The sequence below is a fragment of the Acetobacter thailandicus genome (assembly GCF_011516655.1).
In the GTDB taxonomy this organism is placed as follows: Bacteria; Pseudomonadota; Alphaproteobacteria; order Acetobacterales; family Acetobacteraceae; genus Acetobacter; species Acetobacter thailandicus.
On the sequence record NZ_WOSV01000010.1, the window covers coordinates 1 to 57,671 of the forward strand.

Below are 57,671 nucleotides of genomic sequence, written 5' to 3' on the forward strand. Positions count from 1 at the left end.
ATCTGACTCTCAGATAGTAAAAATACGTCACTCACAGGCTCATCCTCCATCGGTAAGCCTGTGAATCACAATCTCTCGCTCAGTTCAATAAATTAATAGGTCCTGAGCCTAAGTGGCACATGGAGCGCGACCGTCACTGCCGATGGTCAGACAGAATATGTCAGCGGAAGTACAGTTGTTAGTGGCGCCGTTGCGCTTGCTAACGGTGTCACTTTAACCGTTGGTAGTGGTGCAGTTGTTTCTGGTTTGAGTACCTCAGCCAGTACTGTCATTGTCAAGAGCGGGGGAACTCTGAAAGATACCAGTCTGGTCAACGGGACGCTTTATGCTAGTTCCGGGGCGATAAGTGATGAGAATAGCCTGAATTCAGTGGCAGCTTATTTTTTATCTGGTTCTGTGTCTGAAAATGATAGTTTTTACACAACATCAGGAAACAGTTTAAAATACGTTTACGTTTCTTCGGGGGCAGCACTTTATTCACCAGTTATTTCTTCTGGTGGTTTCGTTTACCTTAGTTCTGGTGGGTTCATATCCGGAGGCTCATTATCGACGAGTGGTGTTTTAAGTGCTTCTGCGGGCTCAGTTGTTACTAATTTCGGTGAAATTGCCGGAGGGAGTGCAACATTTAGTGGCTCATACGGTAATAATCTTTCTGCGCCGGTAACATACGGTCAAATTCTGACTGGCAGCTGGACCGCAGCGGAGAGTTCTGCAGGTATAGTGACTTACACCAGTGGGACAACGACGGTATCAGGTGCTGTTTCGCTTGCAGGCGGCGCAACTCTGAATATCCAGGCCGGAACTGTTGTTTCGGGACTGGGTACTGTTTCGGGCGGGATCGCAACGGTCAATGTTGCCAGTGGTGCTACCCTGCTGGATTCTTATATTCAGAATGGATACGTGAATGTTGCCTCGGGCGGCACGACCAGCGGTAATAAAATAGACTCTACGGTTCTTACTCTCTCTGCTGGCGCTTCTTCGGTTGAAGATATCATTTACTATGATAAGAATTATGGCGCTGACATGACCTATGTCAGTTCAGGTGCTTTTTTAATTAATCCGGTTCTGTCTTCTGGTGGTACGGCCTCAGTGCTCGCTGGTGGTGTTGTTTCTGGCGGTGAAATTTATGCTAGTGGCGGGTTGATCTCTGCTACAGGTGCTTCTGTCAGTGGTCTGAATTATGTGGCTGATGGTTTTACAAATAGCGCTAATTATAATGCGGCTTCAGTTGTTCCAACATCTGCACTTGAGTTTTCATATTCATCAACGTCTCTTACAGGCACCTGGAGCGCTGTGCTGAATAACGATAATCAGACAGTGTATCAGAGTGGCAGTACCATCGTGTCAGGCGCTGTAAGTCTTGCCGGTGGCGCGACCCTGAACATCCAGAGCGGGGCTGTTGTTTCGGGTCTTTACGCATCGGGTGGGGCGGGCGTTATTCACATTGCCTCTGGCGGTGAGCTTATTTCTTCATATTTAGGCTACACAAATATTTATGTGAGTTCAGGAGGTACTACAAGCGCTAACCAGTATAATGCGGATGCTATTTATATTTCCGCCGGGGGATCATCTCTGGGTGATACCTACTATGCAAAAGATGCTTATAGCCAGAACACAGCTATTGTAAGCAGCGGAGGATATGTTTCAGGCGCTGATGTTTTGCCCGGTGGTAATATTATAGTTTATAATGGTGGCACTTATGCCGGAGGGTATGTCGTTACCGGCACGATCGTTGCGCCCGAAAGAACAATACCGGGCGGCGTAGTTACCTCTAATACCGGGGCAACAGTATCTGATGTGACCGTTGTTGGTGAAGATGTCACTAATATGCTGTCGGGTAATACGATAGGTTCAGGGGCTTCACCAGTTCTTACATTTTCATATTCAGCGACATCTCTTACTGGTATCTGGAGTGCCGTGTTGAATAGCGATAAGCAAACAGTTTACCAGAGTAATACAACGGTGGTGTCAGGTCCCGTTTATCTGACAAATGGCCTTACATTACATATTGAAAGCGGCGCTGTCGTATCCGGGGTAAACACTCAGTCCGGTGGCATTGATAATATTTATGTTTCTTCCGGCGGCACTCTTGCTGATTCTTACATTCAGAATGGCTATGTTTATATCAGCTCGGGTGGTGTAACCAGCGCGAACCAGTTTAACTCGGACCCTGTTTATGTGAGTTCTGGTGCGACCTCTGTTGATGATATTTATTATAATTCTGCCTATGGTGTTGACCCTGTTTATGTGAGCTCCGGCGGCACCTTGTCTAATGCTTATGTTCTTACAGGTGGCAATGTTTTAGCATCATCCGGTTCCGTTGTGCAGGACATCGTTTCTTACGGTGGGTCAGTCAGCAGCGTGGATGGAACTATCACGAATGACTCTGGTAATCCCTGCTTCCTGGCAGGTGCAAACTTCCAGACCCCGGAGGGTGACGTTGTTGTAGAAAACCTTCGGGAGGGTGATGTTGTTGCAACCTATAACCCTGATAATGGTGCGTTTGAATACAGTAAAGTTACATGGGTAGGTAAAGGCAGGCGTCATGCAAGCGTCCACCTGGAGGATGATTTATCAGGTTATCCCGTACGCATTTTGCGCGATGCACTGGCAGACGGCGTACCTTCAGCCGACTTGCTGATCACCTCAGAGCACTCTTTGTTTTTCAATGGCGGCTTTGTGCCAGTGCGAATGCTGGTGAATGGTTATTCAGTATTTTACGATAAAAATATCTCTGAGTATGAGTATTATCACGTAGAAACTGAAAAACATTCTGTGCTGATTGCCAGTAATGTCCTGTCTGAAAGCTATCTCGACACAGGTAACCGTAAAGGCTTTGTGCAGACTGGCCAGGTGGTTCGTCTGGGAGCGGTGAAGCATGACTGGGAAACTGATGCCGTTGCGCCTTTAACAGTCTCGCGTGATGTGGTGGAGCCTGTGTATCGCTCGATAGAAGAGCGTGCTGTTCAGCTTGGTCTGGTTAAGCACAGGGAAGAACCTGAGCATGTTGTGGATCATGGTTTGTACCTCTTAACTCAGAATGGAGGGGTGATCCGTCAGGTCCGTAATATAGATGGAAAAGCCCTGTTTATGCTGCCGGCTGGTGTGGAGAGTGTGGTGCTGATGTCACGGGCGTCTCGTCCCTGTGATGTTATTGGCCCGTTTGTCGATGATCGCCGTCAGCTTGGTGTGCTGGTGGGTGAGATCGTTCTGACTGAAGGGAATGACCTGCGCCATATTACCACGCATGCAGAGAAGTTTGATATGTCTGGCTGGCATGGGCTTGAGGGTGGCCCGGCACGCTGGACAAATGGGGCTGCCAGTCTGCCTCTTAGCCGCAGAGCACCATCTGACATTGCGTCTCTGAGTGTGCAGATCTGTCAGGCAGGTCCGTATCTGGCAGAAAATAAGAAAAGGAAGGCCGTACAGGTTGCCTGATTAGTCTTCTGCAATTGTCTTAAGTAGTTTTTATGGAAAAAGACCTCTCATATTTAATGAGAGGTCTTTTTTTATTCTGACTATTTTTAAATCAGGATGCTTGACTTCTGCGCAGTGCCAGGCCCAGCTGCAGCCAGCTCATGCCGCTAATTATCAGCTCAACAGCAACAAATGTGCCGATCAGCCACAACCCTGACCATGGCAGGGTGAAATACAGGCAAAAACCGACAACCAGACTGATGAGGCCACTAAATAAAATAATGCCCCAGCCATGTAGTGCGCGGTGCTTCACCGCCATAATGCAGCGCGTTATACCTGCGACGATAAAACAGGCTGAGGCGAAAAGCGTGATCATTGTCGCGCCGGCAACGGGCTCCTGGATGATAAAAACTCCGGCGAGAATATAAAGAAGCCCTGCGATGAGTGAGAAGAAGAATCCCCCCCAGTCTTTAACTGCAAATGCGTGAAAAAGCTGTGCTGCTCCACCAACGATCAGTACGAATCCAATGAAAATTGTGCTGGCCAGTGTGACAAATACAGTGTCGATACAGGCAGAAAAGCCAAGTAAAATAAGGGAGATGCCTAAGCCGACAAATAGTCCCCATTTTTTGGTAACGGGCATACAAAGAGCTCCTTTGATTATAGCCGACAGCCTGTGTTTATAAGCTGGTTGCAAATATCACGTGGGCAGCCTGACTTACTTCTCTTTATATATCACCGAATATTTGTGTTAAGTATGCAAAGATAAGTTGACAGAAGAGGCACCTTTACGTAATGGCAACTCTCATTGTCGGGAATGTGGACAGGTCGGCTGCCGCGAACGGATTTATGCTCCCGTTTGCCAGTGATACGAGTTGTGCCCGCTCTGATCCGTGGGGGACAGAGACTACCGGTGTAATCGTCAGAGAAAGAAAACTGTGTTCAGTTTTTGTTTTCTGGCAGAAATGGAAGTGAAGAGCGCCAGATGTCTAAGCGCCTTGAGAGCAAGTACAAAATTAACCGCCGCCTGGGTGTAAACCTCTGGGGCCGTGCAAAATCTCCGGTTAACCGCCGTGAGTATGGCCCAGGTCAGCACGGGCAGCGTCGTAAAAGCAAACCATCTGACTTCTCAGTACAGCTGATGGCTAAGCAGAAGCTGAAAGGTTACTACGGTAACATCAGCGAAAAACAGTTCCGTCGTTACTACCAGGAAGCTGTTCGTCGTAAAGGTGATACATCAGAAAACCTGATCAACCTGCTCGAGCGTCGTCTGGATGCGGTAATTTACCGTATGAAATTTGCGATCACACCGTTCGCAGCACGTCAGTTCATCAACCATGGCCACATCACGGTTAATGGTCGTAAAATGAACATCCCGTCTTACCTTGTTAAAGATGGTGACGTTATCGAACTGCGTGAAAAATCAAAACAGCTTGCTATCGTTCTTGACGCGACGCAGACCAATGAGCGTGACGTTCCTGAATATATGGAAGCTGATCACCGCCAGATGAAGGGCACCTTCCTGCGTGGTCCTAAATTCTCTGACGTACCTTATCCGGTACAGATGGAACCAAACCTGGTCGTCGAATTCTATTCACGTTAATAGTTTCGTTTTTGATCAGCACAACGCCGGGTGGGGCTTTGCCTCTGCCCGGCGTTTGCCGTTTTACCCTGTTTTCTTTTCCAGCCGGATGAGCTGCCATGCCTGATGATATGCCCGTAACTGAACTGACCACGGAAATCGCGCGTCGTCGTACGTTTGCTATCATTTCCCATCCGGATGCTGGTAAAACAACCCTGACAGAACGTATTCTGCGTGCCGGCGGTGCTATTCAGCTTGCCGGTAATGTGCGTGCCAAGGGCGAACGTCGCAGAACTCGCTCTGACTGGATGAATATCGAACGTGACCGTGGTATTTCAGTTGTCAGTTCGGTTATGACGTTTGAATATGGCGGGTGTATTTTTAATCTGCTTGATACCCCGGGCCATGAAGATTTCTCTGAAGATACATATCGTACTCTGACGGCTGTTGATTCTGCTGTTATGGTTATTGATGCGGCCAAAGGTATTGAGGACCGTACACGCAAACTGTTCGAAATCTGCCGTCTGCGTGATATTCCTATCGTTACCTTTATCAATAAAATGGACCGTGAAGCACAGGACCCATTTGCTTTGCTTGATGAGGTCGGTTCCTCGCTGGCGCTTGACACAGCCCCGGCAACCTGGCCGGTCGGACGTGCTGCGGGCTTTATCGGTACGTATGATTTTTTAACGAAAAAGCTTCATACTCAGGGGGATATTCCTGAAACTGATCCCAGGCGTGTGCAGCTGGCAGAAGAGCTTGAGCTGGCAGAAGCCGCTTTACCTGAGTTCGACCGTGAGGCTTTTGATGCGGGTCATCTGACACCTGTTTTCTTTGGTAGTGCGATGAAAGAAATCGGTGTTCTTGACCTGCTGGATGCTCTGGTGGCGTTTGGTCCGTCTCCGCGCGATCAGAAGGCTGAAAACCGCACGGTCAGTGCTGCTGAACCTGATATGACGGCTCTGGTTTTTAAAATCCAGGCGAATATGGACCCTAATCACCGTGACCGTATTGCCTTTGCCCGTATTTGTTCGGGCAAGCTGGTACGCGGTATGCGGCTGCGCCATGCCCGCACGGGTAAGAGCTTTGCGGTACATACGCCACAGTTCTTTTTTGCACGTGATCGTCAGCTGGCTGAAGAAGCTTTTGCAGGAGATGTGGTCGGTATTCCCAATCATGGTACCCTGCGCATTGGTGATACACTGACTGAGAATGAAGACCTGCAATTTACCGGGGTGCCGCATTTTGCTCCGGAGATTTTGCGTCGTGTCAGGCTTGATGATGCTATGAAAGCTAAAAAGCTGAAACAGGCGCTGATGCAGCTGGCCGAGGAAGGCGTTGTGCAGTTATTCCGCCCCCAGGATGGTGCGCAGCCGATTGTTGGCGTTGTTGGTACCCTGCAGCTTGATGTTTTGCAGGCTCGCCTTAAAGCTGAATATGGTGTGGCCATAGGCTTTGATGCAGTGCCGTTCTCGCTGGCGCGCTGGGTTTCCGGGCCACGTGATAAAATTGAATCCTTTGCTCAGGTGAACCGTAGCGCAATGGCGGATGACCTTGATGATCATCCTGTTTTTCTCGCATCATCCTCTTTCATGATGCGTCGTACGCAGGAGCAAAATCCCGATATCAGCTTCCATGATATCAGGCAGATTGGTCTCGAAGTGAGCTGAAATTCTTTAAAGATTGCCTCTGCTTTCAGAGGTGATCTTGTTTTTCTTCCTGCCAGACAGACAATAAAAAACAGGAAAAGTAACACAGCTGTTTTCTGAAGAGGGCAGATAAAATGTCCCATGCCTCGGCATAGTTTACAGTTGAGGCAAGGTCAGGCCGCTATGCATGCTGTTATACTATCTGGTATTAACAGCGTATTTTACAGAAAAGCTTTGAAATATTATAAAACAGGACGGCAGTTCAGGAGCGCTTTACTGGTTGGCAGAAGGTCGGGCCGTTTTGCCCATTGAGCAATGTGCTGGTCCGTTAACAAAATAAGCTGGTCATATTCTGTGTTGCCACTCTGCTTCCAGCATGTTTCGACCGCGTCGAAAGTCAGGTGGGTGGTCATATAGAGGCAGACATCGAGAATGCGGGTGCCAGGGTGCCTGACGATCAGTCGGGGTGAACTGACTTCGATGCTGTCCGGGGGAAGTCCGAGTTCTTCTTCTGCTTCAGCCAGAAGCTGTTCTTTCAGATTAACGGCGTCAGATGCCTCACGTTTTTCGATACTGCCAGCGGGTGGGCTTTGCCAGAAATTCCCCTGGTAAACGGAGGAGGGGTGTCTGCGCCCTAAAACGTACCCCTGCGGGGTGCGCAGCAGGCCGGTCACGGCAAGAGGGTTAAGCTTTAGCTTGCTGAAAAGAGAGGGATTTTTCATCTGTGCCAGCACCAGGCGATATTCTGTCCAGTGTCCGGTAATACAGGTGCGGCTGACATGGTCTGCAGAAAAAACACAGCCGTTAAATAACTCAGGCCGTGCTTCACAGGCTTTCGCCCATATATGGCTGGCTTCAGTCTGGATTTCTGGCGACAGTGTTCCAGGCGGTTGCGTTACTTTGATTTCACAGGCTGGGAAAAGTGGCAGAACAGGCCACAGCCCGGGGAATAATGTGCTCATTGTTCTGTCACTCTTCCGGCCTGTGTCTGTTTGTAAGAAGAGGAGGAAAATCCTCCTCTTCGTAATATCAGATCAGGAAAGCTGCTGTTTCAGAGCTGCAGTCAGATCTTTTGTGGTTGCGTTGCCACCCAGGTCTTTGGTGCGAATACCGCCCTCTGTGATGGTTTTTTTGATGCCATGGTTAATGCGGTCAGCCAGGTCCTGACGGCCAACGTGCTGCAGCATCATAACCGCTGCCATAAGCAGGGCCAGCGGGTTGGCAAGGCCTTTACCGGCGATGTCAGGAGCTGAGCCATGAACAGCTTCAAACACAGCAGCTTTTTCGCCAATATTTGCACCGGGTGCCATACCCAGGCCGCCAACAAGACCCGATGCTAGGTCGGAGAGGATGTCACCAAACAGGTTCGTTGTTACGATAACATCAAATTGCCATGGGTTAGTGACAAGCTGCATTGCACAGGCATCAACAATACGGTCGTTGAATTCAACGCGGCCTTTATATTCTTCTGCAACTTTGCGGCCTTCTTCAAGGAAGATACCGGTCAGCAGTTTAAGAATGTTAGCTTTATGAACCAGCGTTACCGTTTTACGGTTGTTGGCAACAGCATAGTCGAACGCAAATTTAACAATACGACGACACTCAGCACGTGAGTTGTAGCCGGTGCTCAGAGCGATTCCTTTTGGGTCATCACCGACAGGAACATAATGTTCCATAGCAGCGTAGTAGCCCTCAAGGTTTTCACGGAACATAACGAAGTCAATATCTTCGTAACGGCCACCAGGAATGATGGTTTTGGTCGGGCGCATATTAGCGAACAGACCAAACTCCTGGCGCATTGTGACGTTAATTGACTTGAAGCCACCACCAACAGGTGTTGTCAGCGGGCCTTTGAGAGCCAGAGACGTACGGCGGATACTTTCAATGGTCTGTTTGGGCAGTGGGTCGTTGACCGCATCTACTCCTGCCATGCCGGCGAGTTGTTTGTCCCATACGAACGGGGCACCGACAGTATCCAGAATCTCGACGACTGAGTCCATAATTTCCGGACCAATACCGTCACCTGGAATAAGGGTTGCAGGAATAGTCTTGCTGTCTTTAGTCATACTCGAAGCTCCTTACGTTGCCCGCTCTTTTTGCGCCTGTTTACCGGTCGATGCGATTCCCATTTGCGTGACTATACCATTTTGTCGAGGCAGCTATACTCAGACGAGGGGAGCGCAGGCCTTCTCAAGCCATAAACGGGCTTCACCCTGCAGGCGGGGGCCAATCAGCCTGAGCACGCGGGCGTGGTAGGCATTGAGCCGTTCAGTGTCCTCTGCTCCCAGTGTTTTCAGGTCTGTCAGTGTGCGGTCAAATGGTACAAGTGTGAGTGTTTCAAACGACAGGAAGGGTTTCACGTTGTCGTTAGCCATGAAGGGCTGAGCCAGAATCAGCGTTTCAAGGCGTATGCCAAACGCACCGGTTTTATAATAACCAGGCTCGTTGGAGAGAATCATCCCTTCCTGAACAGCAATCGAGCCGGGCACTTTAGAGATGCGTACAGGCCCTTCATGCACAGAAAGAAAGCTGCCAACACCATGGCCGGTGCCATGGTCGTAATCAAGTCCGGCCTGCCACAGGTCAAAACGGGCCAGCGTATCAAGCGCGTGACCGGCTGTACCGGCCGGAAAGCACACACGCCCCAGGCGGAGGTTCCCTTTAAGTACTCTGGTAAATGTTTCTTTAAGCTGCTGTGGCGGGGTGTCAGGGCCGATCCACACCGTGCGGGTGACGTCGGTTGTACCTTCGGGGTATTGCCCGCCGCTATCAATCAGATACACCTCATTTGCGTGCAGAGGGCGGTTGCTTTCTTTGGTGACGCGGTAATGAATGACAGCCCCGTTAGGCCCTGCACCAGAAATCGCATTAAAGGATTCCTCACAATACCCTTCCTCCTCAGCACGAAAAGAGTCGAGCTTTATTGCGGCTTCAAGTTCTGATGTGGTGTGTGCATGTTCATCCAGCCAGTGAAGGAAACGGCACAGAGCGGCACCATCTTTAAGGTGCGCTTCGCGCGCGCCTGCCTGTTCGGTGGCATTTTTCAGAGCTTTGGGAAGCAGGCATGGGTCAGAATTTTCTTTAATAACAGTATGATAATGCGTTAGTGTCTCTGCAAACCATACAGCGCTGGTTGCCGGGTCAACACTGACTGTTTTTCCTTTAAGGGTAGCCAGCACCTGCTCCATCTGCTCAGGAGCATGAATACGAACGTCATCACCCAGCCAGGTCTTAACATCTTCTGGCAGTTTGCTGCGCTCAATAAACAGGTCAACGCTTGCATCTTTATGCAGCAGGGCAAAGGCCAGGATCACAGGTGTGCACGGAATATCACGCCCGCGAATATTCAGCAGCCAGGCGACAGAGGCAGAATCGCTGAGCACAACTGCATCAGCTCCGGTTGCGGTAAGTTTTTGAGCCAGTCTCGTGCGTTTGCTGAGAGAGGCCTCGCCAGCATAAACAAGTGGATGAACGGCAGCAGGACCAGCGGGGAAAGCTGGCCGGTCAGTCCATAAACGGTCGATCAGGTTGCCGCTGGTGGCAATAAATTCGAGATGTGAGCAGGCGGCTTTAATAGCGCTGAGTTCAGAGTGGCTGATAGTGCGGGCATCATAGCCGATACGCTGCCCGGCTGAGGTATTCTGTGCCAGCCAGAGTGAGGGGGGTGTTTCGTAAATATGGTTACACTGCCAGCTGGCCTGATCAACCTGCTGATCCATTTGCGTAATATAACGTCCGTCAGAAAAGACAGAGGCTGCTGAGTTCAGGGCAATCGCCAGGCCGGCACTGCCGGTAAAGCCTGTTGCCCATGCCAGACGTTCTGCGCAGGCGGGAATGTATTCTCCCAGAAACTCATCACTGTGCGGAATGATAAGTCCGTCAAGCTGCTCCTGTTTAAGAAGGGTACGGAGGGCGGCAAGACGGCTGGCAGACGTGGAAGGCATAAAAGAGACCTCATAGTGAAAACAACAGATCAGAAAACAGGCAAGCTCCCATACTCAGGGGAGTATGAGAGCAGGTTATCAGATAATCATGATTTATGTGCGGGCAGGGCGAACGGCTTGCGCAGTACCAGAGTGGCCCAGTCACCTTCTGCAAAGGTTTTTTCTAAAACCAGCCCCTGACGGCGGTGAGCGCTTAGTACCATAGGAATCTGGGTGCGTAGCAGGCCTGCAAGAATGGCAGTGCCGCCAGGTGCCAGGTTGATCGCCATGTCTTTGGCCATCAGGCAAAGAGGGCGTGCCAGAATATTGGCAAAGACAAGGTCATAAGGTGCCTGATGGCGAATTTCAGGGGTGCGCCAGCCATTGCCCAGCCGGCATGTCAGGGCATGTGCCAGCCTGTTGCGTGCGGCGTTGGACGCTGAAACCCGAACAGACCAGGGCTCGATATCTACAGCGAGAACTTTACGGTGCAGCAGGGCCGCTGCAGCCATGGCCAGAATGCCCGAACCACACCCCAGATCGAGGATGCGGCGCGGTTTGCGGTAAGCCATCCATTCAAGGGCACGCAGGCAGCCACGGGTTGAGCCATGTTCGCCCGAGCCGAAGGCCACACCGGCATCAAGTGTCAGCACGATACGGGTTTTATCAGGGGTGTCAGGCAGGTGTGTGCCACGAATAACGAAACGTTGCCCGACCTGTTGTTCGGGGAAAGATTCATAGGTGCGGGCAAGCCAGCCTTCAGCCTCAGTCGCTTCGCGGTGCAGAGGGGCGTCAACAGAGCTTATCAGACTGGCCAGGGCCAGAGCCGCAGCAAGTTCATCATCGCGATGCCCTGCATCTTTAACACCCTCAACACGCCATAGAGTGCCCTCAGGGTTAGCTTCAAACAGGCCAACTGTGGTGCATACGGTGCCTATGGCGTTTTCGTAGGCCTCGACAGCACTCTCCGGAATGGTGACCGAGACCGTTTCAAGAGCCGTAGCGTGTCTGCGGGAGGGAGCGGTCATCAGATTTTCTTTACAAAAGAGGAAAGGAGACGCTTTGTCTGGCCATTTTCAAAAACAATTTCAAGATGGGTGTGCTCTACATTCAGCACGATGCCATTGCCAAAGCGGGGGTGGGTGACCTGTTCACCAGGCTGGAAAGAAGGACCTCCGGAGGGGGCGGAGAAGGAACCCTGTCTGTGGCCATTATTCATAATACCCTGACTGAAAAGCGATTCATCACGCAGGCTTTTCTGGCGTGGTATACCGTCATTTTTGCGGGTAACGTGCTCTTCAGGCAGTTCATCAAGAAAGCGGCTGGGCATGGATGGCTGCCAGCCTGTATAGGTGCGGCGCCGACCGGCATGGTAAATCAGGGCATGCAGGCGTGCGCGGGTAATGCCCACATAGGCAAGGCGGCGTTCTTCTTCCAGGCCTTTCTGTCCACCGTCATCCAGAGTGCGCTGCGAGGGGAAAACCCCTTCCTCCCATCCTGGCAGGAAGACAATATCAAATTCCAGGCCTTTAGCACCGTGCAGTGTCATAAGAGAGAGTTTGGCTTCACTGGCGGTTTTGTCATCGTGCTCCATAACCAGAGCAATATGCTCAAGAAACTCCCCTAACGTGCCAAAATCTGTCAGAGCACGCACCAGCTCCTTCAGATTCTCCAGCCTCCCTGGTGCTTCGGGTGAGCGGTCATTACGCCACATATCGAGGTAGCCACTGGCCTCAAGCAGATACTCGGCGGCTTGTACGTGCCCTTCGCGCTGAAGGAGGCTTTGCGTGCTGAGTAGTGCGCTGACAAAGCTGTTAAGGTGTTCTGCAATTTTTCCTTTCAGCTCTCCGCGGCTTAACATCATCTCCGTGCCGGCAAATAAAGGGACCTGTTCGCTGCGTGAGGCTGTATGAAGTTTTTGCAGGCTTGCCGGGCCAATGCCACGTTTTGGTACGTTGATAATACGTTCAAATGCCAGGTTATCTGCCGGGTTATGTAACAGGCGCAGGTAAGCCAGAGCATCACGAATTTCAGCCCGTTCATAAAAACGGGTGCCGCCGATAATACGATAGGGCAGCCCTGTCTGCATCAGTCGTTCTTCAAAGGCGCGTGTCTGAAAGCCTGCCCGTACCAGAATGGCCATTTCGGCCAGCGAATGGCCTTGTCTGTGCAGGGAATTAGCCTCTGTGCAGATAGCCAGAGCCTCGATCTCAGAGTCTTCCACTCCGGTCACAACAACCTTTGCCGCAGGCTGGTTGTCATCGCGACCTGTGCGCAGTGTTTTGCCCAGGCGCTCTGTATTATGGGCAATAAGCCCTGCGGCTGCTCCGAGAATATGCCGGGTGGAGCGGTAGTTGCGCTCAAGACGTACAACCTGAGCTCCGGGGAAGTCCTGCTCAAAGCGGAGAATATTGGCTATTTCTGCACCGCGCCACGAATATATTGACTGGTCGTCGTCGCCTACACAGCAAATGTTAGAGACTTCACCCTGTCTGCGTGCCAGCAGGCGCAGCCAGAGGTACTGAACCGTGTTTGTATCCTGATACTCGTCGACGAGTATATAGCGAAACAGGCGCTGATAATGTGCCAGTATCTCAGGGTGAGTGCGCAGCATTTCTGTGACATGCAGCATCAGGTCGCCAAAATCACAGGCATCAAGTTCGCGCAGGCGGGTCTGATAAGCGGCATAAATGGCCCGGGCATGTCCGGCTGCAAAATCGCAGTCCTCTGCATCCGTCACAGCGGAGGGCGTCAGGCCACGATCTTTCCAGCGCTGTATAACTCCCATCAGACCAGGGGCCGGCCAGCGTTTGGTGTCAATGTGCCATGGCTCCATCACCTGTCTGAGAAGGCGGAGCTGATCGTCTGTATCGAGAATGGTAAAATTATGTGTCAGGCCAGCGCATTCGGGGTGCTGGCGTAGCATACGGGTGCACAATGCATGGAATGTGCCCAGCCAGAGTCGTTCTGTTTCGGTACCTAAAATGGCATTAACGCGCTCGCGCATTTCGCGGGAGGCTTTGTTTGTAAAGGTGACCGCCAGAATCTGCCACGGCTTAGCTCGCCCGGTCAGCAGAATATGTGCGAAGCGTGTTGTCAGTACACGTGTTTTTCCGGTCCCGGCACCAGCAAGAACAAGAAGCGGGCCATCAGTTGTTTCAATGGCATTGCGCTGTTCTGTATTGAGGTGTGATAAATAATCTTTATTTTCTTCTGTATTTTCAGAAGAATAAGGGGGAGGAGAATACTCTGAAATTGTCATTTCTCCTGTTCTATATTAATAATCACTCTAAAGAGTAGTGGGTGGATAAGGTATAAGAGTTTGCTTGTAAGGTCAAAGGCATACATCAAAAAGATATAGAAAGGGAGCTGATTTGAGACAGGTTTTTGCCAGTACGGGGGGGGCTGGTCATCGTCAGCGCATGCGTGAGCGTGTTATGTCTCAGGGTGCTGGCACATTGCAGGATTATGAGGTGCTGGAGATGCTGCTTTTTCCTGGTGTGCCGAGGCGCGATACAAAGCCGCTGGCCAAGACCCTTATCAATGCCTTTGGTTCCTTGTCGGGTGTTTTGTCAGCCTCAGAAAAAGAGCTGCGCAGGCATGGCGCAGGCCCTGCGGCTTTGCGGCTTCTGGCTCTTATTCCAGTCCTGAATGAGCGTTTAAGTTTTTCTGATGGGAGAGCAGAACGCTTTGATATCAGTAACTGGGATGCACTGATAACCTATTGTAATGTTACATTAGCGGGTCTGCCTGGCGGGCAGTTACATGCGCTTTTTCTTGATAGTAAAAATCAGATTCTGGTGGATGACATTATTGAAGAGGGAGGCGCTGCGGGCCTTACTTCTTCTGACCGGAGAGCTGCACTCGGGAGCCATGCAGCGTGCAGTATCGCTGTTGCGCTGCTGAGGCGTGCTCTGGCTTATCATGCGTCTGCATTGATTACGGTGCGACTTGCTTGTGACGATATATCCTCAGGCGTGCAGATGGAGAGGGAGAGGACGCTGATAGAAGAGCTGATGGCGGCGGCTCCGTTGTTATCAGTCGATTTCCATGATCATCTGGTTCAGGAAAAAAACGGCTGGCTGAGTTTTCGGTCGTGGAGGGAGAGTCTGGATTGTGAGAGCCAGGGGCTCTGATGATGGAGAAAAAAATAAAAAACAGGGTAAAAGACAAATTTAGCAGAGAAGGGCATTATCCATTACGACCGGCAGCTGAAAGAGAGGCTGACTATCAGAGTTTTGCAGCTGCTGGTGGAAAGATTGATGATGCTCAGTTACTTCAAGCTTTTTTAAGAGCGATTGCTCCTGATTTACATGATAGCGAAAAGATAGTCGTAAGCCTGATGGCTCGTTTTGGTTCTCTTGTCGCAATACTGAGTGCATCAGCTGAAGAGTTGTCAGAAGAGCTGAAAAAGCACACTTCACTGATCGTTTATTTTCAGCTGATCAGAGAGGCTGTACTGCGATCTCATTTATTTCATCTGAAAAAAGAAGGAATACGACACAATACCAGATGGCTGTATGCTTACCTCCGTGTGATGTTATCACAGGAAGGGAGAGAGCAGGCCCGTGTTTTATTCTTTGATTCGGCGAAATGTTTGCTTGCCGAAAAACTTATGGGACAGGGTACGGTAGATACGGCCCCTATTTATCCCAGAGAGGTCGTGCATGCAGCGGTAAACTGCAAAGCACAGTTTCTGGTGCTGTCGCATAATCACCCGAGTGGAGATCCTTCTCCTTCTTCAGATGACCTTGCGTTAACGCGCCATATTCAGGACGCCGCGCGTCTGATGAATATTACTGTGCTTGACCACATTATTGTCGGTCAGAACAGCTTCTTCAGTTTTTGTGATGAAGGGCTGCTCTGACCATATATTCAGGCTGAGTGTCTGGTAGCCGTTATGTCGGCAAGTGGGCCAAGTGCATCCTGCACACCAAATTCACCTGGCAGGCTGCCATAAGGGAACAGAATGTTGACATGCCCCATTTTACGCCCCGGGCGTGCCTCGGCCTTACCATAAAGATGAGGAAGTAAAGCAGGCGCTGCGATAATCTGAGGCCACAGGGCCATATCATCAGGGCCAACCAGATTTTTCATAACTGCATCAGAATGTCTGCGCGCGGGGGGAAGAGGCATGCCCGTAACAGCCCGAATATGCATATCAAACTGATCGGCCGGGCAGGCATCCATAGTCCAGTGCCCTGAATTGTGAGGGCGTGGTGCAATTTCATTAACCAGCAGATTTGCTTTATGGTCGAGAAACATTTCAACGCCGGTAATGCCTGTAAGATCAAGCTGTTCAGCTATCTGTGCAGCGAGTGCCTGTGCCTTATGTGCGACTTCTGCCGTGACAGGAGCCGGAGCCAGGGTCAGGTCAAGGATACCATTGACGTGGTGGTTCTGAGCCGGGTCAAAACAGCGAATGGTGCCGTCTGTGCCACGTACAACCATCACGCTGAGTTCGCAGGTAAAATTAACCATGCCCTCTGCCACCAGAGGGTGCGGCGATAATGTGCTGAGAGCGTTATCAAAGTCATCAGCACTGTAAATGCGGCACTGACCTTTGCCGTCATATCCCTCACGTGTGGTTTTCAGGATAAATGGAAAGCCAAGGGTCTCAGCAGCATTCTGCAATGAGGGCAGATCAGTAACAGAGCACCACGGGGCGACCGGAATACCAGCGTTAGTCAGGAATGTTTTTTCAGCAATACGATCCTGGCTGATACGTAAAATCTGTCCTGATGGCCTGACAGGGCGATGTTTTGAGAGAAAATCAAGCGCATCTGCGCTGATATTTTCAAATTCAAATGTGACAACATCGACTGACTGAACAAAATTGTTCAGGGCGTCAAAATCGTCATAAGCACCGATTGTAATACCGTGAGAAACCTGAGCTGCAGGGCCGTCTGCCTCCTGTGTCAGAATATGTGTTCTGAAACCCAGTTTTGCGGCAGCCATGGCTGACATACGCCCAAGCTGCCCTCCGCCGATAATGCCGATGATGGAATTAGGCGCAAGAGGGGCGTTTGTGATGTGAGAGGTCATTCGTTTTCGGTCACTGGAGCATTGGCAACAGAGGCAGTTTGCAGAGCACGCCAGGCGTCAAGGCGTGCGGCAAGAGCCGGGTCATGTAAAGCAAGAACAGAAGTTGCAAGCAGGGCGGCATTTTTTGCGCCTGATGCACCGATAGCCAGGGTGCCGACAGGTACACCACCTGGCATCTGCACAATGGAAAGAAGGCTGTCCATACCTTTGAGTGCGCGCGACTCAACCGGAACCCCCAGCACCGGCAGGCGTGTCCAGGCGGCACACATGCCGGGCAGATGCGCTGCACCGCCTGCACCGGCAATAATGACACTCAGGCCGCGGTCTGCGGCGCTTTTGGCATATTCTGCGAGTCGGTCAGGTGTGCGGTGCGCAGAAACGATCAGTGTTTCATGCGGAATTTCAAACTCTGTAAGAAGGAGGTCAGCATGACGCATGGTTTCCCAGTCTGACTGACTGCCCATAATAATGCCAACTTTGGGCTGGGTATTCTGGTCGATGACTGAAGCGGCTAAGGCGGTTTTTTCGTTCACGGTCACAATCTGTCTGTCTCAGGCTATAGGAAATAAGATCAGGCAATATCATCAGGGATAAGCTGATTTTCAAGCCATGTAATTTTATCTCTCAGGAGAAGTTTACGTTTTTTCAGGCGTCCTGTCTGAAGCTGGTCGATAATGCCATCGCTGTGAAGAAGGCGGTTGATGATCGTGTCGAGGTCACGATGTTCGCTGCGTAACTCATGAAGCTGGCTCAGAAGAAAATTGCGGTCATTGAGCATAATACCGTGCCTCAGTCAGGATGAAGAAGGTCTGATTATGATCCGGAATATGAGCAGGGCGCCAGTTTTTTATGTAGTCTGATATCTGAAAAGCAGACCGGAATAACGTGATATCAGTGCAAAAGTTATGAGGTCAGAGCATGCCTAGACGATTAAAAATTAAAAAAAACATATAAAAAAAATTTCTTTTTGCGCTACGCTTCCTAAACCACCTGTTAATAAGTTGGAGGTTGCTAATGACTATTCTGTCCAGAATTGCGAATCTGAAATCGCGTCATTCACGCATCGATCAGCAGATTGAATCGGAGGATGGCCGTCCAAGGCCTGACCAGCGGGTTCTTACGACACTCAAACTTAAAAAACTACGCCTTAAAGAAGAAATAGAGAGACTTTCTTCCTGAAGATTTTTTTATTTACTCCGCCTTAAAAGACGAATCGCTGGCCATTTTGATCTGGCCAGCGATTTTTTTAGTCTTCTTCGCTGTGTGTATGTGTCAGCTCAGCAGGAAAATGCAGCTCTTCAGCACTTGCCGGTAAGGGCTGTGGAATTTCCTGGCCATCGCGTTCAAGGCGCAGCGTGGCTGCCTGCACAGCAGCATTCAGGTCAGCCTGGCGGCACAGACCAATAGTAACCGGGTCACGTGGTTTAATATTGGGTGTGTTCCAGTGCTGCTTGGTACGCACTTTGCTGATGGTGTCTTTAGTGGTGCCCAGTAGTTTAACAATTTCCTGGTCATTGAGCTGCGGAAAGTTACGCAGCAGGAATGCAATGCCGTCCGGGCGGTCATGGCGTTTTGCCACAGGAGTGTAACGAGCGCCTTTTGAACGCCGCTTAACCGGATTATTGGTTGGCAAAATTTTCAGTCTGGCATCAGGATTAGCTTCGCAGCGGGTGATCTCATCCTGTGTGAGCTGGCGGTTGGCAATCGGGTCATACCCGACGATGCCCTGAGCGACTTCGCCATCGGCAATAGCCTGGACCTCAAGAGGGTGCAGGCCGCAAAATTCAGCCACCTGAATAAAGCTCAGGGCTGTCTTTTCAATGAGCCACACAGCGGTGGCTTTTGGCATCAGCGGTAACGTTGTCATCGGTTTATCCTGTCGTCGGGCAGCGGCTTATGCAGGCACCGGTCAGTTTACGACGGTTCGGAGCGTTCCGAAGAGGGTGCGTGCGTGCCAGCGTACTATGCAGGCGTTGATATGGGGGAGGGGAGTGCGTGAGGTCAAGACGCAAATGCATCAATATAAAAAAAGGAGGGGTAAAAACCCCTCCTTTTTTCTAATCTTTAAGGCTGATGCAGCTATGCGGCTACAGTTGCGAGCTGTGTTGCCGCGGCTTCAACCGGCAGGGATTCGGAGGTTGCTGCTCCTGTACTAATGGCAATACGACGCGGCTTGAGTGCCTCAGGCACGACCTGCCGCACAGAAACAGAGAGAAGACCATTGTCCATTCTGGCTTCTATAACCTCAGCATGGTCAGCCAGAGCAAAGCGCCGTTCGAATGCCCGGCGTGCAATGCCCCGGTGTAAAACTTCACCTGTTTTTGGCTGCTCGCCAACACGGCCGGAGACAATCAGCGTGTTATCCTGCACAACGAGCTCAATATCGTCAGGGGAAAACCCGGCGACTGCCATTGTCAGGCTGTAACTGTCGTTTCCTGTTTTAGAAATATCATAGGGAGGATAGCTTGCGGTCGACGTATTGCGCGCTGCTGTATCCATCACCTGTGCCAGCCTGTCAAAACCAATGGCTGAACGAAACAGGGGGGCAAAATCGTAAGACATAAAAAAAACCTCCTCATCTGGCAAGGTCAGACCGTCACTATGCTCCCGTGTGGCAAGCATAATAGGGTCATTACGTTGTTTTATGGCAAAACCCCGTTTGGGCGTTTGTGCCATATACCAGACATGGAAAACCCCGCTCCCTCTTTCAAGGGGCGGGGCTGAAGCAAGTTCTGCCAGAAGGCAAAATTTTATTTCTTGCGAGAACCGATGCCGGCAAAGCGTTTGTTGAACTTTGCAACCTGGCCCCCGGTGTCCATCATACGCTGAACGCCGGTCCAGGCGGGGTGAGATTTTGTGTCAACATCGAGGCGCAGTGTGCTGCCTTCTGAGCCATAGCATGAGCGTGTTTTATACTCGCTGCCATCGGTCATGACGACGTTAATTTCGTGATAGTCAGGGTGAATGCCGGTTTTCATGTTAAAAATCTTTCTGTTCAGGCAAGGTTGTCCCGATGCCGACCGGGATATGCGTGCGTGTGCATATAGCCGCACGTTGCAAAGTGATCAACTGTTCTTATTCAAACTTATCATCAGACAGGTATATTTTATGTAAAACCAGGTCACAGATGAAGCGATAAAGAAAATTTAATCTTAAAAACAGATGTTAATTTAATCTTTTCTTTTCTAGTCTAAGCTGGCCATGCCGTAATTTATTCTTTAACTACGGCAGGTCTCTCATGTGATAACAGGGGTTTTTTATGGCTGAGTCCAAGTTGAAAGTGCATACGCCGGGCTGGGTTTCTGAGTTTCGTGCTTTTATTATGCGCGGAAGTGTTGTCGACCTGGCTGTTGGTGTCATTGTCGGTGCTGCTTTTACCGGTGTTGTAAACAGTCTGGTAAAAGATGTATTTAACCCCGTTATTGGTTTAATTATTGGTGGTATCGACTTTTCAAACGTTTTTATCACCCTTAAGGGCCCGCACGTTACCTCTCTGGCTGAAGCGCAGAAGGTTGGGGCTGTTACCATTAACCTTGGTATGTTCCTGAATGCGATTATTCAGTTTCTGATTACCGCTATGGTCATTTTCTGGGTGATTAAGGCTTTAACTAAAATGCATGTCCGTGAGGATGCAAAACCAGCAGCACCGCCGGCTCCGACCAAAACTGAGATTTTGCTTGAGCAAATTCGCGACGAACTGGCATCTAAACGCGCTGAGTGATAGGTGTTAAGCTTGTCGTGGATCAAAAAAGCCTGTGACAATGTTGTCGTAGCAGGCTTTTTTACCATATTGAGCAAGCTTAATGACTAATTTTAAAAAATATATTTCTACTTATTTTACAAAGCGCATCACAGTGGTGGTGCTTTTATCTGTGACCCTGCTGGGTGGCTGTCAGACACATCCCCGGGGGCTTGACCTGACGCCCACGCCACGCACGCTGGTATACTCTTATATTATTGCCAATGGGATGGCACGCGGACGTATTATGAGAGGCGCGGTCAGCCATGAGCAGCTTATAGCCCTGGCCAAAATTGATCGTCAGGCGTTGCTGAGTATTCTCATCGCGCAGAGATATCCCTCTCACAGGAATTTCCATCTGGCGGAAGATGCCGTCATTGCTTACCTGGCGGCTATTGAGAGTTAAATACCCTCAGCATATTCAGGTTAGTGACCCGTTATTATAGTCAAATCAATGATATTTTCATCTGACCTGAAACGGGTTCTGATAGAAAGAGCCTTGTGGTTTTTATGGTCGCATAGCCTCTTTGAGGCTGTATTTTTATTTGCCCGGGCCATTTCGTCGGTCGTCTCTTCGGGAGCAGCCGCACAATAATACACGGTTGTCTCTTGGTTGTTGTTATCTGATAAAAAAAGCTCTGCCGGCATAAAGCCGGCAGAGCCTGATCGTATTGAAACGCAAAAGAAATGATGTGTTTTACTGGAATGGCATATAGCGCAAAGAAACAAAGGCCATATTGTCGTCTGTATGCGGGCGGCCACCAATGCCAGAGAAACCGGCAACATCTGTGTGAGAGAACTGAGCGCCCAGAGCAAGTGTACCATAGGCTCCCTGGCTGTAACGCCACCAGAAACCAAGGGTGCCCTGAGCGACCCTTTTGATATTTGCATTACATGTCAGCGGGCTGTCCTCTATGTTACAGCCAGCCACATTAAACAGTGAGTTACCATAACCGTAAGCTTTACCGTTCACACTATATGAGCTGCGGCTCAGGATTTGCTCCATACCGCCATAAGCATAAACGTCGATGGTTTTGGTGGGGTGACCAATCAGGCCAACCAGAGCCTGGGCTTCTGGCAGAGGGGCTGGTGAGCCGTTCATGCGGGTTGTGGCATCTGGCAGGTTAGATGTACCATAGCGCCCGATACCGTAGCCGGCGAGGCCTGAAGCTTCGAAGTCAAATTTGTGCTTGATAATCGGGATAATCATACCACCGCCACCGCCACCGGCGACTGCAGTATTGCTTTTGCCGCCACCGACATGGCTAACGCGATCATGCAGGAAGCGCAGAAGACCATAAGCCTCAAAGTGGCCAAAGCTTGGGTCAGCTGTTCCCTTCAGGATAACGTCGGGAGCAACATCGGTAGAGTAGGTTGTGGTTGAGTTGTAAACCTGACCACCGGCGTTGTTGTAAGTGATCTTCTTGCCTTCTGGCGTGTAGACCGTGCCTCCCCAGATAGATTGTGGGTTTTCGATCGAAAGACCAACATGATATTCGTGGTTGTGGAAGCCCTTAACAATGCGCACACCGGTATTTCGGGTCCAGGTAAAGCCAGGAATATACTGTGCGTCGATAACCAGCGGTACTTCTTCGCTACGTACAGCCATGCCTTTTTTAAACATGGTTGCCATAGACCATGACTGGCCGCCCATAACATAGAAGTCGTTGCCGCGGTCTTCATAAACGCCATACATCAGGCGTGAGCGCAGAACGTAACTGTTGCTCTGTCGTGAGTTGGATGAAGAGCCTGCACCCTGGAAGTCAAGCTCGGTATAGCCTGAGACGCTTTTTGTGTCAGAGATATTGGCGCCCACAAGTGCGGAGAAACGGCTCTGACGTTCAGACTGATGATACTCATTAATATGAGCATTGGGGCTTTGTTTCCAGGGGATGGTAGCAAAATTTGAACTGATATCTGAGGTTTCGTTTCTTGAACGGAACATGCCGGCCATTTCAACAAAGCCACCCAGGGTAATAGAGATACGCCCTACGTTAAATTGTCCTTTATGCAGAAAGTTTTTCTCAGAAGATGCTGCTGACTGAGGGACAGGCATACCGGTGATGCTGGCATAGCTGGTTGGAGAATTTTTTCTGTCAGATGGCCCGATTGTCAGGAAAGGACGTTTTGACAGTTCTGCGTTGTCGCTAAATCTGATTGGTCCGTCTATTTTTTCCTGGCCGACACGATGCATGTGTTCAGCGGTGATTTTTTTAAGCCTGAAAATCTCCTGGTCACGTTTGGCCTGGTGAACCTTCATTTGCTGAAGTTGGTTCTGCATATTTCTGATTTGCTGCTCCATCATTTCTATCTGAGATGGTGCTGCATAAGCACTGTGTGCTTCGAGGGTCAGACAGGATATAACCGAGGCAGAGATAAAAAGTTTATGTTTTAACAGCCGCGCGCCCAGCAATGTTGCTACTCCAGATCAGGGAAACTTCCTGCTCTGTTAGGCTATTTGTATCGCGTTGAATGAGAAGGTTTTATGACAATTATTCCGTAGTGGAAACGGAGTGACAGCGCTGTTAATTTATGAAAAATATTTACATAAAAATGGCCACGGCACAGGATTTTTTGTCTTGTACCGTGACCTGAGAGCAACGTTTTTTATGATGGCGTGCTGGCACCACGTCTCAGGCGCTTTTCTCCCATAAACAGGAGAAGAGGGGCTGCAATGAAAATAGAAGAAGATGTGCCAACAACAATGCCAAAAAGCATGGTCCAGGCGAAGCCTGAAAGCGTTGCTCCGCCAAACAGGGCCAGAGGCAGTGTCGCCAGAAAAACAGTTGAGGATGTGCCCAGCGTACGGTTGAGCGTTTCATTAATAGAAAGGTCGAGCAGTTCTCTCAGGGGCATTGTGCGGTATTTGCGCAGGTTTTCACGTACCCGGTCATACACCACAACTTTGTCGTTCGTTGAATACCCCAGAATGGTCAGAATAGCTGCCACCATAACCAGGTCAAATTCAAATCCGGTAACGACCAGGAAACCAACTGTTTTTGTCAGGTCGAGCACAAGGGTAATAACCGCACTCAGCGCAAACTCCCACTCAAAGCGAACCCAGATATAAATCAGAATCATCCCAAGGCTGAGTACCAGAGCCAGAATGCCGTTGCGGAACAGCTCCGCAGAGACAGATGCCCCTACAGCATCAGCTCTGATAACCGTTGCACCGGGCTGGGCTTCATTGATGGCATGGCGAACAGTGTCAACAACAGCTTCAGTTTTCTGGCCTGCTGCTGTGTCGAGCCTGATCAGAACATCTTTGTCACTGCCAAAGGTCTGAATAGAGGCATGCTCAACACCAGAGCTGGCCAGCGCATGGCGCAGCCTGGCAAAGTCAGCATTGTCCGGGGTTTTTGCTTCAACAACAATGCCACCACGAAAGTCGAGCCCCAGGGTCAGACCCGGGTAAAAGAACAGCCCGAGTGATGCCAGTGACAACACGGCAGAGGTAATGAGGCCGGCGAAGCGCCCGCGCATAAAGTTGATATGAGTGTCTTTGCGAACAAAGCGCAGAAGAGGACGTCCGAACATATGATGCGCCTCGTCTCAGACCGGCAGGCTTGCCGGGCGCGTCAGAGCGTACCAGCGAACCATAAGCAGTCGGGAAAGGAAGAGAGTGGTAAACAGGGTGGTGACAATACCAATGGTAATTGTCAGGGCAAAACCTTTGACCGGGCCTGTGCCGAACACAAACAGCATGACGTGTGCCAGCAGGGCTGTCGCATTACTGTCTACGATAGTTGATGTAGCCCGTTCAAACCCGACCTGCATCGCGTTGAGAGGGCTGCGGCCCCGCGCCACCTCTTCACGTATACGCTCATTGATCAGGATATTGGCATCAACCGCCATGCCCAGGGTCAGAAGCATACCGGCCATTCCTGGCAGGGTCAGTGTGGCTTCAAACAGCGAGAGAATAGCCATCATCAGCACCAGGTTGGCCAGCAGAGCAATATTGGCATACCAGCCAAAACGGCCATAAAACAGTGCCATAAATACAATAACCAGGACGAAGCCTGTTGCCAGGCTAAACATACCGGCACGGATAGAGGCAGCACCCAGTGACGGGCCAATGGTACGTTGTTCAACAACGGTCAGTGGGGCGGGCAGAGCGCCGGCATTAAGCATCAGGGCCAGGTTTGTAGCGCTGTCTTTATTAAAGCCACCGGTAATCTGACCATTTCCGCCAGTTATCGGGCCTCTGATAACAGCGGCTTCAACGACCTTATTGTCGAGCACAATTGCAAAGCGTTCGCCAACGTGAGCGCGTGTGATGTCTGAGAAAGCATGAGCCCCGGTTGAGTCGAGTGAGAAAGCAACCGCCCAGCCACCGCTGTCAGAATCAATTGTTGCTGCCGCATTTGTCAGGCTCGTACCGTCGACATCCACGTGGTCGTAGACCGGCAGAGTCGTGCTGTCGTTTGAGTCATACATCGGCAGCAGAGTAACGCCAGGAGGCGGAGCCGAGGCGTGCATCGGGTTGGCATCAACCAGCCTGAAGGTCATTTTGGCTGTTGTGCCAAGCAGGTTTTTAATCCGTTCAGGATCACTGACGCCAGGCAGCTCTACTACAATACGGTCATCACCCTGGCGCGTAATTTCAGGGTCAATCGCGCCCGTTCCGTCGATACGGCGGCGGACAATTTCAATCGACTGGGCAATGGCTGAGCGCGCGCGCGCTTCCATAGCTTCAGGCGAGAGTGTCAGGGCAATGGTGCCGTTCGGCCCGGCCGTTACAGTAAATTCGTGTGGGGCGGCCTGAGGCATTTTACGCAGAACAGCCAGGTCAGCCTCAGTTTCTGAGGGCACACGTGGCGTAAACGTAACTGCGCTTTTGTCCGTGTCGACGGTGATATTGCGGTAGCCAAGCTGGGCCTGAAGCAATGTTGAACGCATGTTGTCGGCCAGTGCCTGTAACCGGTCGTGCGTCAGGCTTTTCAGATCGATCTGCATAAGCAGATAGGAGCCACCGCGAAGGTCCAGTCCGAGATGGACCTGGCGCCAGGGGATGGAGGGGACGGGCTTGCGCAGGCCATTGGGGAGGCAAAGCAGCAGACCTGCCAGGCACACACCTAAAACCAGGGCCATCTTAAGTCGGCTGTAGTACATTCTCACCTGAAATTGTCAGTTTGGGTTGGCGAAACATGCCGCTCTCTGCCAGATGATGCAACACTCGTCAGCCATAAACCCATCGTTTATGATATATTTTATGGTGAACTGTGTCTCGTCTGCCTGTTTTGTGCAGGCAGGGGAAATCTCAGGCTGGTGTGCAAAATGCCGTGCTGTGGTTTTATAAGGTGGTAAAATTAAGCCATAGTAGAATGGCAGATCAGGACAGGGCGCGTGGCAGGTGTTGCAAAGCCGCGATACAGGAGAGCACGCCCGTTGAGGCGGAGAAGAAAAGTGCAGAAAAAATTGCGGACAGGCGTTATCGGAGCCGGACATTTCGGGCGTTATCATGCGCTTAAGGTCGGAAGTGTGGCCCGTGAGGTGCTGGCTGGTGTGTATGACCCGGATTCGCAGCGTGCTGCCCTGGTGGCTTCAGAGGCGCAATGCCCTGTGTTTGATACAGCCGAGGCCTTATTTGCTTTGTGCGATGCCGTGGTGATTGCTGCACCGGCAGAATTTCATTTCGACCTGGCTGTTAAAGCTCTGCGAGCAGGCAAACATGTGCTGGTTGAAAAGCCGGTTGCGGCTACTCTTGAACAGGCTGACCAGCTTGTGGCTCTCTCTGATGAGACGTGTCTGGTCTGTCAGGTCGGGCATTTGCTGCGTTATTCCGCTGAGCATGCCGCGATTACGCAGCGTATTACGCGTCCTCTTTACATAGAGGCGACACGTATCGCGCCCTTCAAACCACGCGGCACAGATGTATCCGTTATTCTTGACCTGATGATTCATGATCTGGATCTGGTGATGGCGATTGTCGATAGCCCTATCGCGCAGGTTGATGCCCTTGGGGCAGCGGTGAGCTCAGATCATGAGGATATCGCTAATGCGCGGGTGCGCTTTGAAAACGGCTGCGTCGCAACGATTACAGCCAGCAGAATTTCTCTCAAAACTGAGCGCAGAATGCGCCTGTTCTCGCAGGAGGGTTATCTGTCAGCTGATTTTGGTAAGCGCGAACTGGTGATGATAGGGCGCGAGCGTGGCCTGCCTTTACCTGGCACAGGGGGCTTCAGACGAGAATCGATGACCTGGAAGGAAAGTGATTCGCTGCACGCTGAGCATGAGGCTTTTGTTGCGGCCTGCCTGGATGGGGCTCCGGTCGTGGTTGACGCACGTGCGGGCCGGCGCGCGCTTGAGGCTGCGCTGCTGGTTGCTGAGGGAATTGAAACGACGCGGCGTCGTATGGAATTGTCTGGCCTGATTCAGGAGGGCTAAGAAGAGAGGTGACTTTTTTTTAATTTTCAGGAATCCGCTGAAAACCGCAGCAAAAGTGAGATGCAAGTTTTTTTCGTGGGCAATGTGTAAAAAAAACACTAGATATAGGGGGCTTCATCAAGCAAAAGCACGAAATGTGGTGTTGCTCTTGAAGCCCTGATATACACCCGTAGTGATTAACTATTAAAGCGGAGCCAGCGATCCATGAGTCTCGTCGACGTTCAGGAAGCAAAAACCTATTGTTCTGAGCCACGCGAGCCCGGGATGTGTGATATGTTCTCTCCCTCACAGCTCGATGACATGGTTCAGCTCCCGGGCTATCACCAGGTCCGTGTTGACCGTTCGCGTGATGCCCTTCTGACGCCGTTTGGCAAAGCAACGCTTGATAACCGTTACCTTCTGCCAGATGAGAGCTACCAGGATCTGTTCGGTCGTGTAGCCTCGTATTATGGCGCTGACGCTGCACATGCACAGCGTATTTATGATTATATGAGCCAGCACTGGTTTATGCCAGCAACACCTGTTCTCTCCAACGGTGGCACTTCGCGCGGTCTGCCTATTTCATGCTTCCTGAACGAAGCCAGCGACAGCCTGGAAGGTATTGTCGGGCTGTGGAATGAGAATGTCTGGCTGGCCAGCCGTGGTGGTGGCATCGGGTCGTACTGGGGTAACCTGCGCTCTATTGGTGAAAATGTCGGGCGTAACGGCAAAACCTCAGGCGTTATTCCTTTTATCCGGGTGATGGACAGCCTGACACTGGCGATCAGCCAGGGCTCGCTGCGTCGTGGTTCAGCTGCGGTTTATCTGCCTGTCTGGCATCCTGAAATTGAAGAATTTGTTGAAATTCGCAGACCCACCGGCGGCGACCCGAACCGTAAGGCACTGAACCTGCACCATGGTATTCTGGTGTCAGATGCCTTTATGCGTGCTGTTGAGACTGACAGTGAATGGGGCCTGATTTCACCTAAAGATGGTACGGTTGTGCGTACCGTTTCGGCTCGTGGCCTGTGGATCCGTATTCTGACAGCTCGTATGGAGCAGGGTGAGCCTTATGTGGTTTATTCTGACCATGTGAATAATGCCCGTCCTGAACACCATAAGCTGGCGGGCCTTGAGGTTAAAACCTCGAACCTGTGCTCAGAAATCACGCTGCCAACCGGTATCGACCATCATGGCAAGCAGCGTACGGCTGTCTGCTGCCTGTCATCGCTCAATCTGGAAACCTGGGCACAGTGGCATGATAACCCGCAGTTCATTGAAGATGTTATGCTCTTCCTTGATAACGTGTTGCAGGACTTTATAGATCGCGCTCCGCCTGAAATGTCCACAGCAGCTTATGCTGCAATGCGTGAGCGGTCTGTTGGTCTGGGTGTTATGGGCTTCCATTCCTTCCTTCAGGAAAAGAAAGTCCCGTTCGAAAGCGTAGTTGCAAAATCCTGGAACCGTAAGATATTTAAACATATCCGTACCCAGGCGGATGCGGCATCCCGCAAGCTGGCTGATCTGCGCGGCCCATGCCCGGATGCAGAAGAATATGGTGTGCACGAGCGCTTTTCTAACAAAATGGCAATTGCGCCAACGGCATCTATTTCAATCATTGCCGGTAATGCGAGCCCTGGTATTGAGCCGATTGCGGCTAACGTGTTCCTGCAAAAAACGCTTTCTGGTTCATTTACAGTCCGCAACCGCCATTTGCAGAAACTACTCGCCTCTAAAGGTAAGGATACAGATGAGGTCTGGTCACATATTACTCTGAATAAGGGCAGTGTGCAGGGTCTCGACTTCCTGAGTGATGACGAGAAAGACGTTTATAAAACAGCGTTTGAGCTTGATCAGCGCTGGATTGTTGAGCACGCAGCAGATCGCCAGCCGTTTGTCTGTCAGGCGCAGTCTGTCAATCTGTTCCTGCCGGCGGATGTACATAAGCGTGACCTGCATCAGATTCATCATCTGGCATGGAAAAAAGGTTTAAAATCATTGTATTACTGCCGTTCACTTTCTATTCAGCGTGCAGATACAGTGAGTGATGTACTGACAAAAGACAGTGTGCTGGCTGCTGATGCTGCTCAGCGTGATGCAGCAAGACCGGCCCCTGCTAATCCGACAGATTATGACGAGTGCCTTTCTTGTCAGTAATTGTTTGATTTTTAAGTTTTTATTTTTCAGGACGTATCATGAGCGAAGAAAAAACCGGGAATAATGGTGAAGAGCATTTTGACCTGCTCACCTCCAATCCAGTTTACAAACCCTTTCGGTACCCCTGGGCGTATGATGCCTGGCTGACACAGCAGCGTCTGCACTGGCTGCCTGAAGAGGTGCCTCTGGCTGACGACGTTAAAGACTGGCATCGTGTACTGAATGATACGGAACGCCATCTGGTAACGCAGATTTTCCGTTTCTTCACGCAGTCAGACGTTGAAGTGAACAACTGCTATATGAAGCATTACAGCCGGGTGTTTAAGCCGACTGAAGTGCTGATGATGCTCTCAGCATTTTCGAATATTGAGACCATTCATATAGCGGCTTACAGCCATCTGCTTGATACGCTGGGTATGCCAGAGTCAGAATATTCTGCATTTCTTAAGTATAAAGAAATGAAAGATAAATATGACTATATGCAGGCTTTTTCTGTCGATAGTAAGCACGAAATTGCCAAAACTCTGGCAGCCTTTGGCGCCTTCACCGAGGGACTTCAGCTTTTTGCTTCTTTTGCAATTTTGCTTAATTTCCCACGCTTTAACAAGCTAAAGGGCATGGGGCAGATCGTTTCATGGTCGGTGCGTGATGAAACACTGCATTGTCTTTCAACGATCAGACTGTTCAAAACCTTTGTGCACGAAAATCCGGAAATCTGGACAGATAAGCTCCGTGATGAGCTGTATGATATCTGCCGTGCAATTGTTGAACATGAAGAAGCGTTTATTGATCTTGCTTTCGAAATGGGTTCGGTTGAGGGGCTCGATGCGCAGCAGGTGAAGAGTTACATTCACTTTATTGCTGACCGTCGTCTGATTCAGCTGGGTCTTGAGCCAATTTATAAAACGCAGAACAACCCGCTGCCATGGCTTGATGATATGCTCAATGCTGTTGAGCATGCGAACTTCTTCGAAAACCGGGCAACGGAATATAGTCGTGCCTCGACCACCGGAACGTGGGAAGAGGCTTTCGAAGCCTCTGTTTTTGAATAAAATATCTTTAGCTGTTGCCCGGGTTCGCCCGGGTGGCAGCCTGCACCTGTTGCAGTGAGAGGCGCAGAGCTTCTCCCTCTTTAAGAATGCGACTGCTTTCAGGTGTAAAGCCGCCTTCGGGTGTGTGCAGGGTCAGCCCTGACAAAATGCGTGATGGTCCTTTCACGCCATATCTTCCCTGAATGAGCATGAGGCGTGCTTCACGTCCGGTTTTTGGCCAGAGCGGAAAAAGTGTAACATCACCAAAGCGGTGTTCTGTCAGTGCTGTACAGGCGCGACTCATAAGAGAGGCCGGCAGAATGAGTGTCAGGCTGCCTTTATGTCTGAGCAGGCGCGTGCAGCCTTTGATCCAGCTTTCAAGCGTATCAGTCAGGGCACGACGGGCGAGATCACGCTGAGCATGAGGTGAGGGTGTACCTTCGGTCGGATGCCATGGCGGATTCGCAAAACAATGGTCAAATCGACAGAAAGGTAGTGTCCCGGGCAAATCATAAGGGAACGTGGCTTGTAATAATGTCACATTCTCGCGCTTATTGGCGGCAAGATTGTGGCGGGCCAGTTCAATCGAGGGTGCGTCTGCTTCAATACCCCATAAATCCAGCTCAGGCAGGCGCTGAGACAGGCAGAGCAGGCCTGCACCTGCGCCGCAGCCTATTTCAGCGACCCGCTGCTTTGCGCGTGCGGGCACAGCCGCCGCAATAAGGACTGGTTCAAGCCCTGTTCGGTTGCCGGAAAGAAACTGGTCATAAACTATTTTTCCGGCCATAAGGGTGCCAGACGAAAGAGAGGACATAAAAGACATACCCGGCTCTGATCAGAATTATCAGTTTATTGTAAAACGGTTGAAGCTTGACGCTGTTCTGGTGCCCCGCATATGAGAGTGCGTCAACTTATTCCATTGGCTGGGGGAAGTAGCGTTTGAATAGTATCATTAGTCTGTCGAAATTCGGCACGGCCACAAAGCCAGGATGGATTGAGTATTTCAGTGAGTAAGCCAGGAGAAGCGGGCTTAAAAGCCCTGGCTGATTATCTTGCCGCAGATATGCGGGCATGTAATCAGGTGATTATTGATCGTATGCAGAGTTCTGTGGCGTTGATTCCTCAGCTCGCAGCACATCTGGTCGCGGCGGGCGGTAAGCGCTTAAGGCCTTTGCTGACACTGGCTTCGGCACGTCTCTGCGGGTATGACGCAGGGGATCAGAATTTACGGCATGTTGAAATTGCAGCATGTGTAGAGTTTATTCATACTGCGACTTTGCTGCATGATGATGTGGTTGATGAAAGTCAGCTCAGGCGCGGTCTTGCCAGCGCCAATGCTATTTTTGGCAATAAGGCCTCAGTTCTGGTTGGTGACTTCCTGTTTGCGCGTGCCTTTCAGATTCTGACAGCTGATGGCTCTCTCGGTGTCATGGCTATTCTGTCTGCTGCGTCTGCTACGCTGGCAGAGGGGGAGGTTATGCAGATGACCACCCAGAATGATCTGTCTACCTCGGTCGATCAGTACCTTCAGGTCATTTATGGTAAAACTGCCGCTCTGTTTGCCGCGGCCTGTGAGGTTGGCGCCGTTATTGGTGAGGTTCCGGCCGACAAACGTGAGGCCTTGCGTCTGTATGGTGCAAACCTGGGTATGGCGTTCCAGCTGGTTGATGATGCTCTTGATTATGCAGCAGACCAGGCTCTGCTGGGTAAAGAAGTTGGTGATGATTTCAGAGAAGGTAAGGTCACGCTGCCTGTGCTTGCGGCCTATGAAGCCGGCAGTGAAGAGGATCGGGTTTTCTGGCGCCGTGTGATTGAAGAGACTGAGCAGCAGCCTGAAGACCTTGATAGAGCTTTGCGTTTAATTAAAGAGACTGATGCAATAGCAACAACGCTCAGAAAGGCAGAGGACTATGCCCAGAAGGCGCGGGCTTCTCTGAGTGTTTTTGAAGAAAGCGCTCTTAAAACGCTTCTGACTGAAACAGCAAGTTACTCAGCCAGCCGCGAAAGCTGACAGACTTTTACGTTCATTTTTTTGCAGGACTAACAGGCACTGACCGGAGATATTTCGGTCAGTGTTTTTTATTTTGCAGATTCTTTTATATCTGCCTGCAACATATGCGGTGCGTCATCTACCCAGTCTCTGATGTCAGAATAGCCATAATGCGTAAGGCGGGGCAGAAGTTTATCTGCCTGTAGTGGCGGGGCTGTAAACCACGCAGCAGGAGCCTGATCGGGTACAGGCCTGTCAGTGGGGGGAGGGGCAGCACGAAGCAGGGTTAAGGCCTGTCGTGCAACCGCCATGGCAGGGTCAAGCCAGGTAATGTGAGGTGGTGAAACGGCTTTTAGCTGGTCGAGTATGAATGTATAATGTGTGCAGCCAATGCCAATAGTATCAAGTCGGTCACTGTCTTTATGTGTAAATAAGCCAGAAATTTCCTGTCTCACAGAGTCTGCAGAGACATCATCACCACGGAATGTTTTCTCTGCCAGAGTAGCGAGACCCGGCGCGGCATGCGCAATGAGAGTACATTCAGGAGCATAAAGTGCGTGCAGCCGCCCCAGGTAAGGGCGTCGTGTCGTTGCACGGGTGGCAACAAGGCCGATAACACCTGTCTGTGTTGTGCGGGCAGCCCATCTGATGGGGGGCACGCAGCCGACAAACTGCATATCCGGTCGCGCAGCGCGCAGTGCATCAAGAGCGAGAGTGCTGGCGGTATTGCAGGCAATCACCACAAGATGCGGGTTCAGCCTGTCGATCGCCTGCGAGATAAGCGTAACAATACGCTGCGTTAAAAATAAATCATCCTGTTCGCCATAAGGGAAAACAGCTGTATCTGCCAGATAGTCAATGGCCAGAGTCGGGCTGAGTTCTCTTATGGCCTGCACGATACCAAGGCCACCTATTCCTGAATCGAAAGTCAGAATACGGGGTAACCCTGAACGTGCAGTAAGGCTCATAGTATCTGTTTTATCCCTGACGGGCTTTATAAGCGGCTGCTTCTTCAAGAGTCGCAACCCCACCATGTCGGGCTGACCACGCACATGGGTCTTCAAGGAAGCGGCGTACTTCTGAGGCAGCACTTTCTGAGAAGTAAGGGTGTGTTGAGCAGGCTTCAAGCACATCCCACCAGGTGCACAGAGAATGCAGGGTAACATTCATATCAGCAAGGGTGCGGTGCACACCAGGGAAAACGCCATAGTAGAAAACAACAAAAGCATGGTTAACGACAGCACCAGCTTCACGCAGGGCATTCGCAAACTTTACTTTTGAACCGCCATCAGTCGTCAGGTCTTCCACCAGCAGGGTGCGCATGTTTTCAGGCACATCACCTTCGATCTGAGCATTGCGACCAAAACCTTTAGGCTTTTTACGCACATATGCCATTGGCAGCAGCATGCGATCAGCCATCCATGCCGCAAAGGGAATACCAGCAGTTTCGCCGCCTACAACGGCATCCAGGCTTTCATAGCCTACATGACGGCCAATTTTTTCAACACCCAGCTCCATAATCTTTGTACGGGCGCGAGGGAAGAAAATGATGCGACGGCAGTCGATATAGACGGGTGACTTCCAGCCAGACGTCAGGGTGTAAGGGTCTTCAGGGCGAAAATTGACGGCTTTGATTTCTAAAAGCAGACGTGCTGTTGTCAAAGCGGCATCGTGATCCCAGCTGCTGGCCTGGCCAGAATAGGACGAAGCCAGATTTTCTGGTGATGTCATGAGCACTTCCTCACACGATAAAAGGAGTTAAACTGATGCTGGCATAGCCGCTGACAGCGCGAAAATCCATTCTTCATTGCATTTCTGGTCTTATTTTTCAGCCAGAAAATAATTTGATTTTCACTCTGTTCTTTTATGCAGTAAACATAACGGGTAATTAAGATAAAACTGATGTGTAAAACAGACGTGAAGGTTTGTAATATTTTTGCTCTTGCATCTGGCCATAATCTGGCCTTTAATCAGCGAAAGTTAAGAATGTTTATCAACTAGGAGAAATGTCGTGGCTACCGGAGCGAGTCGGATTACCCGCAAGTGCGAACGGGCCGTCATTACGGCATATCAGGAGCTGCGTGAGGTTGGTACACAGGATCTTACCGCTTTCAACGCATGCACTACTCTGTATCGTATTCACCACCCTGAAGCATCACTGAACGAAGCGCGGCGCCTTGTTTCAGAGTGGATTGATCATCATATTGTACGTAAGGCTGACGGGGTGACTAACGGCTGCGACTGTCCCTGATAGCGTATAAACAGTTTAGAAAAATAATTTTATATCGGGTGCAGGGCTGGCTCTGCGCCTTTTTTTGTTATGTCTCATTATCTGATGGAATGTGCGCCACTTAGGATCAGGACCTGTTAATTTATTGCCGTGAGAGAGTTGTTGTGATTCAACGAGCTTGCCGATGAAGGTGAGCCTGTGAGTGATGTATTTTTGTTATCTGAACGTCAGATGGAGCGGGTTGAGCCGTTTTTTCCTTTGGCGCACGGCGTGCCATGCGTGGCGACAAGATACGATCGCTGTGCTCATACTTTCATGTCCGCGATTCATATCGTCGCAACTGCCATCTTCTATCTTAAAGAATGAGGCCTGAGCCTAATGGGTCACTATATGACCCTGTTATAACCGGAAAATAAATGATGCAAAGCGTGTTTAAATCATACGATCCTGAGATTTTACCTGAAGGTTTTTCTTATCCACAGGCATATTTAGATCTTGAAAAAACGTTTCGACCTTTAAAATATTTTATGTGGTGGTTTTTAGATTCTCGTTCCAAATCGGGGCAACTGGCGTGGGAATTAAGAATTCACTATAAAACAAAAGGGTGGAAGTATTTTTCAGATATTGATCCCATCCCTTTTGCACGAGACGGTGACTGGGCCGCATTTTTTAATGGAAATGACCACTCTGGTAACCCTGCAATTGTTGTCGCTGATTTAGGAAATAAAGCAAATTCCTACAAAATTGCTAATTTTGAAGTCTGGTATGATAATGCACTCAGAGATGCCGGTTTGAAATAAATTTAGCTGGCACTTTTTCCCCCAGGGTCAGGACCTGTTAATTTATTGCTGTGAGAGAGTTGTTGTGATTCAACGGGCTTACCGATGGAGGTGAGCCTGAGTATTTACTGGCGTGATATCTGTAAGGACGGGGCAGATATAAAAAAGGCCGGAAAAATTTCCGGCCTTCAGTATTTTCAGCGTTCGCTGAATGGAACAAATGCTCTGGGGGCAGACCCGGTATAAAGCTGGCGAGGGCGACTGATACGCTGTCCTGGTTCTTCAACCATTTCCAGCCACTGGCTGACCCAGCCTGTTGTTCTGGCAAGAGCGAAGAGCACAGTGAACATGCTTGTTGGAATACCCATAGCTTTAAGAATAATGCCTGAGTAGAAATCAACGTTAGGGTAGAGTTTACGCTGAACGAAATACTCGTCAGTGACCGCAATTTTTTCAAGTTCAATGGCCAGGTCGAGCAGCGGGTCGTTTTTAATACCCAGTTCGTCAAGCACTTCGTAGCAGGTTTTCTGCATAATCTTAGCGCGCGGGTCGAAGTTTTTATAAACACGATGCCCAAAGCCCATAAGCTTAACGCCGCTGGTTTTGTCTTTAACCTGTTTGATAAAGGCCGGAATATTCTCTTTAGTGCCGATTTTTTCGAGCATTTTCAGCACAGCTTCGTTTGCACCACCATGTGCGGGTCCCCACAAAGCAGCAATACCAGCAGAGATGCAGGCAAATGGGTTTGCACCGGTTGAACCAGCCATTCGTACGGTTGAGGTCGAAGCATTCTGTTCATGATCCGCATGAAGGATAAGAATGCGGTTCATTGCTCGTGCAAGCACCGGATTGATTTTGTAAGGCTCTGATACACGTGTGAACATCATAGAAAGGAAGTTCTCAGCGTAATTCAGGTCATTACGAGGGTAAATCAGGGCCTCACCCAGGCTGTATTTATAAGTCCATGCGGCGATAGTCGGAATTTTTGCAATTAAACGCATTGCAGCCAGCTGGCGGTTGGCTTTGATTGCGATGTCACCGGCATCAGGGTAGAATGCTGCCAGAGCTCCCACAGTGCCACACAGCATTGCCATTGGATGAGCGTCACGACGGAATCCGTTGAAAAAATTGCGAATCTGTTCGTGCAGAAGGGTGTGATTAGTCAGTGTGTGTGTGAATTTTTTATATTCATTCTGGTCAGGCAGCTCGCCATTCAGAAGAAGGTAAATGACCTCTTCAAAAGTTGCGTTCTCGGCCAGCTCAGCAATTGAATAGCCGCGATGAAGGAGAATGCCCTTATCGCCATCAATAAAGGTTATTTTGCTGTTGCAGGATGCGGTTTCCCCATATCCCGGATCAAATGTAAATGCGCCAAGCTGCGCAGGTAACGTGCGGATGTCGATAACATCCTGGCCCAGGGTGCCTGACAGGACAGGAAATTCGGCTGTTTTACCGTCGAGCGAGAGGGTAGCGGTTCTCTGCTTACCTTCGTTTTGCGATGCGCTCATAATCGTTCCTTTGATGCTTTTAATATCGTGCTGTGATCCACGATCAGATTTGCGGATCATCTTTCCCTGATCTTGCAGGAAACGAAAAGGAGCTTCACGGTAAAGCGGTCGTTATCGCAGAATGCGTTCCCGGAAAACTGCGGTTTTTCGGTGTCAGGGTCGCGAGAATGTGTCCAGAGAAAGGCTTAGTGCATCACAGTCTGACCAGCCCAGGGAGACCGGAGAGCTATCGCATTTCCACAAAGAGAATATGGCAAGTGCGCCAGGTGTGAAGTCGCATTCTGTTTGGCTGTCGCGGGAGGCAAGAATGCGGGCCAGCTCAGAAATGCCAGGGTTGTGGCCAACCAGCAGAATAGTTTGTGCATAATCCGGTGCGGCCTGAATGTTCTGAAGCAAAGACTGCCATGAGGCATTATAAAGCTGTGCTGAGAAGATAACCGGTTTATGAGGTTGTGGCACCACGACTGAGAGTGTCTGGCGCGTGCGTTGTGCGGGGCTGCAAAGAACATAATCCGGCACAGGCATCCGTTCCTGCAACCAGAGGTGACAGCGTTGTGCTGTTTCTTCCCCCCTCTGTGTCAGAGGGCGGGCAAGGTCAGCCTCTTCGCTAAAGTCACCAAAGGGTGCCGGAGCTGCTTCAGTATGTCTGAGCAGTATCAGGCGTCGTGCGGTCACGCTGATGTTTTATCAGTTTCTGAACGGGCAATAGCCTCATGGTGACGAATAACTTCATTGATAATGAAAGTCAGGAATTTTTCTGCAAAATCCGGGTCCAGACGCGCTTCTTCAGCCAGCCTGCGCAGGCGGGCAATCTGGCGTGTTTCACGCGCAGGGTCAGCCGGCGGCATATGATGGCGGGCTTTAAGGGCGCCTACGGCCTGTGTGCAGCGAAAACGCTCAGCCAGCATAGAGACAAGCGCAGCATCAATATTATCGATACTGTGACGAAGGGTGAGGAGGGCTTCAACGGGGGTGGGCTGATCTGACACGCTAAACTCATTTTTTGAAAAGGGACAGGGAGGCAGTATATCGTGATTGTTGTCAGGAAGGAATGTTTTCGAGCTCCAGTGCTTCTGCCGGCAGGTCAATCCATGCCAGATGGCCGCCTTTGCCGGCACCGGTGTCTGTAAAAACGGCCTGCCCGCCAGCCCGGCCAGGCAGTGTCAGCGGGCAGCCGTTAGTTGAGCGCTGGTCGTGACCGCAATAAACAGTATAGCCGGTTGGAATGTAGTTAACCCAGTTCAGGCATCGTTCGGGGTATCCGTCTTTCTGCACACGGTTGGTGGTTTCACCAAATAATGCCCGTGAGAGCAGAAAGGTGACACGCCCGAGCGCAGGCGGAGGTGGTTCAAGCAGCATGCGCAGGTCGAACGCACCATGGACAAAGGCTTTTTGCCCCAGAACGGCCCATGCCGGTGCGTCTTCCAGATAGGGCAGGATACGGTCGAGGACATCTTCGTTTTCGGGGCGGTTCAGCTGAGCGAGAGTTTTTTCTAAAGGTGGATCAGAACGCAGCTTACGCCCCATAAGCGCACGGCCCAGCTTACGGTCATGGTTGCCGATCAGAAAAAAACCTTTTCCTTTATCAATAATGTCCATCATGACGCGCAGCACACCGGCACTTCCCGGGCCGTAGTCAATGAGGTCTCCGAGCTGAATAATATAGCGATCAGTTGAAACTGCGTGACGGAAAGCTTCAAAATCCCCGTGTACATCACCGATAATGCGGAGTCCTTTTTTAAGTGCAGGGTTCACTTTTCCGTCAATATAAAAACCTCGGGGCATTAACATTTATCCGCTTTATCAGTCTTACAGTGGGCTCTGGCTACGGCTGCATAAAAAGAGAGAACACATTTTGTACATAATTGCCTGATGCACAAGCATGTGAAAAGTCAGAGAGGGCGTTTTCTGCCTAAACTAGCTTAAATTACGGCGTTGTAAGATGTCGTGCTGAAAAACATAAAAGTAGAAAAACAGGAAGTTCTCTCATGAAAGAGCGCATTCGTAACGTATCACTGCGCAGTAAAGTTTGTTCGGCTGAAGATGCCGCAGCCCTGATCCGTCATGGTCATGTTGTTGGCACAAGTGGTTTTACCGGCGCAGGGTACCCTAAGAGTGTTCCGGGCGCTCTGGCTAAACGTATGGCGGAAGCTCAGGCAAAAGGCGACGAGTATCGCATCAGCCTGATTACAGGTGCATCAACAGGCCCGCAGCTTGATGGTGAGCTGGCAAAAGTAAACGGTGTGTCTTTCCGTTCACCGTTTAATACAGATGCGGGAATGCGTAACCGTATTAATGCAAATGAAACAGACTATTTTGATAACCATCTTGGTCAGGTAGCAGCCCGGGCTGAGCAGGGAAATTACGGTAAGTTTGATATTGCAGTGGTTGAGGCAACGGCCATCACCGAAGACGGTGGCATTGTGCCAACCTCGTCAGTTGGTAACTCTCAGACCTTTCTCGATCTTGCTGATAAAGTCATCATCGAAGTGAATGAATGGCAGAATGCAGAGCTTGAAGGCATTCATGATATCTGGGATGGCAATGTCAGTGGTGCGCCAGGGCGTGATATTATTCCGCTGCGCCGGGCAGATGACCGGATCGGTGGTTTGTCACTGCGGCTCGACCCCTCTAAAGTTGCTGCTATTGTCAGAACAAATGATTCTGACCGTAATGCTCCTTTTGCAGCCCCGGATGCCGCAGCTAAGGCGATTGCAGGGCATTTGCTTGAATTTTTTCAGCATGAGGTAAAAACCGGGCGTCTGCCTCCTTCACTCCTGCCATTGCAGTCAGGCGTTGGTAACGTTGCTAATGCGGTGCTTGACGGCCTGAACGAAGGCCCGTTTGAAAACCTTATCGGCTACAGCGAAGTGATCCAGGACGGCATGCTGTCTATGCTGGATTCCGGCCGTATGCGTATTGCCTCAGCGACATCGTTCTCGCTGAGCCCGGAAGCTGCGACTGAAATTAATAACCGGATGGATTTCTTTAAAAAGAAACTCATTTTGCGTCAGCAGGATATCAGCAACAATGTTGGTGTTATCCGCCGTCTTGGCTGTATTGCTATGAACGGTATGATTGAAGCTGATATTTACGGTAACGTGAACTCAACGCGCGTTATGGGTTCAAAAATGATGAACGGTATCGGCGGCTCAGGCGATTTTGCCCGTAATGCTTACCTGTCCATCTTCCTGTCACCTTCTACGGCTAAAGGCGGTTCAATTTCTGCTATCGTGCCTATGGCAGCGCATGTTGATCATATCATGCAGGATACGCAGATTTTTGTAACAGAGCAGGGCCTTGCTGACCTGCGTGGCATGTCACCTGTTAATCGTGCACGCACAATTATTTCGAAATGTGCTCACCCTGATTATAAGCCAATGCTTCAGGATTATTTCGATCGCTCTCTCAAAGAATCTTTCGGCAAGCACACACCACATCTGCTGAAAGAAGCTCTGTCATGGCATCAGCGCTTTATTGATAACGGCACAATGAAACTCTGACTGAAGGATGTAAGGGCAGGGCGGTTTATGCCGCCTTTGCTTTTATAACAGCTAGGCTGACTGTTGCTGTATAAGCTGGGTCAGGTCAACTGAGAGCACCCGGCTGACCCCTCGCTCCTGCATGGTGACACCAAAAAGATGGTCCATATGGGCCATCGTCAGCTGGTGATGTGTAACGACGAGAAAGCGTGTTTGCGCTTCAGTTACCATATCCCCCATTAACCGGCTGAAGCGTTCAACATTCGCATCATCAAGCGGGGCATCAACCTCATCGAGCACGCAAAGCGGTGCGGGGTTACAGCGAAAAACTGCAAAAACCAGTGAGAGCGCGGTTAACGCCTGTTCTCCGCCTGAAAGCAGAGACAGAGTTGAGAGCTTTTTGCCCGGAGGCTGCGCATAAATCTCCAGCCCTGATTCAAGCGGGTCATCACTGCCGACAAAGCCAAGATGCGCTTTTCCTCCTTCGAACATGCGGGAGAATAAAGCCTGAAAATGCTGATCAATCTGCGCAAAGGTAGCCAGAAGGCGCTCTCGGCCAGTTTTATTAAGCGAGCCTATTGAACCTCTGAGGCTTGCTATTGCTGATCTCAGGTCTGAAATTTCGGTCGTGAGTGTTTCAAGCTGTGTTGATATTTCCTCAGTTTCCAGCTCTGCACGTAAATTGACCGGCCCCATATCCTCACGCTCACGGGTCAGTCGTGCTATTTTACGGCGTAATGCCGTTTCAGCTGCTTCGGTGAGGTCTTCTCTGGCCAGCGTAGTAGTGGACGGAGGGCGCTCAGCAGGCAGTGCGGCAATAGCAGCCTGTGCCTGCTCGTTCTTCGCCTCAGCTTTCAGTAAGGCTTCACGATGTTCTGCAAGAGCAGCCTCAGACTGACGGCGGAGGGTAGCAGCCTCAGCAAGCCCCTTCTCAGCACGCTCACAATATCCCTGCGCCTGTGTGAATAATGCCTCTGCCTTGTCGCGTTCAGCGATGAGTTTTTGTTCCTGTCTTTCCGTCTCAGCCGGAAGCTCGGCAGCATCCTGATATTCCTGCTGTGCCAGTTTGAGTCGTTCGGCGCACTGTTCCAGCTCGGTTTGTGTTGTGTCTGCCCGTGTTCGCCAGTCTTCTATCGAGACAGAAAGAGTGCTCTGACGGCTGGTGAGGGTAGTCTGCTCAACCTGCAAAGCAGTACGGGTTTCGCGTAATTGTTCGGTTTCAGTAAGAAGCTGTGCTTTGAGCTGCTGCAGCGCGGTCATATTATCTGCCGCGGAGGAGGGAATAGCAGCAACCGCTTCATTCAGTGCTTTTTGTGCAGCTTCAAGCTGATATGTACTTTTTTCAGTTTCTGCCTGTAGAAGAGTGTGCTGTGCCCGCAGGGTTTCAAGTTTTGAACGGAGGGTTATGGCCCTTTGTTCAAGTTGCTGGCCGGCCGCTACGGCATTTTCATAAGCCGTTTCAGCATTGGTTACCGCGTGTCGTGCAGCCTGAAATGCAGCATCGGTTTCAGTGCATTGTTGTTGCGCAGTGCTAAAAGCCTCTTCAAAGAACGAGAGGTTACTGGTGGATGCGCTCTGATCTTCCAGCTCTTTCACACGCGCTGTTTCTGCAGCCACTGCCTGCTTTAGCCGCTCAGTTTCAGGCTGCATGCTTTCAAGGCGTGCCAGAGCTGCTGAGTGTTGGTTTTCTTTGAGGGTGAGTGCTGCTGTCGTAGTACGTCGCTTTTCTTCCGCAGCCTGAAGGGCACGCCGTGCTGCCTGTTCTGCTTCCTGCGCGGCCTGATTACGCTGCTGTGCGTCTTTCAGGGCCTGCTGTGCTGCTTCAGGTGATGGCAGGGCTTGTTCAGTATTTTTCTTGTCAGATAGCAGTGCCTCTGCGGCTTCACGTGTCTGCACAGCAGCATTCAGCTGTGTAGTGAGCAGTTCAAGCTGTGTCTGTGCACTGATATAGGCCCGCTCGGTCGTTGCTTCCTGTGTTCGGGCCAGTTGCAGGGCCTGTTCTGTTGTTGCACGACGGGTCTGGAAAGCTGCAACCTGCTGCTCATGCGCATGCAGAGATTCGAGGGCAGTTGTAAGTGTGTGTTCGGCAGTTTCAAGCTCTTGTTTTATTTCACCGATACGCTGTTCGGTTTCTTTAAGAACGCGCTGACGGATAAGGTGACGAGCAGCCTGATTCTGCTTGTCTGCTCTTGTGTAGAACCCGTCCCATCGCCAGAGGTCGCCCTGCAGAGATACCAGGCATTGTCCGGGTAGTAATTGTCCCTGAAGAGCATCGCCGGTTTGTGTATCAGCGACGAGCCCAATAAAGCTGAGCAGTGTTTCAATAACATCCGGTGCTTTGATATAATCTGCCAGAGCGGTCACATTTGCGGGCAAAGCCGGCGCTGACCTGTGTGTTTTATATGCACGCCAGCCCTGAGGCGTATCACCGGCAAGAGGGGCATCAAGGCCTTTTGCCAGAGCAGCAGCCAAAGCCTGCTCATAAGCTTCCGGGATAGTCATCAGTTCAGAGACAGGCTCATGCGTGGTGGCATAATCCTGATCAGCAGGCTGCGTCAGACCTTCCGCCTGCGCCTGCAGACGTGAAAGCTCAGCCCGTAAGGCGTCACGCTGTGCTGTGGCGCTGCGTTGTGTCGCGCTGAGCGTGGAGTGTGCGGCCTCGCGTTCTTTTAATGTCTCTGAAAGGGTTGTCAGTTCTGTTTCAAGAGTACTGCGTTTTTGCCTGATATCATTGAGCACTTCATCTGCAATGACGGTGCGCCGGGTTTGTTCTGATTTATGGCGTAAGGCAGATTCTTCCTGCCTGGCCTGAAGCAGGGTAGCTTCGGCGGTAAGGCAGGCATCCTGTGCTGTTTTGTGCTGTAGTGTGTTTGTCTGCGCGATACGGCTGGCTTCCGTGAGAGCATCTGTAGTCTGCTGCCTGCTTTGCTGACAGGTTTCGGCTGTGTTTTGTGCCGTCTGATGCGCATGTGTGGCTGAGGCTGCTTCAGTGCGGAGGGCCTCAAGCACATCCTGAGAGAGCAGGCTTTTTTGTGTGCTGGTATAATTATGTTCAAGCCTGGTATAATTCTGAACAAGTGTGTTCAGGCCTGCGCGCGCGCGCGCCAGAGCTGCCAGCGTTTCCTGCTGTGTTTTACGGGCATTTTCTGCATTGTTTTGTGCAATAGACAAAGCGAGCTGAGCGTCAGAACGTGAAGATTCAACCTGCCTGAGGGTGTGTCTTGCATTGTCACGCTCTGTTGCGCAGTGCGTTATACGGCTTTTGGCTTCTGTCAGTGCCTCTTCAGAGGGGAGGTCATTTTTTACAGACAGGGTCTCAGCCTGAACTCTGCTGAACGCTTCAGTATTGCGGTTATGCTGTACCTGGCTTTGTTCAAGCTGCTCCTGAGCACGGTCACGATTCAGACCAGCTTTGTAGAGCGTATCATTAAGAGCTGAGAGAGTCTGCTCAGTTTCACTCAGACGGTGCGTTTGTGTGTGGTAAGCATTCTCGGTCTCAGTGATCCGACCCGGCAGAGTGCTCAGAGAGATTTCAGCCGCTTTTTGTTCTGCAATCAGCTGTGTAAGCGTTGTTGCGGCATCTTCAGCTCTGACACGGGCTGCATCTGCATCAGCCTGTTGCTGATGCAGGCGTCCGGCAGAGGCCTGTGCCTGCGCTGTGGCTTTCTCTTTCTCGCGGGTTGTGCTTTCAGCCATAACGCGGCAGCGTTCAAGGGCTGTGCGGGTTGTATCGACCTCAGCACGTAACGCTGGCAGGCGCTGGGTAAGTTCATATTCTGTCAGAACAGCGGTTTCAGTTACTTCCTGCTGTCGGGTCAGGGCAAAGCGTGCTTTGCTGACAGCCGTTCTGGCATTTTCTGCTATATTATGCGCGCGCGCATAGGTGACAGTGAGAAGATCGGTTTCAGCTTTGCGTAAATGAGCTGAAATTTCCCGGTAGCGCGTTGCTTCCTCACACTGGCCTGACAGATTTTCAAGGCGGGATGATAATTGCTGACAGAGATCTTCTGCGCGCAGGAGATTATTCTCTGTGGCTCTGAGTTTTAGTTCTGCTTCATGACGGCGGGCATGCAGGCCGGTAATGCCGGCTGCTTCTTCAAGCAATACACGGCGTTCTTCAGGTTTGGCGCTGACAAGGCGGGCAACACGCCCCTGGCTGACCATTGCTGATGAGCGTGCACCTGAAGCAATATCGGCAAACAGAATTTGTACGTCACGTGCACGGGCAGTTTTGCCGTTAATGCGATATTCGCTGCCCGCACCACGCTCGGCTCTGCGGGTAATCTGCACCTCAGTCTGTCCTGTCAGCAAAGGCAGGCCGGGGCTTTCGACACCTTCGAGTGTGACAGTGACTTCAGCAAACGAGCGGGCAGGGCGACTGGTGGTGCCGGCAAAAATCAGATCATCAAGCTCACCCCCACGAAGTGAGCGTGCTGAGGATTCTCCCATGACCCATCGCAACGCTTCGACTACGTTCGACTTGCCGCAGCCATTCGGCCCGACAATGCCTGTGAGGCCGGGCAAAATATCTACGCTGACCGGGTCAGCAAAGCTTTTAAAGCCTGCAATATGCAGGCGTGTGAAGCGCGCAGCCACAGAGAGAGGCTATGTTAGTGTGAAGCAGCTTCACCCTGTTCAGATTCATCAAGATGTTTGACGAAATCTGCATAGGAGAGCTCGCTGGAAACAACTTCTTTCTTATTAAAGCGGAAAGAGGGGGTCGCGTTGATCTGGTATTTTGCTTCAGCATCTGACTGTTCATTCATAATAAACTGCATCAGCTGCTGATCGTTGAGAACTTTCTGGAAAGTGTCACCTGACATGCCTGCAAAAGCGGCCATTTTTTGCAGGGCATCAATAGGGCTGCTGTCTTTTACATAAGCCCAGCGATCCAGGTTGGAGAGCAGAGAGTTGACAAAAGGCTCATACCGCTCCGGGGGGAGGGAGCGTGCAACCATAGCGGCAACAGTCGCCAGCTGATCGGTTGGAAAGTCATGGAAAATATAAAAGACTTTGCCCGTGTCGATCAGATTTTTTTTAACCTCAGGCAGTGTCTCCTGTGCAAAGCCTGCACAGTGAATGCAGGTGAGAGAGAACCATTCTTCAACAACAGCTTTTGCGTTCGGGTTGCCCAGTGTGCGTGGGGTGAAGCGTGTATCTGTTCCCGCAGAATTTGCTGCACTGCTCTGTGCCAGTGCAGCGCGGCTGGCTGCCCCGGTGAGAAGTGCTGTGGTCGTGGTGACCAGAAGAGAGCGGCGGGAAAAAAGCATGGACAATCCTTCTTCGTCAAAAATCAGGCGATGTTGTTACGTATCATATAACAACATCATGGTGTCAGCTACCTGGTTTTATGAGGCTTCCTGAGTCTTGTTACCTGTTACAGTCGTGTCAGTCTCTGGTATTTTACGTACACGAACCCGGCGGATATGTCTTGCATCTGCGTCAAGTACCCTGAAGATAAACCCGTTTTCATGAGTGAGTACTTCACCCCTGATCGGCACATGCCCTGCAAGACGAAAGACCAGGCCGCCAAGGGTTTCAATTTCAGCTTCACGCTCTGAAGGGGTCAGAATAGCGCCTATTTTTTCTTCAAACTCACCAACAGGGCAGCGTGCGTCCACATCAAAGGTTCCGTCAGGCCGCTCAGTGATCATAGTCACGGCGGGCTCATCATGTTCGTCTGAGATATCGCCAACAATAGTTTCAATCAGATCTTCGATCGTCACCAGGCCGTCTATTCCGCCATATTCGTCAATAACCAGCGCCATATGTGTCTGACGCTGGCGCATTTGCAGCATCAGGTCAAGCACACGAATTTGTGGTGCAATCATAAGAGGCTGGCGCAGCAGGGCTTCAAGGTTAAAAGCTTCGCTGGTGCCGACATAAGCGATCAGATCCTTAACGTGAATCATGCCGATAATATTATCGAGCTGTTCACGGTAAACCGGCATGCGCGAGTGATTTTCACGGCGCATCATGCTCAGTGCTTCATCAAGGCTGACCGAGACCGGCATGGCTATGATGTCAGGCCGGGGCACCATGACATCATCAGCTGAAATCGTACGCAAACGCAGAATATTGGCAATTAATGCACGTTCCTGACGGTCTAGCTCGGGTTGCTCACCATCTGTTCCGTTTTTTTCTGACTCGTCAGCCGCCTGCTGTACAAGAGCAGCGATGGAGCTGCGTAATCCGGGGGAGTTTTTTCTGCGCCCCAGAAAAGAAAACAGCCCGCGCCTGGGAGGTGTCTGTGCAAAATCCTGCGCTTGCGGATCATACTCGTTCATGAACGCGGCTTCCATGGGTTGGAGATGCCAAGGCGTGAGAGAAGGAGAGATTCCTGCATTTCCATTGTACGGGCCTCTCCCGGGTGATGATGATCATAACCGGCGAGATGCAGATTGCCGTGAATAATTAAATGAGCGAGGTGATCCCCGACAGGTTTTTTAGCCCGGTGTGCTTCACGTACAACTGTTTCAAGTGCAAGAATAATGTCGCCGCCAGGAAAGCCCGGTGGCGGGTCAAATGTCAGAACATTGGTGGGGCGGTGTTTACCCCGGTGAATGCCGTTCAGGCGTTTAACGACCCGGTCGCAGGAGAGTACGACACTCCCTGGCTGATGGCCTGTGTCAGCACATTGTGCAACAGCACGCTGTATTAATGTTGTGACCCTGGGCACATGACGGTGCCAGCGTTTGTCCTCAATAAGAATTTCAGACTGGGTTTCAAACAAATGCGAAGGAAAGGCCTCAGAAAAATGAGGCTCTTCTTCAGAGGTCATGCCCGTTTCATGAGCATGACCGCAACTACCTGGCGGTTCCATTGTTCTCCTGAGTGCGCGTGCTGCGAATATTCGTTTTTTCCGCAGCTGTTTTCGTATCATAGGCTTCAACAATGCGGGCGACAAGCTTATGTCGCACAACATCTGCTGCTTCAAAACGGGTTATGCTGATGCCGGGGACATCTGATAATGTCTCAATCGCATCCCGCAGGCCGGAGGTAACGCCGGAGGGCAGGTCGATCTGTGTCAGATCTCCCGTGACGACCATGCGTGAGCCTGGCCCCAGTCGCGTCAGAAACATCTTCATTTGCGCGATAGTGGTATTTTGTGCTTCGTCGAGGATAACGAAAGCATGAGAAAGTGTACGGCCACGCATAAACGCCAGCGGAGCGACTTCAATCTCACCTGTTGCCATACGGCGCATCACCTGGTCGCCCGGCAGCATGTCATGCAGCGCATCGTAGAGAGGGCGAAGGTAAGGGTCGATTTTATCTTTCATATCACCGGGCAAAAAACCCAGGCGCTCACCGGCTTCAACAGCCGGGCGTGAAAGAATGATGCGTTCAACAGAGCCGGCCTGCAGCATGGCGACAGCCTGAGCAACAGCCAGGTAGGTTTTGCCGGTCCCGGCAGGCCCGATTCCAAACACGAGTTCTTTACGTGCAAGAGCACGCATATAGCCAGCCTGCCCGGCTGAGCGGGGTTCTATCGCACCGCGGCGTATTTTTAATGTGGGGAGGCGTGTATCCTGCGTCTGGTCAGAGGCATTGCCGGCCCCATGCTCAGAGTTTGCCGGTCGTTTTGTATCAGAGTGGAGTGTTGTCATACGTACCGCTGCCTCCAGTGTGCTGATGTCTACCATGCCGCCCGAAGACAGCCTCAGGTATAACTGCTCGAGAGCTGCACGTGCTGTAGCAGCCTCTGGTGCAGCTCCTTTGACGGATATACGGTTGCCACGGCGGGCAATATTAACGTCCAGTGTTTCTTCAAGGTGCTGCAGGTGACGATCATGGTCTCCGACCAGTCTGGCCAGGAGTGTATTATCTTCGAACTGCAGCGTAAGGGTCTTTTCTGCTTCGTTCTCTGAAGTCAGCTCAGATAAGGACTGGCGTGTTGTATTCAAGCGTCAACGGTCTCCTTTACCATGATACCATTGAGTGAGTTGGTAAGGCGTTCGGTGATTGTAACAGAAACAGTCTGACCAATCAGCTCTTCTGTCCCTGTGATGTGCACAGGCTGTAACCATGGTGATCTGCCTGTGATCTGCCCGGGTTTACGGCCTTTGCCGGTCAGCAGAACAGAGATAGTCTGACCGATAAGGGACTCAGCAAAGTCATCCTGCTGCTGACGAAGCAGGGCCTGCAGAGCCTGGAGGCGGGTATCCTTCACGTGCTCAGGCACCTGGAGAGGGGCGCCGGCAGCCGGTGTGCCAGGGCGCTGCGAATATTTAAACGAATAAGCCAGTGCAAAGCCAACATCACGCACAAGCTGCATTGTCTGTTCAAAATCTTCATCAGTTTCGCCTGGATGGCCGACGATAAAGTCTGATGAGAGTGCCATATCAGGACGTACATCACGAAGCTTTTTAATGATCTCGCGATATTCGTCAGCGGTATGACCACGGTTCATTGCAGTAAGAATACGGTCAGAGCCCGATTGTACCGGCAGATGCAGGAAAGGCATCAGCTCAGGCAGGTCACGGTGTGCATTAATCAGAGAATCATCCATATCGCGAGGGTGCGATGTGGCATAGCGAATGCGCGTAAGACCGGGGATTTTTGCCAGTTCATACGCCAGGTCAGCCAGCCCCCAGGTTTTACCATCGGGGCCTTCACCGTGGTAAGCGTTAACATTCTGACCCAGCAGACTGATTTCCTGCACGCCGCTTTCCACCATACGTCTGGCTTCTGCTATGACAGAGGTTACCGGCCGGCTGCTTTCAGCACCACGGGTATAAGGGACAACGCAGAAAGAGCAGAATTTGTCGCATCCTTCCTGAATGGTCAGAAAAGCTGTGAGGTTGCCAGCTGTCTGCGGGGCGGCAGAATCTGGCAGAAAATCAAATTTCTGTTCTGCAGGAAAGTCAGTTTCGATGACTGCACCACCGGCGCGCGCTGCGCGCGCCACCATTTCTGGCAGGCGGTGGTAAGTCTGCGGTCCCATAACGATATCGACGTAAGGTGCACGTGACAGGATCTCCTGTCCTTCAGCCTGAGCCACGCACCCTGCAACAGCAATAACGGTCTGCTTCCCTTCTGCTTCACGGGTATTTTTGATGTTTCGCAGGCGGCCAAGTTCAGAGAACACCTTTTCAACGGCTTTCTCACGAATATGACAGGTGTTGAGAATAATCATATCTGCGTGGTCAGGCGCATCAACAGGCTCATAGCCCAGCGGGCGCAGCACATCGCTCATACGTGCACTGTCATAGACATTCATCTGGCACCCCCATGTAATAACATGCAGACCCCGACGGGTGCTGGTGCTGGTGGTGGTGGCAGATAAGGTCATGATTCTAAACACTCGTATATGCTGCGGGTCTGTCCCGTGCAGCAGAAATAAAGGACAAGGCCAGGAAATGTGGAAGTTCGGGTCATTTTCTCATATGACGCGGCGTTTTTCCAGTTCTGTGTTCTGGCTGGCTGCAAAAAAGATAATGTGCCGGAGATTTTTTGTTATGATGTGTCTTAATGGCGGCGTGTCTTCTGGCGGCTTGCACTGAGACGCCGACTCATTTTGTCGAGCTTTCCTGCCAGCCCGCGCAGTGTGTCGCGGGGCAGAGACGTCGGGGCGTGCTTTGCCGGCTCGGGTGCTGCATCGGGGTTGTTTTGTCTCAGATATGCAGCCCCCTGTGCAACGGCCTTCCATGTGGCCTGGGCAAGGGCTTTGCGGCTCGGGTAAAGCTCAGGGTCCAGAGGTTCGTGGAAAATAACGCTGGCCCGTGCCTGTTTCCATTGCGTCAGCTGCCACAGGTGCGGGCCAAGCTCCATCTCTGCATACCATGCAAAGACGGGCCGTTTCAGGCGCTGTACGGGCAGGCCGTTGAGCTGATCATAGACAAGGGAAACAGGTTGTATGATAGGGGTCATACCCGGGGCAAATGTTGCGCCGGAGAGGGGCGGTGCGCCATTCGTTTTTGCGCTGCCACGCAGCTGAGGTGGTTTGGCAATTGCAAAAAAGGTGGACATGAAAGGCAGAACCCGTGAACCGTCTGAAGATGTTCCTTCAGGGAACAGCACCATATTGTTGCCTTCGTTCAGGGAGCTGAACATTTCGTCGCTTTCACGTCCGGTAGAACTGCGGTTGCGACTGACAAAAATTGTTTCGCCAATTCTGGCAATCAGCCCCATTCCGGGCCAGCCCAGAATATCACTCTTGGCAACGAAAACTGTGGGCAACACTTTGCCAAGCACCAGTACATCAAGCCATGAAGAGTGGTTTGAGATGTAGATGACCGGTCGCTCGCCTCTTTTTCTGGCTCTCCTGCCTCCTGTTGTGCCGGCTCTGTGCCCTATGGTCCGGACGCGGATGCCGAGCAGACGGCAGAGCGTGCTGAAAATGACACGGCTCCACCTGATTTTAGCGGTGCCGGGAACCCGCAGCAGAAGCGCCCGGAAAGCAACAGAACCCGGGATCCACACAGATATGGCGACCAGACGCCTGGCGCTGCGTACACGCTGCTGAAGCACGCACAAACGTTCCACCCATCGGGGGAGAGGGGAGAGAGACCCCGGGGGCGCAGCATCTGAATAATCGGAGCTGAGCGGGCGATGAGATGAGCGAGCGCGGCGTTTAGTCACAGATGATAACCTGTCCGACAAAAGAGGAACAGAACATGATATACAGGCGGCATGACATATTTCCATACATAACGCGAACTTACACTTTTGGAAATCGTGTATGTACGCAGCAACGACGTGTTCCGATGTTCTGATGAAAGGATATTCAGGGCAGAAAGCGTGTTTCGCCCTGTTTTTGTCATGCTGACAGGGTATAAGTGTGAAACGATAAAAATATTATGAGTACAAACAGGTGAAAGAGGCGGAGCGTGACAGGGCGGTCGGGAAGCAATCAGTGAGTTGGAAACAATGTTGTGTTCAGAAGTTACAGCTCCTTGCGGCGAATCGTGTTCTGGCGGGCCTCTCGTTCATGCTGTTGTACCCGGGTAATGCAGCAAGAGCAGCTGACCCTCAGCCTTATACTGTCAGTCTGACCTCTACAGGTGATGCCGGGCTGGATGCAGCTCTTAATGCATCCTCCAACCTGGTCAGTCTCGAGAATACAAATCCGGTTGGCCCGTTTGCACTGGCCGGGCGTATTCGCGGTGACTATGAGCGGCTTCAGGTTGCCCTGGAAAGTTACGGTTATTACGGCGGCAAAATTATTATTACCCTTCACCGTGCCAAAGGGGCTGATGCTCCTGAGATTGATGGTGAGTCTTCCTCAGTTGCATCGTGGATTGATACGGTTCCGGTAAAAGAAAAAATCTCAGTTAATATTTCGGCACAGAGAGGGCCGCTTTTTCATTTGGGGCGTATCAGTGTCATTGAACCCCCTTCTGGTAAGGAGCTGCATCTTACCGCAGTGCAGGAGAAGGCTTTTGATCTGCACACAGGTATGCCTGCTGTCGCCAGTCAGGTGCTGGGGGCTCAGGGCCGCTTAACCCAGCTTCTGATGGAAGAGGGGCATGCGCTGGCGACGATAGCGGCACCAAAGGCATATTTGCACCCTGAAAGCCATACTCTGGATATTGTTTATGATGTTGTGCCCGGTCCGGTTCTGAATATTGGTATGATCACCCTGAGCGGACTGAAACATACAAACCCCTCTTTCATACGTCGTCGTCTGACTATACATCCCGGCCAGCTTTATCAGCCCGGCAAGATCGATGCCGCGCGTCAGGACCTTGTTAATCTGGGTATTTTCTCAAATGTTGCTGTCCGAGATGCCTCACAAAAAGCGGTAGCTGGCACAATGCCGCTTGATTTTCACTTTGCTGAAGCAAAACGTCATCAGATTGGTGCTGAAGCAGGTTACTCAACAGATCTGGGTATACGCGGCGGGGTGAACTGGACACATTATAACCTGTTCGGTAATGCAGAGAGACTTAAGATTGCCGCCCTTGTTGCGGGTATCGGTGCGTCAGCTCAGCAGGGGCTGGGCTATGATTTCTATGCGGATTTTCTTAAACCTGATTTTTTTGGTGACCGGCGTAATCTGAGTGTGCGTGTTGAAGGGCTGAAGCAGCTTTTCTGGTCTTATCGTCAGACCGCTCTGCTGGCACGCGTGGGCGTGGCGCAACAGCTTGGCAAGCACTGGAATCTTAATTATGGCGTGGCTGGCATTCAGGAGAAAGTCGAGCAGTTTGGCGTAACGCGTAACTATACAATCGCGTCTCTGCCAATATCAGCTTCGTTTGATAATACGGGTGTATCAAATCCGATTATACCGGCCACTCATGGTTTCAGGCTCAATATGGGGGCAACACCTTCTTTGTCTTTGGGGAGCAAAGGTGTAGGCACCTCGTTGTTTACCATTTTTAATGCAACAGCTTCTACCTATTTTGATCTGGCTAATTTTGGTATCAGCCAGCCGGGGCGCAGTGTGTTTGCCTTCCGGGCCACGCTGGGTACTATTCAGGGAGCCGGTACTTATGACATTCCGCCAGATCAGCGGTTATATGCCGGTGGCAGTGCGACCGTGCGAGGGTATCGCTGGCAGGGTGTCGGACCTCAGTATGGCAGAACACGTTACGCTATAGGTGGTACGTCGCTTGATGCCGGTACGATCGAGTACAGGCAGCGTGTGCTTTCAAGCTTTGGTTTTGCAGGCTTTATCGACGCTGGTCAGGTTGGCAGCAACAGCGCACCCTTTGTTGGCACAGTACGGGTAGGTACCGGCGGAGGGCTTCGTTATTACACGCCTATTGGCCCTGTGCGTCTTGATATTGGTGTGCCGCTTAACCGGCCCCCGCGCGGCAGCCGGTGGCAGCTTTATATCGGTCTGGGAGAAACATTCTGATGTCAGCGCAAGGTCATGAGGCGCGTTCAGTGCGCCGTTCGTTCCTGCGTCTCTCCGGGCGTATTGCTGCGTATGCGGGCGCAGGTATCCTGGCGCTTTTTATCTTTGTGCTGGCTGTTATTCTGATAGGGGCAAATACCGGCGCGGGGCGCCGCCTTATCATGCAGCAAACGGCTTCGCTGACAGGCGACACTGTTCTTCTCAGCGGGCTTGAGGGGCGGTTCCCTGATAACCTGCGCCTTGAAAAAATTGAGATCAAAGATGCTCAGGGTGTCTGGTTAAAGCTGACACATCTGCACCTTAACTGGTCTCCTCTGGCTCTGGTAAGTCGCACAGCAAAGGTTTACACAGCCACGGCCGATCAGCTCGATATCCCGCGACTGCCTGTTTCTGATGGCAGCACCTCAGAAAGCTCAGATACGCCATACAATCTTGGCATTAAAATAGACATACAGAGCCTGGCTCTGACGCGTATAAATGTGGGTGCGGCTCTTGCAGGGCAGGCTGCCAGTTTTGGCTTGCAGGGGCATGCCCGTTTATCCTCTCTCGATGCTGTGCTGAACGGATTATCGCTTAAACATCTGCCTTCTTCAGTAATTGACCTGCATGTTAATCGGCTTGATCAGGTCGGGCAGGTTAACCTTATGACGACAACCGATGACGGCAAACTTGCGCTGCATCTGGATGCTCACGAGGATAATGAAGGTTTTACGGCGAAGCTCCTTAAACTGCCGCAACTCACGCCGTTGTCCGTGGTAGCGGATATGAAGGGACGCACAACGGCTGAAGCGCTTACGCTTAATGTCGGGGCGGGGCCGGTTACGCTGAAAGGTGAGGGTACACTGGACCTTGTCACAAAGCGTTTTGTCTCCCTCCAGGCCGGGCTCGATGCCCCGCAGATGACCCTGCGCCCTGATATTGGCTGGGGTGGTATTCATCTTGACGCGCAGCTTCAGGGCGACATGATGGCGCCTGATGGTCATGCTACTCTGGAAGTGGACCGTCTGGCCGCCGCAGGAGCCGGGGCTGGCACGCTCAGGGTCGATTTTTCAGGGCAGACTGGTCATAAAGGTCAGGAAGATCTTTTGCATCTTTTACTGACAGCTCAGGGTATTCGCCTGCCAGGGCCGGCACCTCTGCTTCTTGCATCTGCGCCTTTGCGTCTTGATGCCAGCCTGCACCCGGGTGAATCTGGTAAACCGCTGGACTTTGATCTTTCTCACCCTCTGCTGCACCTGAACGGGCATGTTATGGTTGCGGCCCCGCAAAAAGGCACGCTGACACTTGCGCTGCCCGACCTGAAACCTCTGGCGCAGATTGCTAAAACTCCGCTGGAGGGGCATGCCGGGGTTGATGCAGGGTTTGCTCTGCCTGCAAGCCCGGAGGGTGACACACATATTAATGCCAAAGGCCAGCTTGCTGTTACAGGCGGGCAGGCGCAGGCAGTCGGGCTGATCGGGTCTGAAGGCACTTTTGCCCTGGATACGATTTTAAGGTCGTTCAAACAGGCCGTGTCTGAGAAAACGGAGGAGAAACCTCACGTTAAAGCCGATAAGCAGAAGGTTGCGACAACGCAGGTTAAAGAGGGCACACAGGTTGATGTGCAACATTTTTCTCTTGACGGACAGGCCCTTCACCTGACGGCTCAGGGGCTGGTGAACCTGGGGCAGGACATGAAGGTAACGGCCAGCCTTGCTCTGACTGACCTGAAAAAAATTCTGCCTTCACTGCGTGGTGCTCTTAAGCTGGACCTTAATACCGAAGGGCCGATGGATGATTTTGGGGCCGGTATTCATCTTGAGGGCACTCCAGGTACCGCTACAATGCCACCGGGGCCGGTTACACTTGATGCCCGGCTGGCACATTTACCTTCAGCTCCTGAGGGTACACTGACGGCACAGGGTTCGGTAGATAAAGCACCTCTCCTGCTCGATGCAGCATTTTCTCAGGCTGCTGACGGCGTGCGTGAGCTGCATCTTAACAAACTCTCCTGGAACAGCCTTCAGGGTAAAGGGGATCTGTCTCTGCCACAGGGCGCAGTCCTTCCACTGGGTGACCTGACATTAAAAATAGACCGCCTGGCAGATTTCAGAAATATGACCGGCCAGCAGATTACGGGTACCATTGCAGCCGGTGTGCAGACCACGCAGGAGGGGGCAGCTCCGCGAGTAGCGCTGAAGGTCAATGGCCACGTTACCATGCCGCAGGTTACGGTTGGTAATCTGTCTCTTGCCGGCTCAGTACTTGACCCTGTGCAGCACCCTGATGCTGATTTGACGTTAAAACTCTCAGGGCTGGCGGCCAGTGGTGTAACAGGGCAGGCTGCTGTGACAGCAAAAGGGCCTGAAAATGCCATGCTGATTACGGCCCTTGTGGGGCCGGCCAGCTGGTCCAAAAGCCCTCTCGCGCTTGATGTTTCGAGTGTGCTTAACCTGCCGGCAAAGCAGGTGCGTATTCAGAGATTATCAGCAACAGCAAAAGAGGAAACACTGAAGCTTCAGGCACCGGTGCAGGTTTCATTTGGTGATGAGGTCGGGGTAGACCGCCTGCGTGCGATACTTACAACACCGGGCGCAAGCCCTGCTACGATTGATGTTGCCGGGCGCGTAAAACCTAAAATTGCGATGACGGCAAATATTCAGCATCTGACACCGGCCCTCGCGCATCCCTTTATGCCTTCTTTGCATGCGCAGGGTGATATAGCCCTTTCTGCTGTCGTGAACGGAATGCCCGGTAATCTGGCAGGGCGCGCTCAGCTGACAGGGCGTGACCTGCGCCTGCAGGGGAGCTCAGCCCTGGCGTCGCTTCCCGCTCTGGCAATTGATGCGAAAGCAGAAATGGCCGGCGATGGCGCGCATGTTACGCTTACAACCTCAGCGGGATCAAAATTTCAGCTTGGCCTTACAGGTACCGCACCGCTCTCATCGACTGGTCCGGTTGATATGAGGGCGAACGGAAGGCTTGATTTGTCTATCGCTAATGGTGTGCTAGGCGCACAGGGGCGTGAAGCCCGGGGCGTGATGCAGCTTGATATGCGTGTGGCCGGACGCTTACCATCACCTGTCGTGACAGGCGCAATTGATTTACAAAAGGCTGAATTTCAGGACTTCGCACAAGGTGTACGCCTGTCTGATATAAACGGCCGTATTGTCGGTGAGAAAGACCATATTGTTATTCAGAGCCTGACCGCTAAAGCTGGCAAAGGGACAATAGGCGTTGCAGGTTCGGCCGGGGTGCTCGCTCCGGGTATGCCGGTTGATGTGCGTATTACGGCAAAGAATGCCAGTCCGGTTGCGAGCGACCTGCTTACGGCTGCGTTTAATGCTGATATTGCGATTAAAGGGCAGGCGACGACACGTATCGATGTTGACGGTAACGTTAACCTGCAAAAAGTAAATGTGAATATTCCCAGTTCACTGCCAACCTCCGTTGCACAGCTTGATGTTATTCGTCCAGGCCAGCAGGTAGCAGCACCGGCAGAGCATACGGAAGAAGCTCATGCGGTTGTTATCGGTCTTGACCTCCAGGTTATATCACCGGGTATGTTTTATGTGCGAGGTCATGGTCTTGATGCAGAGATGGCAGGTAATCTGCTGATTAAAGGTACGGCGAGCAACCCGAATATTACCGGTGGTTTTGACCTTAAGCGTGGTAACTTTGATCTGGCTGGTATTTCCCTCAATTTTACGCGCGGTCGTGTTGCATTCAATGGCAGTGGGGTGAGTCATAAGCTTGACCCCACTCTTAATTTTGAAGCTGACAGGTCGGTGCAGGGGCGTGTGGCGATGCTGAAGGTTGAAGGCTATGCCAGTGAGCCAAGAATTAGCTTTTCATCGACCCCTGAACTGCCGCAGGATCAGGTGCTTGCCTTGTTACTTTTCGGGACAGATGGTCACGCTTTGTCCTCCGCGCAGATGATTGAGCTGGGTGCGGCGCTGGCGACGCTGAGTGGTGTGACCACTTTTGACCCTATGGGTATGCTGCGTAAAACGTTAGGTCTTGATCGCCTGGCTATTGGCGGCGGTTCGGGGGTTGGTAATGGTGGTACCACCGTTGAGGCCGGAAAATACGTGATGAAGGGTGTATATGTTGGTGCCAAGCAGTCAACTTCAGGCGCAGGTACTCAGGCTCAGGTGCAGGTTGACCTTACAAAACACCTTAAGCTTAATACGACAGTTGGTACCGGCGGGAACGTAACAGGCTTTACTACCCCGGAAAATGATCCGGGCAGTAGTGTTGGTCTGTTGTGGGAGTATCGTTATTAGTTATAACTTCGCTTCACTGATGTGTGGAGCGAAGTCAATATTGCCAGCTATCGGTCTGAATATATATAATTTACTTATTTATATATCTGAAAATAAGTATTCGCCACTTTTGTTTTATTGACATTTTGTAATAATATACTACGCTCATGTAAAGAATCCGGATTTAAAATAATCTGGTAAATAAAGGGAGCGAAAAAATTGGTTTATCCGGTTCGTCCTGAGAGTCGATGTTGCTGATTGATTAATATAAATATTCATTAATCTGAAATCTATTTAAAAGTACAGGGTTTTTAGATCATGACGGAAATACATCCTGCAGCCTCAGCAGGAGCTTCAGCACTTGATCGTAACCTGTCTGCCAGACAGCTTTCGACAGCACATGTTACGCAGGTTCAGAATCTCGAACGTACTCCACGCTGGCTGCATCGCCTTTTGCCGTGGGTGAATGTTGGTGGTGGCGTGTTTCGTGTTAACAGACGCCGCATTATCTCCCCGTGGTTTGCTGGCGTTGTTTTTAGCGGAACCGGCGACAGGCTTCACCCGACGTCAGAAAGCCTTGCTGTGTTTCCGGGCTTTTCAGCTCAGAAGCATGCGGAAATTGAGAAAGTTGTGCAGGCTTTTAAAACCCGTAATATTGCTGCGGGTGAAGAGTTTTCTGTTGATAATGGCAGCCTGCTGATTGTTGCCGAAGGTCAGGTGCAGCAAA

Annotated in this window: 48 protein-coding genes (1 of these 48 running past the window's edge); 19 read left to right on the forward strand and 29 right to left on the reverse strand. The window is 51.2% G+C overall.

Annotation, left to right across the window (positions count from 1 at the left end):
• The first annotated feature begins 246 nt into the window (after positions 1 to 246).
• Complete coding sequence (locus tag GOB58_RS11145; RefSeq protein ID WP_173560232.1) at positions 247 to 3,438, forward strand: Hint domain-containing protein; 3,192 nt, start codon at positions 247 to 249, stop codon at positions 3,436 to 3,438.
• Between the two features lie 91 nt (positions 3,439 to 3,529).
• Here the strand turns inward: GOB58_RS11145 and GOB58_RS11150 are convergent, their stop codons facing one another.
• Positions 3,530 to 4,060: an HdeD family acid-resistance protein gene (locus GOB58_RS11150; RefSeq protein WP_173560233.1), complete on the reverse strand. Its 531-nt coding sequence runs from the start codon at positions 4,058 to 4,060 to the stop codon at positions 3,530 to 3,532.
• A gap of 342 nt (positions 4,061 to 4,402) precedes the next feature.
• On the opposite strand from GOB58_RS11150, the gene rpsD reads away from it, so the two are divergent.
• Together rpsD and GOB58_RS11160 are read left to right on the forward strand one after the other, a co-directional pair.
• Complete coding sequence (gene rpsD, locus GOB58_RS11155; RefSeq protein ID WP_086554087.1) at positions 4,403 to 5,020, forward strand: 30S ribosomal protein S4; 618 nt, start codon at positions 4,403 to 4,405, stop codon at positions 5,018 to 5,020.
• 98 nt (positions 5,021 to 5,118) lie between these two features.
• Positions 5,119 to 6,669, forward strand: coding sequence for a peptide chain release factor 3 (locus tag GOB58_RS11160; RefSeq protein WP_242005322.1), 1,551 nt, complete (start codon positions 5,119 to 5,121; stop codon positions 6,667 to 6,669).
• A gap of 221 nt (positions 6,670 to 6,890) precedes the next feature.
• Here the strand turns inward: GOB58_RS11160 and GOB58_RS11165 are convergent, their stop codons facing one another.
• From GOB58_RS11165 to GOB58_RS11185, 5 genes are all read right to left on the reverse strand, one after another.
• Positions 6,891 to 7,610, reverse strand: coding sequence for an NUDIX hydrolase (locus GOB58_RS11165; RefSeq protein WP_173560234.1), 720 nt, complete (start codon positions 7,608 to 7,610; stop codon positions 6,891 to 6,893).
• Positions 7,611 to 7,682: 72 nt separating this feature from the next.
• Positions 7,683 to 8,714, reverse strand: coding sequence for an isocitrate/isopropylmalate dehydrogenase family protein (locus GOB58_RS11170; protein ID WP_173560235.1), 1,032 nt, complete (start codon positions 8,712 to 8,714; stop codon positions 7,683 to 7,685).
• A 99-nt stretch (positions 8,715 to 8,813) separates the two neighbouring features.
• The gene (locus tag GOB58_RS11175) at positions 8,814 to 10,592 is read right to left on the reverse strand and encodes an aminopeptidase P family protein (RefSeq protein ID WP_173560236.1); all 1,779 of its coding nucleotides are present in this window, start codon (positions 10,590 to 10,592) and stop codon (positions 8,814 to 8,816) included.
• Between the two features lie 86 nt (positions 10,593 to 10,678).
• The gene (locus GOB58_RS11180; protein ID WP_173560237.1) at positions 10,679 to 11,599 is read right to left on the reverse strand and encodes a 50S ribosomal protein L11 methyltransferase; all 921 of its coding nucleotides are present in this window, start codon (positions 11,597 to 11,599) and stop codon (positions 10,679 to 10,681) included.
• Positions 11,599 to 13,833: an ATP-dependent helicase gene (locus tag GOB58_RS11185; protein WP_173560238.1), complete on the reverse strand. Its 2,235-nt coding sequence runs from the start codon at positions 13,831 to 13,833 to the stop codon at positions 11,599 to 11,601. The genes GOB58_RS11180 and GOB58_RS11185 overlap by 1 nt, the downstream gene beginning before the upstream one ends.
• 112 nt (positions 13,834 to 13,945) lie before the next feature.
• Here GOB58_RS11185 and GOB58_RS11190 point away from each other — a divergent pair, with 112 nt between their 5' ends.
• Both GOB58_RS11190 and GOB58_RS11195 read left to right on the forward strand, forming a co-directional pair.
• Positions 13,946 to 14,707, forward strand: a complete 762-nt coding sequence (locus GOB58_RS11190) for a JAB domain-containing protein (protein ID WP_173560239.1) — start codon at positions 13,946 to 13,948, stop codon at positions 14,705 to 14,707.
• Positions 14,707 to 15,438, forward strand: a complete 732-nt coding sequence (locus tag GOB58_RS11195; RefSeq protein ID WP_173560240.1) for a JAB domain-containing protein — start codon at positions 14,707 to 14,709, stop codon at positions 15,436 to 15,438. Before GOB58_RS11190 ends, GOB58_RS11195 begins: the two co-directional genes overlap by 1 nt.
• A gap of 8 nt (positions 15,439 to 15,446) precedes the next feature.
• Here GOB58_RS11195 and GOB58_RS11200 read toward each other — a convergent pair whose 3' ends face one another.
• The 3 genes from GOB58_RS11200 to GOB58_RS11210 are packed head-to-tail and all read right to left on the reverse strand — an operon-like array spanning position 15,447 to position 17,394.
• Entirely contained in the window at positions 15,447 to 16,616 is a 1,170-nt protein-coding gene (locus tag GOB58_RS11200; RefSeq protein ID WP_173560241.1) for a 5-(carboxyamino)imidazole ribonucleotide synthase, read from the reverse strand.
• Entirely contained in the window at positions 16,613 to 17,149 is a 537-nt protein-coding gene (gene purE, locus GOB58_RS11205; protein WP_265793017.1) for a 5-(carboxyamino)imidazole ribonucleotide mutase, read from the reverse strand. The genes GOB58_RS11200 and purE overlap by 4 nt, the downstream gene beginning before the upstream one ends.
• A gap of 38 nt (positions 17,150 to 17,187) precedes the next feature.
• Positions 17,188 to 17,394 (reverse strand): YdcH family protein, encoded by a 207-nt coding sequence (locus GOB58_RS11210; protein ID WP_086554097.1) that lies wholly within the window; start codon positions 17,392 to 17,394, stop codon positions 17,188 to 17,190.
• 236 nt (positions 17,395 to 17,630) lie between these two features.
• Here GOB58_RS11210 and GOB58_RS11215 point away from each other — a divergent pair, with 236 nt between their 5' ends.
• Entirely contained in the window at positions 17,631 to 17,795 is a 165-nt protein-coding gene (locus GOB58_RS11215; RefSeq protein ID WP_086554098.1) for a DUF465 domain-containing protein, read from the forward strand.
• 67 nt (positions 17,796 to 17,862) lie between these two features.
• On the opposite strand, the gene GOB58_RS11220 is transcribed toward GOB58_RS11215, so the two are convergent.
• From GOB58_RS11220 to rpmE, 3 genes are all read right to left on the reverse strand, one after another.
• Entirely contained in the window at positions 17,863 to 18,483 is a 621-nt protein-coding gene (locus GOB58_RS11220; protein ID WP_086554099.1) for a DUF1013 domain-containing protein, read from the reverse strand.
• A gap of 212 nt (positions 18,484 to 18,695) precedes the next feature.
• Complete coding sequence (locus GOB58_RS11225; RefSeq protein WP_086554100.1) at positions 18,696 to 19,178, reverse strand: Hsp20 family protein; 483 nt, start codon at positions 19,176 to 19,178, stop codon at positions 18,696 to 18,698.
• Positions 19,179 to 19,366: 188 nt separating this feature from the next.
• The gene (gene rpmE, locus GOB58_RS11230) at positions 19,367 to 19,594 is read right to left on the reverse strand and encodes a 50S ribosomal protein L31 (RefSeq protein ID WP_086554101.1); all 228 of its coding nucleotides are present in this window, start codon (positions 19,592 to 19,594) and stop codon (positions 19,367 to 19,369) included.
• A gap of 281 nt (positions 19,595 to 19,875) precedes the next feature.
• Here rpmE and mscL point away from each other — a divergent pair, with 281 nt between their 5' ends.
• Complete coding sequence (gene mscL, locus GOB58_RS11235; protein ID WP_086554102.1) at positions 19,876 to 20,337, forward strand: large-conductance mechanosensitive channel protein MscL; 462 nt, start codon at positions 19,876 to 19,878, stop codon at positions 20,335 to 20,337.
• Positions 20,338 to 20,419: 82 nt separating this feature from the next.
• Complete coding sequence (locus GOB58_RS11240; protein ID WP_086554103.1) at positions 20,420 to 20,761, forward strand: hypothetical protein; 342 nt, start codon at positions 20,420 to 20,422, stop codon at positions 20,759 to 20,761.
• Between the two features lie 291 nt (positions 20,762 to 21,052).
• Here GOB58_RS11240 and GOB58_RS11245 read toward each other — a convergent pair whose 3' ends face one another.
• The 3 genes from GOB58_RS11245 to secD form a co-directional block, all read right to left on the reverse strand.
• Positions 21,053 to 22,615 carry a hypothetical protein gene (locus GOB58_RS11245; RefSeq protein ID WP_233127784.1) on the reverse strand — a complete coding sequence of 521 codons (1,563 nt, stop codon included), beginning with the start codon at positions 22,613 to 22,615 and terminating at the stop codon, positions 21,053 to 21,055.
• A 347-nt stretch (positions 22,616 to 22,962) separates the two neighbouring features.
• On the reverse strand, positions 22,963 to 23,892 hold the full coding sequence (gene secF, locus GOB58_RS11250; protein WP_086554105.1) for a protein translocase subunit SecF: 930 nt from the start codon (positions 23,890 to 23,892) through the stop codon (positions 22,963 to 22,965).
• A gap of 15 nt (positions 23,893 to 23,907) precedes the next feature.
• On the reverse strand, positions 23,908 to 25,473 hold the full coding sequence (secD, locus tag GOB58_RS11255) for a protein translocase subunit SecD (protein ID WP_173560242.1): 1,566 nt from the start codon (positions 25,471 to 25,473) through the stop codon (positions 23,908 to 23,910).
• 288 nt (positions 25,474 to 25,761) lie between these two features.
• Here secD and GOB58_RS11260 point away from each other — a divergent pair, with 288 nt between their 5' ends.
• The 3 genes from GOB58_RS11260 to GOB58_RS11270 all read left to right on the forward strand — a co-directional run bounded on the left by GOB58_RS11260 (position 25,762) and on the right by GOB58_RS11270 (position 29,930).
• Entirely contained in the window at positions 25,762 to 26,742 is a 981-nt protein-coding gene (locus GOB58_RS11260) for a Gfo/Idh/MocA family protein (RefSeq protein WP_173560243.1), read from the forward strand.
• Between the two features lie 264 nt (positions 26,743 to 27,006).
• Positions 27,007 to 28,878, forward strand: coding sequence for a ribonucleoside-diphosphate reductase subunit alpha (locus GOB58_RS11265; protein ID WP_369822917.1), 1,872 nt, complete (start codon positions 27,007 to 27,009; stop codon positions 28,876 to 28,878).
• A 38-nt stretch (positions 28,879 to 28,916) separates the two neighbouring features.
• Positions 28,917 to 29,930: a ribonucleotide-diphosphate reductase subunit beta gene (locus tag GOB58_RS11270; RefSeq protein WP_086554109.1), complete on the forward strand. Its 1,014-nt coding sequence runs from the start codon at positions 28,917 to 28,919 to the stop codon at positions 29,928 to 29,930.
• A 7-nt stretch (positions 29,931 to 29,937) separates the two neighbouring features.
• On the opposite strand, the gene GOB58_RS11275 is transcribed toward GOB58_RS11270, so the two are convergent.
• A complete protein-coding gene (locus tag GOB58_RS11275) occupies positions 29,938 to 30,723 on the reverse strand; it encodes a tRNA1(Val) (adenine(37)-N6)-methyltransferase (RefSeq protein ID WP_242005323.1) in 786 nt (261 codons plus the stop codon).
• Between the two features lie 249 nt (positions 30,724 to 30,972).
• Between GOB58_RS11275 and GOB58_RS11280 the strand changes: the two genes are divergently transcribed.
• Positions 30,973 to 31,920, forward strand: coding sequence for a polyprenyl synthetase family protein (locus GOB58_RS11280; protein WP_242005326.1), 948 nt, complete (start codon positions 30,973 to 30,975; stop codon positions 31,918 to 31,920).
• Positions 31,921 to 31,988: 68 nt separating this feature from the next.
• Here GOB58_RS11280 and GOB58_RS11285 read toward each other — a convergent pair whose 3' ends face one another.
• Together GOB58_RS11285 and GOB58_RS11290 are read right to left on the reverse strand one after the other, a co-directional pair.
• The gene (locus GOB58_RS11285) at positions 31,989 to 32,867 is read right to left on the reverse strand and encodes a glutamate racemase (protein WP_173560246.1); all 879 of its coding nucleotides are present in this window, start codon (positions 32,865 to 32,867) and stop codon (positions 31,989 to 31,991) included.
• Between the two features lie 10 nt (positions 32,868 to 32,877).
• Entirely contained in the window at positions 32,878 to 33,630 is a 753-nt protein-coding gene (locus tag GOB58_RS11290) for an orotate phosphoribosyltransferase (RefSeq protein WP_086554112.1), read from the reverse strand.
• 280 nt (positions 33,631 to 33,910) lie between these two features.
• Between GOB58_RS11290 and GOB58_RS11295 the strand changes: the two genes are divergently transcribed.
• From GOB58_RS11295 to GOB58_RS11305, 3 genes are all read left to right on the forward strand, one after another.
• A complete protein-coding gene (locus GOB58_RS11295) occupies positions 33,911 to 34,150 on the forward strand; it encodes a hypothetical protein (protein ID WP_086554113.1) in 240 nt (79 codons plus the stop codon).
• 177 nt (positions 34,151 to 34,327) lie between these two features.
• Positions 34,328 to 34,495: a hypothetical protein gene (locus tag GOB58_RS12925; RefSeq protein WP_194299717.1), complete on the forward strand. Its 168-nt coding sequence runs from the start codon at positions 34,328 to 34,330 to the stop codon at positions 34,493 to 34,495.
• Positions 34,496 to 34,545: 50 nt separating this feature from the next.
• Positions 34,546 to 34,929: an SMI1/KNR4 family protein gene (locus GOB58_RS11305; protein WP_173560247.1), complete on the forward strand. Its 384-nt coding sequence runs from the start codon at positions 34,546 to 34,548 to the stop codon at positions 34,927 to 34,929.
• Between the two features lie 176 nt (positions 34,930 to 35,105).
• Here GOB58_RS11305 and gltA read toward each other — a convergent pair whose 3' ends face one another.
• The 4 genes from gltA to GOB58_RS11325 all read right to left on the reverse strand — a co-directional run bounded on the left by gltA (position 35,106) and on the right by GOB58_RS11325 (position 38,201).
• On the reverse strand, positions 35,106 to 36,416 hold the full coding sequence (gene gltA / locus GOB58_RS11310; RefSeq protein ID WP_173560261.1) for a citrate synthase: 1,311 nt from the start codon (positions 36,414 to 36,416) through the stop codon (positions 35,106 to 35,108).
• A 153-nt stretch (positions 36,417 to 36,569) separates the two neighbouring features.
• Positions 36,570 to 37,091, reverse strand: coding sequence for a SixA phosphatase family protein (locus GOB58_RS11315; protein WP_173560248.1), 522 nt, complete (start codon positions 37,089 to 37,091; stop codon positions 36,570 to 36,572).
• A complete protein-coding gene (locus GOB58_RS11320) occupies positions 37,088 to 37,405 on the reverse strand; it encodes a chorismate mutase (RefSeq protein WP_086554115.1) in 318 nt (105 codons plus the stop codon). The genes GOB58_RS11315 and GOB58_RS11320 overlap by 4 nt, the downstream gene beginning before the upstream one ends.
• Before the next feature lie 52 nt (positions 37,406 to 37,457).
• A complete protein-coding gene (locus GOB58_RS11325; RefSeq protein ID WP_086554116.1) occupies positions 37,458 to 38,201 on the reverse strand; it encodes a metallophosphoesterase in 744 nt (247 codons plus the stop codon).
• Between the two features lie 203 nt (positions 38,202 to 38,404).
• On the opposite strand from GOB58_RS11325, the gene GOB58_RS11330 reads away from it, so the two are divergent.
• Positions 38,405 to 39,919: a succinate CoA transferase gene (locus GOB58_RS11330; RefSeq protein ID WP_086554117.1), complete on the forward strand. Its 1,515-nt coding sequence runs from the start codon at positions 38,405 to 38,407 to the stop codon at positions 39,917 to 39,919.
• Between the two features lie 51 nt (positions 39,920 to 39,970).
• Here the strand turns inward: GOB58_RS11330 and GOB58_RS11335 are convergent, their stop codons facing one another.
• The 7 genes from GOB58_RS11335 to GOB58_RS11365 all read right to left on the reverse strand — a co-directional run bounded on the left by GOB58_RS11335 (position 39,971) and on the right by GOB58_RS11365 (position 50,479).
• Positions 39,971 to 44,494 (reverse strand): AAA family ATPase, encoded by a 4,524-nt coding sequence (locus tag GOB58_RS11335; protein ID WP_173560249.1) that lies wholly within the window; start codon positions 44,492 to 44,494, stop codon positions 39,971 to 39,973.
• Between the two features lie 14 nt (positions 44,495 to 44,508).
• Positions 44,509 to 45,168, reverse strand: coding sequence for a thioredoxin domain-containing protein (locus tag GOB58_RS11340; protein ID WP_086554119.1), 660 nt, complete (start codon positions 45,166 to 45,168; stop codon positions 44,509 to 44,511).
• 78 nt (positions 45,169 to 45,246) lie between these two features.
• Positions 45,247 to 46,185 (reverse strand): hemolysin family protein, encoded by a 939-nt coding sequence (locus GOB58_RS11345; RefSeq protein WP_173560250.1) that lies wholly within the window; start codon positions 46,183 to 46,185, stop codon positions 45,247 to 45,249.
• The gene (ybeY, locus tag GOB58_RS11350; protein ID WP_173560262.1) at positions 46,182 to 46,679 is read right to left on the reverse strand and encodes an rRNA maturation RNase YbeY; all 498 of its coding nucleotides are present in this window, start codon (positions 46,677 to 46,679) and stop codon (positions 46,182 to 46,184) included. The genes GOB58_RS11345 and ybeY overlap by 4 nt, the downstream gene beginning before the upstream one ends.
• Before the next feature lie 25 nt (positions 46,680 to 46,704).
• Positions 46,705 to 47,802: a PhoH family protein gene (locus GOB58_RS11355; RefSeq protein ID WP_173560251.1), complete on the reverse strand. Its 1,098-nt coding sequence runs from the start codon at positions 47,800 to 47,802 to the stop codon at positions 46,705 to 46,707.
• Positions 47,799 to 49,190 (reverse strand): tRNA (N6-isopentenyl adenosine(37)-C2)-methylthiotransferase MiaB, encoded by a 1,392-nt coding sequence (miaB, locus tag GOB58_RS11360; RefSeq protein WP_173560252.1) that lies wholly within the window; start codon positions 49,188 to 49,190, stop codon positions 47,799 to 47,801. Before miaB ends, GOB58_RS11355 begins: the two co-directional genes overlap by 4 nt.
• 176 nt (positions 49,191 to 49,366) lie before the next feature.
• Positions 49,367 to 50,479: a lysophospholipid acyltransferase family protein gene (locus GOB58_RS11365; protein ID WP_265793032.1), complete on the reverse strand. Its 1,113-nt coding sequence runs from the start codon at positions 50,477 to 50,479 to the stop codon at positions 49,367 to 49,369.
• Positions 50,480 to 50,753: 274 nt separating this feature from the next.
• Between GOB58_RS11365 and GOB58_RS11370 the strand changes: the two genes are divergently transcribed.
• The 3 genes from GOB58_RS11370 to GOB58_RS11380 form a co-directional block, all read left to right on the forward strand.
• Entirely contained in the window at positions 50,754 to 52,700 is a 1,947-nt protein-coding gene (locus GOB58_RS11370) for an autotransporter assembly complex protein TamA (protein WP_265793034.1), read from the forward strand.
• Positions 52,700 to 56,965, forward strand: coding sequence for a translocation/assembly module TamB domain-containing protein (locus tag GOB58_RS11375; RefSeq protein ID WP_173560254.1), 4,266 nt, complete (start codon positions 52,700 to 52,702; stop codon positions 56,963 to 56,965). Before GOB58_RS11370 ends, GOB58_RS11375 begins: the two co-directional genes overlap by 1 nt.
• 297 nt (positions 56,966 to 57,262) lie before the next feature.
• Positions 57,263 to 57,671: the 5' end (the start) of a family 2B encapsulin nanocompartment shell protein gene (locus GOB58_RS11380; RefSeq protein ID WP_173560255.1), read on the forward strand. 974 nt of this gene lie beyond the right edge of the window; the window shows 409 of its 1,383 coding nt (coding positions 1-409); the start codon lies at positions 57,263 to 57,265; its stop codon lies off the right edge, out of view.

Coding starts and splice junctions, on each gene's coding strand:
- GOB58_RS11150 (WP_173560233.1), bottom strand. CDS start 4,060: ATGCCCGTTACCAAAAAATGGGGACTATTTGTCGGCTTAGGCATCTCC.
- rpsD (WP_086554087.1), top strand. CDS start 4,403: ATGTCTAAGCGCCTTGAGAGCAAGTACAAAATTAACCGCCGCCTGGGT.
- GOB58_RS11160 (WP_242005322.1), top strand. CDS start 5,119: ATGCCTGATGATATGCCCGTAACTGAACTGACCACGGAAATCGCGCGT.
- GOB58_RS11165 (WP_173560234.1), bottom strand. CDS start 7,610: ATGAGCACATTATTCCCCGGGCTGTGGCCTGTTCTGCCACTTTTCCCA.
- GOB58_RS11170 (WP_173560235.1), bottom strand. CDS start 8,714: ATGACTAAAGACAGCAAGACTATTCCTGCAACCCTTATTCCAGGTGAC.
- GOB58_RS11175 (WP_173560236.1), bottom strand. CDS start 10,592: ATGCCTTCCACGTCTGCCAGCCGTCTTGCCGCCCTCCGTACCCTTCTT.
- GOB58_RS11180 (WP_173560237.1), bottom strand. CDS start 11,599: ATGACCGCTCCCTCCCGCAGACACGCTACGGCTCTTGAAACGGTCTCG.
- GOB58_RS11185 (WP_173560238.1), bottom strand. CDS start 13,833: ATGACAATTTCAGAGTATTCTCCTCCCCCTTATTCTTCTGAAAATACA.
- GOB58_RS11195 (WP_173560240.1), top strand. CDS start 14,707: ATGATGGAGAAAAAAATAAAAAACAGGGTAAAAGACAAATTTAGCAGA.
- GOB58_RS11200 (WP_173560241.1), bottom strand. CDS start 16,616: ATGACCTCTCACATCACAAACGCCCCTCTTGCGCCTAATTCCATCATC.
- GOB58_RS11210 (WP_086554097.1), bottom strand. CDS start 17,394: ATGCTCAATGACCGCAATTTTCTTCTGAGCCAGCTTCATGAGTTACGC.
- GOB58_RS11215 (WP_086554098.1), top strand. CDS start 17,631: ATGACTATTCTGTCCAGAATTGCGAATCTGAAATCGCGTCATTCACGC.
- GOB58_RS11220 (WP_086554099.1), bottom strand. CDS start 18,483: ATGACAACGTTACCGCTGATGCCAAAAGCCACCGCTGTGTGGCTCATT.
- GOB58_RS11225 (WP_086554100.1), bottom strand. CDS start 19,178: ATGTCTTACGATTTTGCCCCCCTGTTTCGTTCAGCCATTGGTTTTGAC.
- rpmE (WP_086554101.1), bottom strand. CDS start 19,594: ATGAAAACCGGCATTCACCCTGACTATCACGAAATTAACGTCGTCATG.
- mscL (WP_086554102.1), top strand. CDS start 19,876: ATGGCTGAGTCCAAGTTGAAAGTGCATACGCCGGGCTGGGTTTCTGAG.
- GOB58_RS11240 (WP_086554103.1), top strand. CDS start 20,420: ATGACTAATTTTAAAAAATATATTTCTACTTATTTTACAAAGCGCATC.
- GOB58_RS11245 (WP_233127784.1), bottom strand. CDS start 22,615: ATGAAGGTTCACCAGGCCAAACGTGACCAGGAGATTTTCAGGCTTAAA.
- secF (WP_086554105.1), bottom strand. CDS start 23,892: ATGTTCGGACGTCCTCTTCTGCGCTTTGTTCGCAAAGACACTCATATC.
- GOB58_RS11265 (WP_369822917.1), top strand. CDS start 27,007: ATGTGTGATATGTTCTCTCCCTCACAGCTCGATGACATGGTTCAGCTC.
- GOB58_RS11270 (WP_086554109.1), top strand. CDS start 28,917: ATGAGCGAAGAAAAAACCGGGAATAATGGTGAAGAGCATTTTGACCTG.
- GOB58_RS11275 (WP_242005323.1), bottom strand. CDS start 30,723: ATGTCCTCTCTTTCGTCTGGCACCCTTATGGCCGGAAAAATAGTTTAT.
- GOB58_RS11280 (WP_242005326.1), top strand. CDS start 30,973: ATGCGGGCATGTAATCAGGTGATTATTGATCGTATGCAGAGTTCTGTG.
- GOB58_RS11285 (WP_173560246.1), bottom strand. CDS start 32,867: ATGAGCCTTACTGCACGTTCAGGGTTACCCCGTATTCTGACTTTCGAT.
- GOB58_RS11290 (WP_086554112.1), bottom strand. CDS start 33,630: ATGACATCACCAGAAAATCTGGCTTCGTCCTATTCTGGCCAGGCCAGC.
- GOB58_RS11305 (WP_173560247.1), top strand. CDS start 34,546: ATGATGCAAAGCGTGTTTAAATCATACGATCCTGAGATTTTACCTGAA.
- gltA (WP_173560261.1), bottom strand. CDS start 36,416: ATGAGCGCATCGCAAAACGAAGGTAAGCAGAGAACCGCTACCCTCTCG.
- GOB58_RS11325 (WP_086554116.1), bottom strand. CDS start 38,201: ATGCCCCGAGGTTTTTATATTGACGGAAAAGTGAACCCTGCACTTAAA.
- GOB58_RS11330 (WP_086554117.1), top strand. CDS start 38,405: ATGAAAGAGCGCATTCGTAACGTATCACTGCGCAGTAAAGTTTGTTCG.
- GOB58_RS11340 (WP_086554119.1), bottom strand. CDS start 45,168: ATGCTTTTTTCCCGCCGCTCTCTTCTGGTCACCACGACCACAGCACTT.
- GOB58_RS11345 (WP_173560250.1), bottom strand. CDS start 46,185: ATGAACGAGTATGATCCGCAAGCGCAGGATTTTGCACAGACACCTCCC.
- ybeY (WP_173560262.1), bottom strand. CDS start 46,679: ATGACCTCTGAAGAAGAGCCTCATTTTTCTGAGGCCTTTCCTTCGCAT.
- miaB (WP_173560252.1), bottom strand. CDS start 49,190: ATGACCTTATCTGCCACCACCACCAGCACCAGCACCCGTCGGGGTCTG.
- GOB58_RS11375 (WP_173560254.1), top strand. CDS start 52,700: ATGTCAGCGCAAGGTCATGAGGCGCGTTCAGTGCGCCGTTCGTTCCTG.